The following is a 57,671-nucleotide window of genomic DNA, read 5'->3' as shown; positions in this document are numbered from 1 at the left end:
CGACGCGGACGGCGCCGAGTTCGATGTCGACGTCGACGACGGCGCGCATCGCGCAGAAGGCGATGGAGACGAAGGCGTCGCCCTGGCCGGTCTCGGGGTCGAGGGGTTCGGTGGGGTGCGGGCGGCACTGGGCGGTGGCCCAGAGTTCGCGGCCTTCGAGGGCCTGGCTGACCGGCATGCCGAGCACGCCGTCGTACGAGGTGATCTTCCCGTCGCTGATGGTGAGCAGTTCGACGGACATGCCGAAGTCCGCGGCGATCGGCTGCAGCATCTGGTGACGGACCATCAGCGCGGCCCGCTCGACCGCGCCGCCGGACACCCAGGTGTGCCGGCCGCGGGCGGCGGGGCCGGCCGCGGACTGGTCGGAGTCGACCGGCGCGATGTACACCTCGCTGACGCCGAGGACGGACTGGACGATCTGCCGGGCGAGGGTGGCGAAGCCCTGTCCGGAGTCGACGGCCGCGCAGATCACGGTGGCGTGGTCGCCGGAGACCCGGACGGTCGCGGTGGCGACCTCGTCCTCGCCCTCGGCGCCGAGCATGTGCACCATGCCGACCGCGTAGCCGATGCCGCGCCGCACCGCGGCGGGGTCGCCGGCGCCGCCCGGGCCGCCGGGCAGCAGCCAGTCGGCCTCCGGGTCGTCGAGCGGGAGGGCGGGCAGCGGGGAGTCGGCGAGCGCGTCGAGCAGCGCGGTGACGGGGGCGGGGCAGGTGACGGCCTGGCCGGTGGGCAGCGGGTCGCCGGTGGACATCGCGTTGCGGCGGCGGATCTCCAGCGGGTCGACGCCGAGCTGCTTGGCGAGCTGGTCGAGCTGCGACTCGTAGGCGAAGCAGGTCTGGAGGGCGCCCTCGCCGCGCATCCGGCCGGCCGGCGGGTTGTTGGTGCGCACCGCCCAGGCGTCGACGAAGACGTTGGGGCAGGTGTAGGGGCCGACCGAGAACGCGACGGCGGCGGCCAGCGCCTCCGCGGAGACGTCGGCGTAGGCGCCGCCGTCCAGCAGGATCTGCGCCTCGACCTTGACCAACTTGCCTTCGGCGTCGGCGTGGTGGCGGTAGCGCAGCAGCGCGGGGTGCCGGCTGGTGTGCGCCTGGAAGGACTCCGCACGGGTGAGGGTCATCTTGACCGGGCGTCCGGTGCGCAGCGCGAGCAGCGCCAGGGTGACCTGGAAGGAGAGGTCCTCGCGGTCGGTGGTGGCGCCGGGCACGCCGGTGACGACCAGGCGGACCCGGTCGGGGTCGAGGCCGAGGCAGGCGGCGGTGCGGTCGCGGTCGCCGTGCGGGTCGGTGGAGGACAGGTGGAGTTCGACGCCGCCGTCGGGGCGGGGCACGGCGAGGCCGGCCTCGGCGCCGATCGGGGCGGGGTCCTGCCGGCCGACCTGGTAGAGGCCCTCGACGACGACCTCGCCGACCGCGTCGGGGTCGCCGGTGCGCAGCGGCAGGTGGCGCAGCAGGTTGCCGTCGGGGTGCAACGGCGGGGCGTGGAAGGCGACTTCGGGGTCGGTGACGGGTTCCAGGACCTCGTACTCGACCAGGATCGCGGCTGCGGCGAGCCGGGCGGTGTCGGGGTGGTCGGCGGCGACGGCGGCGACGGGTTCGCCGTGGTGGCGCACGACGTCGGAGGCGAGCACCGGCCGGTCGGCGACGACGGGGCCGGCGGGTGCGCCGTCGGCGCTGCCGTCGGGGCCGGCGGGCAGGTCGGCGGCGGTGACCACGGCGTGCACGCCGGGGACGGCGAGCGCGGCGGAGGTGTCGATGGAGACGATCCGGGCGTGCGGGTGCGGGGAGCGCAGCACGGCGCCCCAGAGCAGTCCTTCGGCCCACAGGTCGGCGGCGTACGGGTAGATGCCGAGGGCCTTGGGGAGGGCGTCGGTGCGCAGCGGGGAGCTGCCGAGGCCGGTGGAGCCGGTCTCGTCGTCCGCGGGGGCGGCCGCCGGGAGGTCGGTGGCGGAGGTCATGCGTTCTCGTCCTCGGGGAGCCTGATGCCGTGGGCGGGGGTGGCGTCGTAGCCGGGGTACTGGTGTCCGTAGCCGTCGGTGGCGTAGACGGTGCCGTCGTAGACACCCGCGTCCGGCTGGGGGACGCCGTGCGGCGGCGTGCCGTCGTAGACGCCCGGGTCCAGGTGCGGGACGCCGTGCGACGGGGTGCTGTCGTAGACGCCCGGGTCCAGGTGGGGGACGCCGTGCGGCGGCGTGCTGTCGTAGACGCCGCCGTCCAGGTGCGGGACGCCGTGCGGCGGGGTGGGCAGGTACGGGGTGCCCTGGGCGGGGGTGCCGTAGCCGGTGGTGTCGGCGGCGGTGCCGTGGGCGGGGGTGGGTTCCCAGCCGGCGGGGGTGGCGGGCCACTCCTGGACGGGGGGCTCGGCCTGGGCCTGCTGGGGGATCAACTGGTCGGCCTCGTGCCAGAGTTCGGAGTCGGCGTAGAGCGGGAGCTCGCCGGCCAGCGCGAGGTCGGCGAAGGACTGCTCGGTGGCCTGCGGCGCCGGGGCCGGCCCGGCGGATGCCGCGGCGGGGGCGGCGGCCGCGGCCTGTTCGGCGGCGTCGAGTTCGGCTTCGAGGGCGGCTTCGCGGGCCTCGGCGACGGCCTGGACGGCGGCCAGCGCGCCCCGGTAGCCGGTGCAGCGGCACAGGTTGCCGCACAGTGCCTGGCGGGCCTCGACCTCGCTGGGCCGGTGGTTGCGCTGCAGCAGGTCGTGGACGGCCATCGCGAGGCCGGGGGTGCAGTAGCCGCACTGGACGGCGCCGGAGTCGGCGAGGGCCTGCTGGACGTCGCTGGCGCCGCCGTTGCCGGACAGGCCCTCGACGGTGTTGATCTCGCTGTCGGCGGCGAGCGCGGCGGGCACCAGGCAGCCGTTCACCAGTTGCCCGTCGACCTGCACCGAGCAGGCCCCGCACTCGCCCTGCTCGCAGCCGTCCTTGGCGCCGGCCAGGCCGAGGCGTTCGCGCAGTACGTACAGCAGGCTCTCGCCGATCCAGGCGTCGCTGACGGGCCGTTCGACGCCGTTGACGCGCAGCGTGTACGAGGCGGTGGGGCGCACGTCGCCGGTGAGCGCTCCGGGGTGGTTCAGCAGTTCGTCGGTCACTTCAGCGCCCTTCCCAACGCCCGGCGGGCCAGCACGGCTACGGTACGCCGCAGGCGGGCGCCCGCCGGGCCCGCCCCCTCGCCGCCGGCGGCGCCCTCGGGGACGCAGGCGCCGGCCACGTATTCGCCGAACGCGACGAGCGCGGCGGGGTCGATGAGGACCGCGCCGTCGGCGCCGCGGGCGTCCCAGTCGATGCAGCCGGCCACCCAGCTCTCGGCCTCCAGCGGCCGCAGCGGGACGGGGGCGACGGCGCCGACGGCGCAGCGCACGCCGCGCCGGGCGGGGTCGAGGACGAGGGCGACGGAGGCGGCGGCGCGGGACGGGCCGCTGCGGCCGGTGGACTTGAGGAACACCTGCGGGGCGTGCAGCAGCGGCACCCGTACCCAGGTGAGCAGTTCGCCGGGGCGCAGCGGGTCGAGTCCGGTGAGCAGGTGGCTGATCGGCACTTCGCGGACGGTGCCGGGCCGGGCCAGGGTGGCGGTGGCTTCGAGGGCGGCGAGCACCGGGAGGGTGTCGCCGGCGGGGGCGGCGGTGGCGATGTTGCCGCCGAGGGTGCCGACGTTGCGCACCTGCGGGGGGCCGGCGGTGCGGGCGGCGTCGGCGAGGGCGGGGATCAGGGCGGCGAAGTCGGGGCGGTCCATCCGGGCGTGGGTGAGGCCGGCGCCGAGGACGGCGGTGCCGCCGTCCTCGTAGCGCCAGCCGCGCAGTTCGGTGATCCGGCCGAGTCCGATCAGGGCGGCGGGCCGCAGCCGTCCGCCGTTGACGGCCTCCATCAGGTCGGTGGCGCCCGCCACCGGCACCGCCCCGGGGGTGACGGCCAGCGCTTCGACCGCCTCGTCGACCGAGGCCGGCATCATGATCGTCCGGTTCACCAGGTTCCCACCGTGCTCCATTTGCAGTGCGGCCTGCCGCCCGTAGGGTACGGGCGATCGGTGCGGGTTGGGCAACTCTGGCACACAAAGACCGCTGATCATTTACGGGGCCGCGGACAGGTCCGAACAACTCGGGACAACTCCGGTCGCGAACGCGCACGAACGCGACCGGACCGATGTCCAGATGATCCGCTGCTCACTTGATCTTGACGTGGCGGCCGCGCCCGGAGTTCCGGTACGTCCTATCCGACGGCGGGTCCGGCGCCGGGACGCCCGTCCAGCGGCCGGCCGACGATGCCGGGCTTGCGCTGCCAGGGGCGCGGGCCCTCGGGTCGGCGGTACTCGATGCCGAGGGCGTCCAGCCGCGGGTAGTGGCCGGACATCCGGGCTTCGAAGCCCGCCCAGTCGCGCGCGTCGGGGTCGCGCGGCAGGTCGGACCAGGCGACCTCGGCGAACGCGGCCAGCCGCGGGAACACCTTGTAGTCGACGTCCCGGCCGTCGAGCATGAACTCGGTCCAGATGTTGGCCTGGGTGCCGATGACGTGCCGGGCGGCCTGCTCGTCGAGCTGCGGCGGGACGGGCTCGAAGCGGTAGACGTCCTCCAGCGAGCGCACCCAGCCGACCGGGACCGGCTCGTCCTCGCCGCCGTCCTGCCGGTGGTCGAGGTAGACGTGCTGCTCGGGGCACATCACCACGTCGTGCCCGGCCTGCGCGGCGGCGATGCCGCCCTCGTAGCCGCGCCACGAGGAGACCGCGGCGCCGGGGGCGAGGCCGCCCTCCAGGATCTCGTCCCAGCCGATCAGCCGGCGGCCGCGCTCGGCCAGCCAGCTGTCGAAGTGCCGGATGATGTGGCTCTGCAGCTGGAACTCGTCGCTCAGCCCGAGTTCGGCGATCCGGGCCTGCGCGGCGGGGCTGGCCTTCCACTGGTCCTTGGGGCACTCGTCGCCGCCGAGGTGGACGAAGGTGGAGGGGAAGATCTCCAGCACCTCCTCCAGCACGTGCTCGTAGAACCGCAGGGTGGCCTCGGAGGGGTTCAGGATGTTCTCGCTGACGCCCCAGTCGGTCCAGGTGCCGAGCGCCGCGGTGTCCACCACGTCGGTGTTGCCGAGTTCGGGGTAGGCGGCGATGGCGGCCTGGTTGTGGCCGGGCAGGTCGACCTCGGGGACGACGGTGATGTGCCGGGCGGCGGCGTAGGCGACGATCTCGCGCAGGTCGTCCTGGGTGTAGAAGCCGCCGTGCGGCTGGTCGTCGCGCCGCCCGCCGGCCCGGTAGCCGACCATCGACCGCTCCCGCCAGGCGCCGGTCCCGGTGAGCTCCGGGTAGCGCTTGACCTCGATCCGCCAGCCCTGGTCGTCGGTCAGGTGGAAGTGGAGGACGTTCAGCTTGTGCGCGGCCAGCTGGTCGATGAAGCGCAGCACCCCGGCCTTCGGCATGAAGTGCCGGGAGACGTCCAGCAGCGCGCCGCGCCAGCCGAACCGGGGCGCGTCGTGGATCTCCACCGCGGGAACCGTCCAGCGCGCGCCGGGCAGCGGGGCGGTGCGGTACGCGGCGGGGCCGAGCAGCTGGCGCAGCGTCTGCGCGGCGTGCGACAGGCCCGCGGCGGCGCCGGCGGTGAGCCGCACCGCGTCCGGGCCGGCGCTCAGCCGGTACTCCTCGGCGGCGAGGGCGTCGTCCAGCGCGAGCACCAGGTCGCCGTCCTGTCCGGCGGGGGCCGGGTCCAGGTCGAAGCCGGTGGCGGCGGACAGCTCGGCGCGCAGTCGGCGGGCGACGCCCTCGGCGCCGGGGGCGGCGGCGATCCGGGTGCCGGCGTGCAGCTCGAACGGGGCGGTGTCGGCGGGGGTCTGGACGTGCAACGGGGCAGGGATGAGGTCCATGCGCCTCATCCTGCCCCGGTTCACCCCGATTGGCATAGACCACTCGGGGGCATCCGCACCGACCGGACGGTCAGTCCTTCTTGTCGTCCCCGCCCGGGTTGTTCAGCCCGTCGAAGATCTCCTTGCACATCGGGCAGACCGGGTACTTCTTCGGGTCGCGGCCGGGCACCCAGACCTTGCCGCACAGCGCCACCACGGGGGACCCGGAGAGCGCGCTCTCCATGATCTTGTCCTTCTGGACGTAGTGGGCGAAGCGCTCGTGGTCGCCGTCCCCGTGCGAAGTCTGCGGGACGGGCTCGACCAGGGTGCCGGTGCCGAGGCCGCGCTCGGGCTCAAGAGTGCTCATGGGTGCCAAGTCTATGGGGGCCGCCCGGAACCCGGCCACCATGCGGGAGCCGCCCGCCGGTCAGTTCATCGTCGGGTCGTCCGGGTAGGTGGCGAGCATCGCCAGCGGCCCGCGCTGACGGCGCAGCACGGACCGCCACATCCGGTCCGGCTCGGCGCAGGAGACGTCGCCGGCCTCGCACTCCACCGGGTACCAGGCGCCCTCGGCGATCTCCTGCTCCAGCTGGCCGGGCGACCAGCCCGCGTAGCCGGCGAACACCCGCATGCCGCCGAGAACCCCGGCCAGCACCTCCGGCGGGGCCTCCAGGTCGACCAGGCCGATCGCCCCGTGCACCCGCCGCCAGCCGAGCGGCCCCGGGTGGGTCTCCTCGCCGGGCACCACGGCGATCGCCAGCGCCGAGTCCAGCGCCACCGGCCCGCCCTGGAACACCACCGCCGGATCGCCGGCCAGTGCCGCCCAGCCGTCCAGCACGGCGGCCACGTCCACCGGGGTGGGCCGGTTGAGGACCACGCCGAGCGCCCCCTGGGCGTCGTGGTCGAGCAGCAGGACGACCGACCTGGCGAAGTTCGGGTCCGTCAGCACGGGCGTCGCCACGAGCAGTCGGCCGGTGAGCACGGGGGCCGCTTCCATGCCTGCCATGATGCCTCCCGACGGGGCCCGCGGGACACCCGGCAGGCCGTGGACAGCACCACCCGTCCGGCGCAATGGCGGTGCCGCTCGGCACCCCTTACAGCATGATCACCAATAGGGCACACGGGAACCAATCGCCCACCCTCTACCATCTATGAGGTGGCGAAGGGCCGTTCCCTCAGCTCCGCAGCCGAAAACCTCCCCTGCGCACCCGGATTGCGAGAACGATGACCGACGACGTCCTGCTGGTCCACGGCGGAAACCCGCTCGAAGGCGAGATCCAGATCCGCGGCGCCAAGAACCTGGTCCCCAAGGCCATGGTCGCCGCACTGCTCGGCCAGGGCCCCAGCAGACTGCGCAGCGTTCCGGACATCCGGGACGTCAAGGTCGTCCGCGGCCTGCTGCAGCTGCACGGGGTCACCGTCCGCACCGGCGACGAGGAGGGCGAGCTGATCCTCGACCCGTCGCACGTCGAGAGCGCCAACGTGGCGGACATCGACGCGCACGCCGGCTCCTCGCGCATCCCGATCCTGTTCTGCGGCCCGCTGCTGCACCGCCTCGGCCACGCGTTCATCCCGGGCCTGGGCGGCTGCGACATCGGCGGCCGGCCCGTCGACTTCCACTTCGAGGTGCTGCGCCAGTTCGGCGCGACCATCGAGAAGCACCCGCAGGGCACCTACCTGGTGGCCACCCAGCGGCTGCGCGGCACCAAGATCGAGCTCCCGTACCCGTCGGTCGGCGCCACCGAGCAGGTGCTGCTGACGGCGGTGCTCGCCGAGGGCGTCACCGAGCTGCGCAACGCCGCGATCGAGCCGGAGATCGTCGACCTGATCTGCGTGCTGCAGAAGATGGGCGCGATCATCTCGCTGGGCACCGACCGCACCATCCTGATCACCGGTGTGGACGAGCTCGACGGCTACACCCACCGGGCGCTGCCGGACCGCCTGGAGGCGGCCTCCTGGGCGTGCGCCGCGCTGGCCACCAAGGGCGACATCTACGTCCGGGGCGCCGAGCAGATCCCGATGATGACCTTCCTGAACACCTTCCGGAAGGTCGGCGGCGCCTACGAGATCGACGACGCGGGCATCCGGTTCTGGCACCCGGGCGGCGAGCTCAAGGCGATCGCCCTGGAGACCGACGTGCACCCGGGCTTCCAGACCGACTGGCAGCAGCCGCTGGTGGTGGCGCTGACCCAGGCCACCGGCCTGTCGATCGTGCACGAGACGGTGTACGAGTCCCGGCTGGGCTTCACCGGTGCGCTGAACCAGATGGGCGCGCACATCCAGCTGTACCGCGAGTGCCTGGGCGGCACCCCGTGCCGGTTCGGCGCGCGCAACTTCAAGCACTCCGCGGTGGTCTCCGGCCCGTCCAAGCTGATGGGCGGCGAGCTGGTCATCCCCGACCTGCGCGGCGGCTTCTCGTACCTGATCGCGGCGCTGGCCGCCGAGGGCACCTCCACGGTGCACGGCATCGACCTGATCAACCGCGGCTACGAGAACTTCATGGACAAGCTGCGCGACCTGGGCGCGCACATCGAGCTGCCGTCGGACGTCGAGCCGGCCGAGGTCCAGCTGACCGCCTGACACACGGGCGCCAAAAGGCCGGTGGCCGGTCTCCCCTCGGGGAGACCGGCCACCGGTGCGTTCAGCGGAGGGTCACTTGCCCTTCGCGGCTTCCTTCAGCTTCGAGCCGGCGCTCACCTTGACGCTGAAGCCCTCGGCGATCTGGATCGGCTCGCCGGTCTGCGGGTTGCGGGCGGTGCGGGCGGCGCGCAGGGTGCGCTCGAAGGTCAGGAAACCGGGGATGGTGACCTTCTCGTCGCCCTTGGCGACGACCTCGCCGGTGATCTCGGCGAAGGCGGCCAGCACGGCGTCGGCGTCCTTGCGGGTCACCTCGGCGCGCTCGGCCAGCGCGGCCACCAGCTCACTGCGGTTCATGTGTACTCCTGTGGTCTGTTGCTCTGCCGTGCGCGGAGGCGTGGCCGGTCCGCGCGACGGTGCTCGTTCAGGCGAGGGGTGGTCAGGGGCCGGGCTCGCACCGCGAAGCGCCGCAAACTGCCCGCCTGGGTACGAATCCTGCCCCGACCGGCACTGAGAAAGCCAATCGGGCACCGGCGTGGTTGACCCGAACAGCGTCCGCCGGACAGAGGTGTGACGCTCCGTCGGCTCCGGGGTGTCCGGGGCGGGCGGCGGCCGGGACGACACGCCGTGGCACAACAAGGGACGTTCCGTACTTGTCGGACACGCCACCCCGTCGCAGGGCTACCGTACGCCCTGGCACCGACAAGCCCAAACACGCCCCTTTCCCTTGTGTCGCAAGGGATCCGGCACGTTCGCCGCATTCGGGGTGCGGCGAACGCGCCGGGCGCTCACCGACTCAGAGCTGAACGGCCGGGAACGCGGCGGTGTCGAGCGTTCCGACGATGCCCGGGGTGGGCTTCGAGGGGGCCGTCTCCGCGTCGCCACGGGCCGCCACGGCGGCGTCCCGGACGGCCGAGGCGACGGTCTTGGCGACACCCGGGTGGAAGACGCTGGGGATGATGTAGTTCGGGTTCAGCTCGTCGTCCGTGACGGTGGTGGCCAGCGCGCGGGCGGCGGCCAGCATCATCTCGGTGTCGACGCTGCTGGACTGGGCGTCCAGCAGGCCGCGGAAGACACCCGGGAAGACCAGCACGTTGTTGATCTGGTTCGGGAAGTCGCTGCGGCCGGTGGCGACCACCGCGGCGGTCTGCCGGGCCACCGCCGGGTCGACCTCCGGGTCGGGGTTGGCCAGCGCGAAGACGATCGCGTCCTTCGCCATGGTGGCCAGGTCGTCGCCGTCCAGCACGTTCGGGGCGGAGACGCCGATGAACACGTCGGCGCCGGCCACCGCCTCCTTGAGGGTGCCGGTGCGGCCGGAGCGGTTGGTGTTCTCGGCGATCCAGCGCAGGTTCTCGTTCAGGTCCTCACGGCCCAGGTGGACCACGCCCTGCACGTCCGCCACGGTGGCGTGGGCGACGCCCGCGGCCATCAGCAGCTTGAGGATCGCGGTGCCGGCGGCGCCGGCGCCGCTCATCACCACCCGGATCTCGCCGATCTCCTTGCCGACCACCTTCAGCGCGTTGGTCAGCGCGGCCAGCACCACGATCGCGGTGCCGTGCTGGTCGTCGTGGAAGACCGGGATGTCCAGCGCCTCGCGCAGCCGGGCCTCGATCTCGAAGCAGCGCGGCGCGGAGATGTCCTCCAGGTTGATGCCGGCGAAGCCCGGGGCGATGGCCTTGACGATCGCCACGATCTCGTCGGCGTCCTGGGTGTCCAGGCAGAGCGGCCACGCGTCGATGCCGGCGAAGCGCTTGAACAGCGCCGCCTTGCCCTCCATCACCGGCAGCGCGGCCTGCGGGCCGATGTTGCCCAGGCCCAGCACCGCCGAGCCGTCGGTGACCACCGCGACCGAGTTGCGCTTGATGGTCAGGCGGCGGGCGTCCTCGGGGTTCTCCGCGATCGCCATGCAGACCCGGGCCACACCCGGGGTGTAGATCATGCTGAGGTCGTCGCGGTTGCGGATCGGCAGCTTCGAGGACATCTCGATCTTGCCGCCGAGGTGCATCAGGAACGTACGGTCGGAGACCTTGCCGATGGTGACGCCGTCGATCGTGCGGAGCTTCTCCACGATCTCCTGGCCGTGCGCCACCGAGGACGCCGCCACGGTGACGTCGATCCGCAGCGCCTCCAGGCCGGAGGCGGTGACGTCGAGGCCGGTGACCGACCCGCCGGAGGACTCGACCGCGGTGGTGATGGAGCTCACCGCGTTGCCGGTGGCCGGCACCTCCAACCGGACCGTGATCGAGTTCGAGACACTGGGCACCGTCGCCATCGACGTCCTTCTTCCTAGAATCAGCAGACCGTGTACGGCCTGGTAATCGCGCAGCATGCTAGGACTCGATCGTCGCACCTACCGAGGGCTAGCCAGAAATAACGTTCATTGAGTGTGCGGATCCGACAAACCGGGCCCGGCCCCGACCGGCGGCCTCCTTGCCCACGGGCCCGGATGCGTTACATTGGAACGGCACCGGCTCGATCCAAGCCCCCGGGCCCAACCTTCGTCCCTTCGAGGGACCACTTGCCGCGAGGCGAGCATGGCGGGTCGGTGTTCAGCTTCACGAAGGCCCCCCACCTCCTGGTGGGGGCCTTCGCGTTACTTCAGCAGGGCCGGGACTCCGGCGGCGTCCGGCAGGTCGTCCGGGCCGGACAGCACCGTCAGCCGCTGGGTGGCGCGGGTCAGCGCCACGTACAGCACCCGCAGGCCCGCCTCGGACTCGCCCGCGATGCCGGTCGGGTCGGCGACCACGGTGGCGTCGTACTCCAGGCCCTTGGCCTCCAGGCTGCCCAGCGCCACCACCCGCCCGCCCAGGCCCTCGGCCCAGGCCGCGGCCTCGGCACGGCGGTCCATCGGGACGACGATCGCGACGGTGCCGTCCACCTCGGCCAGCAGCCGCTCCAGCTCGGCCCGGGCGGCCCGGCCGAAGGACTCCGCGTCGGTCTCCCGGACCGCCGCGAACCGCGGGTGCACGCCGGTCGCCCGGACCGCGCTCGGCGACGGGGTGCCCGGCGCGGCCAGCGCCAGCACCTTCGCCGCCACCTCGGCGATCTCCGCCGGGTTGCGGTAGTTCACCGTCAGCGTGTGCCGGCGGCGCGGCTTGCCCGCCAGCACCTCGCCCATCGCCGCCTGCGCCTCCTCGGGGAACGGCCAGGACGACTGCGCCGGGTCGCCGACGATCGTCCAGGTCGCCATCCGGGAGCGGCGGCCGATCATCCGCCACTGCATCGGCGTGAGGTCCTGCGCCTCGTCGACGATCACGTGCGCGTACTCGCGGCGCTCCTCCGGAACACGCTCGCGCTCACGCCGGCCGTAGGCCCGCTCGCCGTAGGTGGTGACCTCCTCCAGGCCGGTCAGCAGGTCGATCGCGTCGACCTCGCGGACCTTCGGGCGGGCCGGCTCGCCGAGCAGCACCTGCAGCTCGTCCACCAGCGCGACGTCGTGCGCCGACAGCTCGCCGGCGCCCCGGTCGTCCAGGTGCCGCCAGGACGCCGCCAGCAGGCGGGACTCCTCCGGGGTGACGGCGCGGCGGGCGATCCGGTTGGTGTGCCGGTGCTGGCGCAGCGTGGCCAGCACCCGGCGCGGGGTGACGGCCGGCCACCAGGCGTCCAGGAAGTCCAGGAACGCCGCCTCGTCCGAGACGTACTCGTCGAAGGACTCGCGTTCCTCCTGGCGCTGCTCGCGCTCGGCGTAGCTGACCGGCTTCGGCAGGTCGCGGACCGCCTCCGACCAGAGCGCGTCCAGCAGCAGGCGGCGGGCCCGCGGGCGCAGCAGGTTCAGCGGGGTGCCGCCGCCGCCCACCACGTTGCCGCGCACGGTCTTCAGCCGGCCGGCGTCCAGCCGCAGCGCCTGGCCGCGGGCGAACACCTTCAGCTCGTTCGGCGCGCCCAGCTCCAGGGCCGCCCGGGCGGCCCGGCGCAGCAGCTGCACCATCCGCGAGGAGCCCTTGATCCGGGACACCTCGGGGCTGTCGTAGCGGGTGGCCTCGATGCCGTCGACCAGGCTGCCGACCGCGCGGATCGCCACCTGGCCCTCCTCGCCCAGCGAGGGCAGCACGCCCTCGGTGTAGGAGACCAGCAGCGGCGTCGGGCTGACCACCAGGATGCCGCCCGCGTAGCGGCGGCGGTCCTGGTAGAGCAGGAACGCGGCGCGGTGCAGGGCGACGGCGGTCTTGCCGGTGCCGGGGCCGCCGGTGACCAGGGTGGCGCCGGCCGCGGCGGCCCGGATCACCTCGTCCTGTTCCTTCTGGATGGACGACACGATGTCGCGCATCGTGTGGCCGCGGGCCCGGCCCAGCGTCGCCATCAGCGCGCCGTCGCCGACCACGGCGAGTTCCTCGCCGTCCAGCGTCGGGGTCAGGTCGGGGCGCAGCAGGTCGTCCTCGACGCCGATGACCTTACGGCCCTTGGAGCGGATCACCCGGCGGCGGATCACCCGGCCGGGCTCCAGCGGGGTGGCCCGGTAGAACGGTGCGGCCGCCGGGGCCCGCCAGTCGATCACCAGCGGGCCGAACTCGGCGTCGAGCACGCCGAGCCGGCCGATGTGCAGACTCTCGGCGACCACCGGGTCGGCCGGGTCCATCGGCGTCTGCGAGGGGATTCCGTGCTCCTCGGGGGCGTCGGCCTGCTGGAGGTCGATGCGCCCGAAGAGGAAGTCCTCGAACTCGTTGTTGAGCCGCTGCAGGTGCGCGCCCGCGCGGTACACCTGGGCGTCGCGTTCGGCGAGCGCGCCGGGTGTCCCGACCTGCACGCGCTTCGCGGCGTCCTCCAGGATGTACTCCGCCTCGGCGAGCTTCTCCTCCAGCCGTTGGTAGACGGTGTCGAGGTGTTGCTGCTCCCCCGCGATCTCGCGGTCGCGGACAGTGTCGGTGTGGTGCTCGGCAGAGCCGTGCGCGCCCAAGGAGCCCCCAGAGGTGCGGAGAAAAAGGCGGACGGACGATCTTACGGGATGAACTGTTCCCCGGACGAGCACCCCCGCACTCGGACGGCCCGGAACGCACGAGAGCCGCCCTCCGGACGGAGGACGGCTCTGCGATGCACATGGGGTGGTGGAGATGCCGGGAATCGAACCCGGGTCCAGTGGAGAGGATTCAGGACTTCTCCGAGCGCAGTCCGCTGTGAGTTTCTCGGCCCTGGCGGTCACGCGGACAAGCCGCCAACAGGCCCAGCCACTGTTTGATTTCCCCGCCACCCCCGCGGCCGGGGTGGAAGGTTGAGTTCCCTAGATTATGCCAGGATCCGGGTCGGGAACGCCCCGGGCTGACACCCATTCACTTTCGCTGATCAGGCAGCGAGAGCGAACTGCTGGGAATCGCGCTTAGAGTTGGCGATTATTTTTTTGCGACAGATGGTTAACGAGATCATTGCCGCGTTCCTCGGCTCGCTTCTCCTGTTTCGACAGCCACTGTCGAAACCGATCATCCCCATGTTTTTTTGACAAACAGCTCCCGGTGGGCGGGCCCTCCGGGTGATGCGCTGCCATAGTACTCGGGCGGCGCGTCAAGGGTCCAGCGCATTAACCGGCGGCGGCCGGCGGGTTCTTCCCGACCGCCCCCGGGGTGCCCAACTGCTGGGCCAGCCAAGGCAGCTGGCGTTCGAACGCACCTGCGGCGAACTGCCAGGCGTGCCGCCCGGGCTCGACGCTCAGCCGGGTGGTCAGCCCGGCCTTCCCGGCCGCCGCCTCCAGCAGCTTGGCGTGCGCGAGCTGCCCGCTCTCCTGGTCGCCGACCTCGAACATGCCGGTGACGCCCCGGTACTTGCCGCGGTGCGCGGCCAGGACGGTCTGCGGGTCGTACGCGGCCCAGGCGGCGGCGTTGCCGCCGTACAGCTTCTCGATGGTCTGCTGCTTGTCGCCGATGTACGGGCCGAGGTCGCCGGAGATGTCCAGGAAGTGGCCGAACACCTCGGGGTGGGCGGCGGTCAGGGTGATCGCGCAGGTACCGCCCATCGACCAGCCGGCCATCGCCCACTTCTTCGGGTCGGCGGACGCGTTGAAGGTCTTCTCGACGTATTTCGGCAGGTCCTTGACCAGGTGGTCGGCGGCGTTCCCGGCCGGGCCGTCCACGCACTCGGTGTCGACCTTGAAGCCGCCGGTGGCGTCCGCGAACACCAGCACCGGGGCGAAGCCGTTGTGCTCGGCCGCGTACTCGTCGGCGGTCTTCACCGCGTTGCCGGCCCGCACCCAGTTGTCGGGGGCGGCGAACTCGCCCCCGACCATCTCCACCACCGGCAGCTTGGGCCGCGCCTTGCTGCGGAACCAGGCCGGCGGCAGGTACACCAGCTCCTGCCGGTGCGCGAAGCCGCTCGGCACGGCGGGGACGTCCACCGCGACCACCCGGCCGGTGCCGGTGCGGCCGGTGGTGTGCAGGGCCTGGTCCAGGGTCATCTGGTCGGGCACCGGGGCGCCGGAGAGCTCGCCGACCGCGTCACCGACCGTCGGGTAGTAGCCGGTCGCCGCGTTCAGCGTGTTCGCCCCGGCCAGCACCGCCAGCAGCACCGCGACGGGCGCCGCCGCCCACTGCCACCAGCGCGACCCGCGCCGGCCCAGCACCGGGGCCAGGACGGCCAGCAGCGCCACGCCGAGCCAGACCCAGAGCGTCGTCGGCAGCGGATCGGTGATGCCGGACAGCTCCACCACCCCGACCGCCAGCAGCGCCGCCGCCCCGCCGGCCACGCCGGCCGCCACCGGCAGTCGGCGCCGCCACCAGGGGCGCTCGCGGCGACAGATCACGGCCAGCAGCGCGGCAACGGCCAGCGCGCGCACCGCCCACGGGAACCACCCGTCCAGAAGCGAGATGTCCACTCCGGGATGGTAGGCGTCCGGACCGCGGCCCAGCGGCCCGACGGGCGGGACGGTGACGAACCTGCGACACGTGCTGCCGGGAGTCGGCCGGTCAGCCCTGCCGGCGGCGGACCGCGGCCACCGCGCGGTCGGACTCGCGGCGGTCCTGGCGCTCGCGCAGGGTCTGCCGCTTGTCGTAGAGCTTCTTGCCGACGGCGAGGGCGATCTCGATCTTGGCGCGGCCGTCCTTGAAGTACAGGGACAGCGGGACCAGGGTGTGGCCGGTCTCCTTGGCCTTGGACTCGAGCTTGCGGATCTCCATCTTGTGCAGCAGCAGCTTGCGCTTGCGGCGCGCCGAGTGGTTGGTCCAGGTGCCCTGGGTGTACTCGGGGATGAAGACGTTGTCGATCCAGGCCTCGCCGCCCTGGATGTACGCGTAGCCGTCGACCAGGTTGGCCCGGCCCTCGCGGAGCGACTTGACCTCGGTTCCGGTGAGCACCATGCCGCACTCGTAGGTGTCGAGGATGGTGTACTCGTGCCGCGCCTTCTTGTTCTGCGCGACCAGCTTCTTGCCCGTTTCCTTTGCCATAGCTCGGTCATTCTCGCACCTCGGGGGCGGCCTCGGCAGCCCCTTTACGGCGCGCCGGACGGGCTCAGCCCCTCCAGTACCTTCAGTGCCAGGGCGTCCGTCCCGGCGTCGTCGCCGGCGGGGGCGGGGACGTCGGGCTGGACGCCGGTGCCGTCCGGGGAGCGGCCGGCGGGGGTCTGGTAGCGGCCGACGGTGAGTTCGACCACCGAGCCGTCGGCGAGCCGGCTGGGCTGCTGGACGGTGCCCTTGCCGAAGGTGCGCTCGCCGACCAGGAGCGCCCGGGAGCGGTCCTGCAGGGCGCCGGCCAGGAGTTCGGCGGCGCTCATGGTGCCGCCGTCGACCAGCACCACCAGCGGGACGGCGGTGTCGCCGCCGGGGGCGGCGGTCAGCTCGCGGTGCTCGCCGCGCGCCTGGTAGGTGGCCACCGGGCCGCCGTCGAGGAACACGGAGGCCGCGCCGACGGCCTCCTCGACCAGGCCGCCGGAGTTGCCGCGCAGGTCCAGGACCACGCCGCAGGCGCCGGACGCGGCGGCGCGCACCTGGTCGGCCACGCCCTCGGTGAAGGCGTGCACCGCGATCCGCGCCACCCCGGGGCGGGGGTGGTCGACCTCGACCTCGCGGGCGGCCAGTTCGGCCCGGGTCAGCCGGAGTTCGCGCACCTGCCCGTCGACGTCCTGCACCCCGACCGCGACCGCGCTGCCGGCCCGGTCGCCGCGCAGCCGCGACACCAGTTCGGTGACCGGCAGCCGGTCGGCCGGGACGCCGTCCACGCTGACCAGCTTCTCGCCGGCGGTGATGCCGGCCCGGGCGGCGGGCGAACCCGGCAGCACCTCGGCCACCTCGGTGGGGCCGTCGGCGGCGCGGTCCACGGACAGTCCGACGCCCGGGTAGCGGCCGCCGGTGAAGTCCCGGTACTGCTGCGGGCTGAGGTACGCCGCCCACCGGTCGCCGCTGGCGCCGACCAGCTGCCGGGCCTCCTGCGGGCTCAGATCGGCGCCGGACAGGTCGGTGCCGCGGGCCCCGTCGGACGACGACGGGGCCCGGGGCGAACCGATCGGCTCGCCCCAGGCCCCGGAAGCGGCTCCGGCGAACAGCACGGCGCCGAACACCAGGCCGAGGGTCATCCCCTGGCGTACTCGCGGTGCGGTCGGCATACCGGCGAGTGTAGGCCCACTCGCCGGATGCTCCGACGGACCGTCAGACCTTCAGGTACTTGCGGAGGGTGAAGAACGCCGCGATGCCGGCCATCGCCATACCGACCACCACGAGCAGCGGAATGACCGCCAACACCGAGGACAGGCCGATGAAGTTGATGAACAGCACCTTCTTCGCCAGCCATCCCTGGACGAAGAAGTGCCCGCCCACCAGCAGCAGCGACGCCAGCGCCGCACCGAGCAGCGCGGCGAACGCGGCCTCCGCGATGAACGGCATCTGCACATAGAAGTTGGACGCGCCGACCAGTCGCATGATGCCGGTCTCACGCCGCCGGCTGAACGCCGAGACGCGAACGGTGTTGACGATCAGCAGCAGCGCCACGCAGAGCATCAGCGCCATGATCACGAACGCCGCGGTCTGCAGGCCGCGCAGCAGGCCGAACAGGTTCTCCAGGATCTTGCGCTGGTCCTCGACCGACTTGACGCCGGGCTTGCCCGCGAACTGGCTCTGGATCACGTCGTACTTGGTCGGGTCGTTGAGCTTGACCCGCCAGGACGCCGGCAGCGAGTCCCCCCCGACCGCCTGGAGCAGCGGGTTGTCCGGGTTGGACTCCTTGAAGTGCTGGTACGCCTCCTGCGGGCTCTCGAAGGTGGCGCTCTGGACCAGCTCGGTGTGCTTGTCCAGCTCGGCCTTGACCGCCTGGATCTGGTCGTCGGTGGCCGCACCGGCCGCGCACTGGGGCGAGTTGTGGTCCGCCTTCGCGCAGAAGTAGATGCTGACCTCGACCTTGTCGTACCAGTAGTCCTTCATGGAGTTGACCTGGTCGCGGACCAGCAGCGAGGCACCGGCGAGGGCGAGCGAGAGCGCGACACTGACCACGACGGCGATCGTCATGGTCAGGTTGCGGCGGAGACCGACGCCGATCTCCGACAGAACGAACTGGGCGCGCATGCTTCTCTCTTCTAGCTCTGGTAGCCGTAGACGCCGCGGGCCTGGTCGCGGACCAGCAGACCCTTGTCGAGCTCGATGACGCGCTTGCGCATCTGGTCGACGATCGCCTGGTCGTGAGTGGCCATCAGCACGGTGGTGCCGGTCCGGTTGATCCGGTCCAGCAGCTTCATGATGCCGACCGAGTTCTGCGGGTCGAGGTTTCCGGTCGGCTCGTCGGCGATCAGCAGCATCGGCCGGTTCACGAACGCCCGGGCGATCGCCACGCGCTGCTGCTCACCGCCGGACAGCTCGCCGGGCATCCGCTCCTCCTTGCCGCCGAGGCCGACCAGGTCGAGCACCTCGGGCACCACCTTGTTGATGGCGCTCTTCGGCTTGCCGATGACCTCCAGGGCGAACGCCACGTTCTGCCCCACGGTCTTGTTCGGCAGCAGGCGGAAGTCCTGGAAGACCGTGCCCAGTTGGCGCCGCATGTGCGGCACCTTCCAGTTGGAGAGCTTGCCCAGGTCCTTGCCCAGCACGTGCACCGCGCCGGTGGACGGGCGCTCCTCGCGCAGGCACAGGCGCAGGAACGTCGACTTGCCGGAACCGGACGAACCGACCAGGAAGACGAACTCGCCCTTCTCGATCTCCAGCGAGACGTTGTCCAGGGCCGGACGGTTCTGCTTGGGATAGGTCTTGGAGACGTTGTCGAATCTGATCACGGCTGCATCACGGGGGCCATCCTAGGTGGATCGGAGCCAGTGACCTTACGCGACGTCCTTGCGTACCCGCAGTAACCGGGCGACTACCGCCCGGGGTTTCGGGTGACCGGGTTCCGATCCGGGCCCGGAATTGCGAGCTACGTCACAGATCGACAACCCTTCCCCACCGGGGGCCCAGGTGTCCGGAACCTGGCACAGTGGTAGGAGAGTCGGAACCGAAGCCGCCTCCGGCACGTTGGCTTATGCAGCAAGGAGGACACGCATGACCTGCGACCAACTGGTGTGCGCCAACTGCAACGGCCGCGTCATCGACGGCCGCTGCCCGGTGTGTCGCGCCAACCGCGCCCGGCTCCAGCAGGAGCAGCACGGGCCGTTCGCCACGCTCAACCCGACGGTGCTCCTGGCCGTCCTGTGCGCCGCAGTGCTCGCGCTGGCGCTGCTGATGCGCTGACCCGGAACCTGTACGAACGGGAAGGGCCCCACCGCTCGAAGCGGTGGGGCCCTTACTGTTCGTGCCTGTCAGCTCTCGCGCTGCCTGCGTCGGCGGATGCCGGCCTCGATGCCGCGTTCAACGTTCATCTCGACCGGCCTCCTCCCTCGCAGCGTCAGCTCTCGCGCTGCTTGCGCCACCGGATGCCGGCCTCGATGCCGCGCTCAACGTTCATCTCGACCGGCACCCTCCCTCGCAGCGTCAGCTCTCGCGCTGCTTGCGCCACCGGATGCCGGCCTCGATGAAGCCGTCGATGTCGCCGTCCAGCACGGACTGCGGGTTGCCGACCTCGTGCTCGGTGCGCAGGTCCTTGACCATCTGGTACGGGTGCAGGACGTAGGAGCGCATCTGGTTGCCCCAGGAGCTGCCGCTGTCCTTGAGCGCGTCCATCGCGGCGCGCTCCTCCTGGCGGCGCCGCTCCAGCAGCTTGGCCTGGAGGACGTTCATCGCCGAGGCCTTGTTCTGGATCTGCGAGCGCTCGTTCTGGCAGGAGACCACCACGCCGGTGGGCAGGTGGGTGATGCGGACTGCGGAGTCGGTGGTGTTGACGCCCTGGCCGCCGGGGCCGGAGGCGCGGTACACGTCGATGCGCAGGTCGCCCTCGTCGATGTCGACGTGGTCGGCCTGCTCGACGACGGGGAGCACCTCGACGCCGGCGAAGGAGGTCTGCCGGCGGCCCTGGTTGTCGAACGGGGAGATGCGCACCAGGCGGTGGGTGCCCTGCTCGACGGAGAGGGTGCCGTAGGCGTAGGGGGCCTTGACGGTGAAGGTCGCGGACTTGATGCCGGCTTCTTCGGCGTACGAGGTGTCGTAGACCTCGGTCGGATAGCCGTGCCGCTCGGCCCAGCGCAGGTACATGCGCATCAGCTGCTCGGCGAAGTCGGCGGCGTCCACGCCACCCGCTTCGGCGCGGATGTTGACGAGGGCCTCGCGGGCGTCGTACTCGCCGGAGAGCAGCGTACGCACCTCCAGCTCCTCGACGGCCTTCTTGACGGCCACCAGCTCGTTCTCGGCCTCGACGCGGGTGTCCGCGTCGTCCTCGGCCTCGGCGAGCTCGAACAGGACGCCCAGGTCCTCGACCCGGCCGCGGAGGGTCTCGACCTTGCGCAGCTCGCCCTGGAGGAAGGAGAGCCTGCTGGTGACCTTCTGTGCGTTCGCGACGTCGTCCCACAGGGTGGGGGCGGCTGCCTCCTCCTCCAGGGTCGCGATATCGGCCCGGATCTTGTCCAGGTCGAGGACTGCCTCGATCGACGCCATGGTCGAGTCGAGGTTCTTGAGCTCTTCGGAAGGATCGACGGCTGCCACGCCACAAGGGTAATGGTTCGCCGGGGGGGCTCGGCTACAACCGGGGGTACCAGGTGCCGAGCACCGCTCCGGCGGCGGGCGCGGGGGGCTCGGCGGCGAACGCCGTCCAGGCGGCCGCGGCCCCGGCGAGCAGCAGGACCACGGCGATCAGCACGGCCAGGGTGCGGCGGCGGCGGATCAGCTGGGCGCGGGTGCGCCGGTGGGCGCCGGGCGCGGGCTGGGTGCGCTGGGCGCGGGACTCCTCCGCGTAGGAGGCGAGCTCGCCGGCGGACGGGCGGCGCAGGCTGGTGTGGGTGTCGCGGGTGGAGTCGGGGGTGGGCCCGGGCACCAGCGGGACGGCGGGGCCGCGGCGGCGGCGGTGGGTGCCGCGGCCGGTGTCCGCCTCGGCGTACACGGCCTCGCCGGGGCTGGGGGCGTCCTCGGTGGCGGTCCGCGGCACGGGCACCGCGAGCGGGTCGACGTCGGCCAGCTCGGGCAGCAGCTCGCGCAGCCGGGAGGCCAGCTCGGCGGCGCGCAGCCGGGAGGCGGGGGCCTTGGCCAGGCATTCGGAGATGATCCGCCACAGGCCGTCCGGCATCCCCTCGACCGGCGGGACGTTCTCGGTGACGTGCCGGCGCAGCACCGCGCCGGTGTGGCCGCCGCCGAACGGGGTGGCGCCGGTGAGCAGCTCGTACAGCACGGTGGCGAGGGCGTAGATGTCGACGGCGGCGCGCGGCTCCAGGCCCTCGATGATCTCGGGGGCCAGGTAGTCGGGGGTACCGATGATCCGGGTGGCCCGGGTGCGGCGCGGGGCGTCGACCAGGCGGGCGATGCCGAAGTCGGTGAGCTTGGCGCGCGGGGCGCCGCCGGGGCCGGCCGGGGCGGCCAGGTCGAGCAGCACGTTCTCGGGCTTGACGTCGCGGTGCACGATGCCGGCGGCGTGCGCGGCGGCCAGGCCGTCCGCGACGTCGGCGATCACCGAGGCGGCGACCAGCGGGGCGAGCACGCCGTCGCGGTCCAGCCGGGTGCGCAGGTCGGTGCCCTGGACGAGGTCCATCACCAGGGCGAGGTCGCTGCCGTCCACGACCATGTCGTGCACCCCGACCACGTTGGGGTGGTCGAGGCAGGTCAGGGCGGTGCGTTCCTGGACGAAGCGGCCGACCAGCACCTGGTCGGCGGCCAGGTCCTCGCGCAGCAGCTTCACCGCCACCGGCCCGTCCGGGCCCTCGCCGAGCCACACCGTGCCGGCCGAGCCGCGGCCGATCACCTGGTGGACCGTGTACCGGCTGCCGATCTTGCGTGCCAATGCTGCTCCGTGGGCTCGTGAGGTCGGTGCTCGACGAACAACCTACGCGCCCGAGCGGGCTCCGGGGGCCGTGGAGGGCCCCCGGAGCGGTTCCGATCCGATGGAATTTCGCGAGATTGTCGACAAAGCGTCAATTCTAGTTGCCGGTATGGCTGCTGACCCACGACCGGGCCGAGTCGAACCAGCTCACCACGTTGTCCCAGTAGTGCGGCAGCGGCGTGAAGTTCCACAGCGCCAGGCAGCCCAGCGCCAGCACCACCAGCACCACCAGGCAGCCCTTCGCGCAGCCCAGGCCCGGGATCCACATCCGGTTGCGGCTGCGCGGACGCGGCTCCCGCCGCTCGCGCTCGCGCTCCCGCTCGCGGGGCGGCTCCGGCTCCCGGTACGGCGGCTCCTGGCGGCGCGGCGGGGCCGGCTCGGCCCGGCGCTGCGGCGCCCCGTGGCCCTGCGGCCGGCCGTCGTAGCCGGGCGGCGGGCCGGCCTGCTGCGCCTGGTACGGCGGCGGGGCGACCGGCGGGCGGCCGCCGTGGCCCTGCGGCGGGCGCGGGTCGCCCGGCCGGCCGCCGCCCTGCTGCGGGTGCCGGCCGGGCTGCGGCTGGTACGGGCCCTGCTGCGGGGCGTACCGGCCGCCGCCGGGCTGCGGCGGCTGCTGCTGCCCCTGGTACGGCGGCGGGGCGACCGGCGGGCGCTGCCCGGGCGACGGGTACTGGCCGGCCTGGTACGGGCGGGGCGCGACCTGCGGGTCGGCCAGGTCCTCCGGCTCGAAATAGCCGATCCGGGTCTGCTCGTTGCGGTCCCGGGCGGCCTGAAGCTGCGTCTGCCACGGGTGCGGCCCGTCCGGCTGCGGCTCCGGGGCGGGCGGCATCGACGGCATCACCCTGGTGCGGTCGGCGGGCGGCACGGGCGGCTGCTGGCTCATCAGCCGGGTGCGGTCCTCGGCGCCCGGGACGGCCTGCTGGTGCGTCATGACCTGGGTGGCGGCCGCCGGGTCGTAGCCGGCGCCGCCGAACGTCGGGTCGTGGGCCGGCGCGGGCGGGGCCAGTGCCGGGTCGGGCAGCAGCAGCGCGCCGACCGAGAGGGCGGCGTCCACGGCCGCCGGGGAGGAGTGCACGCCGATGCCGGCCGCCACCACCCGCAGCGCCTCGGCCAGCGAGACGGCGGTGGGCCGCTCGGCCGGGTCCTTGCGCAGACAGCGCTCGACCACCGTCCACAGCGGTTCGGGCATGGTGCGCGGGCGCTCGGGCTCCTGCGCGAGGTGGGCCTGGAGGACCGCCATCGGGTTGTCGCCCTGGAACGGCGGGCGGCCGGTGACCAGTTCGTACAGCATGATGCCGGCGCCGTAGACGTCCACCGCGGTGGTCTGCGGGCGGCCGTCGGCGGACTCCGGGGCGACGTACGCGGGGGTGCCGACGAACTCGTGGGTGCGGGTGATGCCCGGGGAGTCGGCGAGCCGGGCGATGCCGAAGTCGGTGAGCATCGGGTACATCTGCTCGCCGCCGTCCACGGCCAGGGTGGCCAGCAGCACGTTGGCGGGCTTCAGGTCCCGGTGCACCACGCCGTCGGCGTGGCTGGCGGCCAGCGCGTCGGCGATCTGCGCCATCAGCAGCGCGCCGGCGATCGGCGACAGCGGGCCGGACTCGCGCAGGTAGCGGTACAGGTCGGGGCCGTCGATCAGGTCCATCACCAGGGCGAGCAGCTCGCCCTCGACCACCAGGTCGCGGGTGCGCACGATGTTGGGGTGGGTCAGCCGCAGCAGGACGGAGCGCTCGCGCAGGAAGCGCATCACCACGTCGGGGTCGGCGGCGAGCTCCTCGCGCAGCACCTTCACCGCGACGGCCTGGCCGGGCTGGAGGCCCTGCACGACGACGTCCTCGCGCACCCGGCCGCGCCAGACCGTGCCGGTCGCTCCGCGTCCGAGGCTCTCCTCGAGCAAGTACTTGCTTCCGACAGGCCGCACCTGTGCACTCCGTTCGGTCACCCGGCGCCCGCTGCCGGGGCCGCGATCCGGCACTCCCCCGTTCCCGTGAACGGCGCCGGGGCCATAGGGGAACCGCCCGCGCGCGAGGGCTCCCGGTTTTCGGCAACTCTAACGGTGCCCAGGCGGGTTTCCGAGGTGTTGCCCGGCCCGGCCGCGCACTGTCGGCCAGGTGGGGTGCCGGGGCATCCTTGACCTGACTCGGCGTCGGATTCACCATGTCGATCATCGCAAGATCGTCAAATCCGGTACCGTGCGCGGACTGTCCGTCCCGAGTGGCAGGATGGCAGGCACCACACGTGTGCAGAAGGGACCCCGGGCGTGATGCAGATCCGGCTCACCGTCCTTCGACCGCGCAGCGGCCCGAGCAGCCCCGGGAGCTCTGCCGACGTCCTGGTCACCGCGCCGGCCGGCACCACGCTCGGCGCCGTCGCCACCGCGCTGGCCGGCACGGTCGGCGTCCGCGGCCCGCGGTCCGCCACCCACGTGCATCTGTACGCCGGTGAGGAGCGCCTGGACGAGCAGCTCCCGCTCGGCCACCCGCCGCTGATCGACGGCGCCGTCCTCGCCCTCGGCGAACCCGACCCGGACACCGAGGACACCGCCGGCCGGCCCGCCGCCGAACTGCGCGTCGTCGGCGGCCCCGACGCCGGCGGCGTCCACCGCCTGCACGGCGAACGCATCCGGGTCGGCCGCTCCACCGAGGCCGACGTGCCGCTCGACGACCCCGACGTGTCCCGGCTGCACCTCGCCCTGCACCTGACCGCCGACGGCCACACCACCGTCCAGGACCTCGGCTCCACCAACGGCACCCTGCTGGACGAGCGCTACCTGCGCGAGGAGAGCGCCGAACTCGCGCCCGGCGCACTGCTGCGGATCGGCGAGTCCACGCTCCAACTCGCCCACCCCGCCGACATAGCGGCCCGCACCACCCCCGACGGCGAGGGCCGGCTCCGGCTCGCCCCCCGCCCCACCGCCCGCACCGCCCCGCACCGCCCGGCCGGCCCCGCGCCCGAACCCGAGCCCGCCGCCGACACCGGCGAGCGCCGCGGCCGCTGGCTGCGCCGCACCCGCCCCGAGCCGCCCGCCGTCGACGCCGACCGCCAGCACGCCAACGCCCGCCTGCGGCAGGCCGCCAACCAGCGCGAACGCTGGCCCGACCCGGCCGCCCTGCTGCTCGCCGCCCTCGGCACCGGCCCCCGGCTGTGGGAACGCGGCCCCGACCACCCCGACGCGCTCACCCTGCGCCTCGGCACCGCCGACCTCCCCGGCGGCCCCGGCACCGCCCCCGGCACCCTGCTGCCCGCCGTGCCCGCCACCGTCGACCTGCAGACCGCAGGCAGCCTCGGCCTGGCCGGCCCGCGCCACCGCCTCACCGGCCTGGCCCGCGCCGCGCTCGCCCAACTCGCCGCGCTGCACCCGCCCAGCGGCCTCGCCCTGGTGGTGATCGCCCCCGAGCACCTCGCCGAGGACTGGGCCTGGGCCCAGTGGCTGCCCCACCTGCGGCCCGCCCACAACCAGGCCTGCCGGCTGCTGTTCGGCCTCGGCCCCGAGCAGGCCGAGGCCCGGCTCACCGAACTCGCCTCCGCGACCTCCGCCGTGCCCGCCACCGTCGTCCTGGTCGACGGCGACCCCGGCACCGAGGCCGGCCGGCGCGCCCTCGGCCTGCTGCTCCGGCAGGGCCCCGCGGCCGGCGTGTTCGTCCTCTGCCTCGCCGACACCCCCGAGGAACTCCCCACCGGGCTCGGCGCGTTCGGCCTGATCACCGGCGAGGTCGCCACCCGCCTCACCCTCGACCGCCCGGTCGGCGGCGCCCGCGAACGCGTCACCGACATCGCCCTCGACGCGGTCTCCCCCGCCTGGGCCGAACGCCTCGCCCGCACCCTCGCCCCGCTGCGCGAGGCCGACACCGAGGCCGAGGCCGCCCGCGGGCCGCTGCCCGAGGCGCTGCGCCTGCTCGACCTGCTGCGCTCCGAATCGCTCTCCCCCGCCCGGCTCGCCGAGAGCTGGACGGCGCTGCCCGCCGGCGCGGGCGCCGCCGCCGCGCTGCTCGGCACCGCGCGCGGCCCGGCCGGCGAGGAGACCTGCTCCGTCGACCTCGCCGAGGACGGCGACCACCTGCTGATCGGCGGCGGCCCCGGCTCCGGCAAGTCCGAACTGCTGCGCAGCCTGGCCGCCTCGCTCGCGGTCTCCGAAAGCCCCGACCGGCTGGCGCTGCTGATGATCGACGGCGACCGCGCCGGGACGGGCGGCCTGACCGGCTGCACCGACCTGCCGCACGTCACCGACCACGTCAACGCCGCCGAGGATCCGCGCGGCGCACTGCTCGCCGCCGAGCGTCTGCTCGACGAACTCGCCCACCGCGAAGCCCTGTTCGACGGCCTCGGCTTCACCGAGTGGCACGCCCGGCGGGTCTTCGACAAGGCCCCCGCGCTGGTCGGCGGCCCCGCCGAGGACCCCGCGGACCGGCGCCGCGTGGTCGAGCCCCGCCGCTCCCCCGACGCCTCGGCCACCGGCGCCGTCCCCACCCGCCTGATCGTCGTCGTCGACGACTTCGACGCGCTGCTCGGCCCCGCCTCCCCCGGCGGCCGCCCGCTGGCCCGCGCGCTGGCCGCCGCCGCCACCCGCGGCGCCCGCCTCGGCGTGCACGTGGTCGCCACCACCGGCTCGCCGGAGACCACCGTCGGCACCGAACTCGACGAGGCCGCGCAGCTGCGAATCGCCCTGCGCACCGAACAGCCCGGCGACTCCGACCTGCTGATCGACCTGCCCGACGCCGCCGCCCTCCCCGGCAGCACCCCCGGCCGCGGCTACCTGCGCCGCCCCGACGGCGCCGTCACCGCCTTCCAGGGCGCCCGGGTCAGCGGCCGCATCCCGCGCACCGCGACGCTCCGCCCCACCGTCGTCGCCCAGCGCCTGGAGGACCACGGCGCCGCCCCGTCCCCCCGCCCCGTCCGCGAACTCGGCAACGGCCCCACCGACCTGGCCCTGCTCGCCTCCGCCCTGCGCCGCGCCACCGAGAGCTGACCGCCGCCGCCCGGACGCCGCTCACCCGGCGGCGTCCGGGAGCTGCGGCGGACAGTGGCCGCCCGGCGTCGTCAGCAGCTCGAAGTGCCACATCTCGTTGGCGTACACCTGGCACAGGCCGTACTTGGCGCCCTTGCGGTTCAACCAGTCGTCCGCGTCGGTCGGCCCGACGTCCACCGCCTTGCCGGACACGTGCGCGGACTTCTCCGGCGTGTTCACGTACCGCCGCGCCAGCTCCAGACTCCCGTACTTCGACACCGCCGCGTCCAGCAGCCGCTGCTGGTAGCTGCGGCTGCGCCACCCCGAGGTGACCCGCAGCTCGATCCCCTGCGCCTTCGCATCGGTGGCGGCGGTGCGCAGCGCGGCCAGCAGCGCCGGGTCGAGCCTGCTCACCGCCGCCGAGCCGTCGTCGAACGGGCTGGCCGAGACGCCGGCGGCCAGCTCGCCGTCGGCCGCCCGCACCTGCTCCGATCCCCCCACGACGAACGCCGCCACCGCCCCGAGCGCCACCGCCGCTCCCACTCCGGTGATCGTCCGCCGTGTGACCTTCCGCATCTTCGCCTCCTGCTCCGTGCACGTATGTCCGGGCTCCATTGCAGGGCGGGCGCTGTTGCGGGGGCGTCTGCGTTTCCGCATACGTTTTCGACATGCGACCTCGGGTTCAATGGATGTCCGATCGTCGAGGAGCGGAGCTGTGCGTGCGGGTGCTGGTGGTGGAGGACGAGGAGTACCTCGCCGAGGCGGTGCAGGCCGGGTTGCGGTTGGCGGCGATCGCGTGCGACGTGGCGGAGGACGGCGAGGCGGCCTGGGAGCGGCTGGGGGTGCACCGGTACGACGTGGTGGTGCTGGACCGGGACCTGCCGGGGATGTCGGGCGACGAGGTGTGCCGGCGGATCGTCGCGGCGGGGCTGGGCTGCCGGGTGCTGATGCTGACGGCGGCGTCCCGGCTGGACCAGAAGGTCGCGGGGTTCGAGCTGGGCGCGGACGACTACCTGACCAAGCCGTTCGACCTGGCGGAACTGGTGGTGCGGCTGCGGTCGTTGGCGCGCCGCCCGGAGCAGTCCGCCCCGCCGGTGCTGGAGTTCGCGGGCCTGCGGGTGGACCCGTTCCGCCGCGAGGTGTTCCGGGACGGACGCTACGTCGCGCTGCCGCGCAAGCAGTTCGCGGTGCTGGAGGTGCTGATGGCGGCGCGCGGCGGGGTGGTGAGCGCGGAGGACCTGCTGGAGCGGGCCTGGGACGAGCACGCGGACCCGTTCACCAACGCGGTCCGGATCACCATCTCGGGTCTGCGCAAGCGTCTCGGTGAGCCGTGGGTGATCCACACCGTGCCCGGTGTCGGCTATCGCCTGGACGCGGTGTGAGCCGCCCCCGCCGGCTGACCGCCCGGCTGCGGCTGACGCTGAGCTACACGCTGTTCACCGTGACCACCGGCGTGCTCTGCCTGGCCGTGGTGTACGTCGGCATGAAGTACGTCCCCAACTACCCGCTGACGTCGGCGAATCCGCGCCACCGCTCGGACGCCCCGTCCCGGCAGGAGATCCTGACCTCGCTGCTGACCGCGTCGGCGTACGCGCTGGCCCTGCTGACGGTGGTGGGGATGGCGGGCGGCTGGCTGGTGGCGGGACGGGTGCTGCGGCCGTTGCAGGAGGTGACGGCGGCGGCGCGGCGGGCGTCCGGCGGGGACCTGGGGCACCGGATCGCGCTGGCCGGGCCGCGGGACGAGTTCACCGAACTCGCGGACGCCTTCGACGAGATGCTGGCCCGGCTGGAGCGCTCGTTCGAGGCGCAGCAGCGGTTCGCGGCGAACGCCTCCCACGAGTTGCGCACGCCGCTGGCGATCAACCGGACGATGCTCCAGGTGGCGGCGGCCGACCCGGCCGGGCAGGACTGGCCCCGGCTGGTGTCACGGCTGCTGGACACCAACCGGCGCGGCATCGAGGTCACCGAGGCGCTGCTCCAGCTCGCCGAACTCTCGCACCGCACACCGGAGTCGGCGCCACTGGAGCTGGCCGGGCCGGCCCGTGAGGCGCTGGCGGCGGTCGCCCCGGAGGCCGCCGAGCTGGGCGTGGCGGTCTCCGCGGACCTGGCCGCCGCCCCGACCGTCGGCAACGAGGTGCTGCTGCGGCAGGCGGCGGTGAACCTGCTCCAGAACGCCGTCCGCCACAACCTGCCGTCCGGCGGCCGGGTGGAGCTGACCACCGGACCGGACCCTCACCGGCCGGGCCGGGTCCGGCTGACGGTGCGCAACTCCGGCCCGGTGCTGGAGGGCCCGATGGTCGCCACGCTCACCGAGCCGTTCCTGCGCGCCGGCGGCCGAACAGCACAGCGCGGCCCGGTCCGACGCGGCCACGGCCTGGGCCTGGCCATCGTCACGGCCATCACCGGGGCCCACGGCGGGCGCCTGCACCTGACGGCCAACCCGGACGGCGGCCTGACAGCCACGCTCGACCTGCCCGGTGGGCCGGACGGCGGGGCGGCGGGCACAGCCGGCTGAGATCGGCGACCCGGGCACCGCCCGCTCTCCCCGGGGCCGACCGCGGCCCGACGACCGCGCTCAGTCCGCCCGGTAGGGCACGTAACGGGGCTGCGGGCGGGGCCAGGTGAAGTCCAGGAACAGCGGGTAGTCGTCGCGTTCCAGGCAGCGCAGCAGGAACTCGGCGAAGGTGCCGCGGGTGGCGTACCACTGGCCGGTGTCGCTGACCACGGCGATCGGCCAGCGGTCCGGGTCGGGGCCCTGGGCGAGGAAGAACCAGGAGCCGCCGTACTTGTCGACGCCCCAGCCGATCAGCCCGCCGGGCTCGGGGTGGTACGGGAACGGGTCGAGGTCGTGGTTGCGCTGCTGGCCGGGCTGCGAGCCGTACCACGCGCCCCACAGTTCGCGGGCCTCGTCCGGGGTGCCGTCGACCGGTCCGAGGACGGTGAGGAAGCCGTCCAGGGTGCCGGGGCCCCAGCGGTCCACGAACGCCCGGTAGGCGCTCGGCAGGCGGATCCCGAGGTAGCTCTCGGCGGCGTCCCAACTGCCGTGCGGGGCTTGCCCGTCGGGTTCGCCGAGCAGTTCCGTGAGCCGGTGGAGCACCGCGTCCGTCATGGCCGCCATTGTGCCGCAGACGCCCGAAGGGGCCCCGGGCGGGTTGCCCGGGGCCCCTTCGGGGCGGTGCGGTCAGCGACCGGCGCGCAGCAGGGTGCGGATGACCCGCATGGCGACCGAGAGGCTGGACAGCTCGTAGTTGTCCGAACCCCTTATGTCGTCGAGGGTGGTGCGGGCCCGGCTGAGCAGGGTGCCGTTGAGCTCGGCCCAGTCGGTGTAGCGCTCCTCGGGGCCGGCCCCGGCGGGACCGGCGGCCAGCACGTCGGCGGTGAGCGCGGCGTGCGCGGCGTACAGGTCCTCGCGGATCGCGGCGCGGGCCATCGAGGACCACCGGTCGGTGCGCGGCAGTTCGATGATCCGGTCGAGCAGGTGGCTGATCTCCAGGCGGTCGCCGAGGTCGTAGTACAGCTCGGCGACCTCCATCACGTCGGCGTCCGAGCGGTCCGCGACACCGACGATGTCGAGGGTCGGGAACGCGGAGGACAGCCCGGCCATCCGACCGGCCAGCTCGTCGGGCACCCCGGCGGAGACCAGCCGCTGGTGCACCGACTCGTACCAGGCGAGGTCCTCGCCGCGCAGCGGCTTGGGCAGCGAGTCCCAGACCTGGTTGACCCGGTCGTGGAAGAACGCGATGGTGCCGGCGATGTCGAGCGGCTGGCGGCGGTTGCCCAGCATCCACCGGGTGGCGCGCTCGACCAGACGGCGGGCGTGCAGCCGCATGGTGGTCTGGATCTTGGCGCCGACCTGGTTGTCGAGGCCCTCGACCTGGTCCCAGAGCTGCTCCAGGCCGAACACCGCGCGGGCGGCGGCGTGGGTGCGGGCGATCTCCTCCATCGTCGCGCCGGTCTCCTCGCGGAGCCGGAACGCGAAGGTGCAGCCACCGCGGTTGATCGTGTCGTTGACGATCAGGGTGGTGATGATCTCGCGGCGCAGCGGGTGGTTGTCGATCTGCTCGGCGAACCGGGCGCGCAGCGCGCTCGGGAAGTACTGGTGCAGCACGTCCCGGAAGTACGGGTCGTCGGGCAGGTCGGTGGCGAGCAGCTCGTCCGCGAGGGTGATCTTGGTGTAGGCGAGCAGCACCGACAGCTCGGGCTGGGACAGGCCGCGGCCGGCCTGCTGGCGCTCCCGGATCTGCTTCTCGGCGGGCAGGAACTCCAGCGCCCGGTCGAGCTGTCCGTTGGACTCCAGCCGGTTGATCATGCGGGAGTGCACGTTGACCATGCTGGCGGCCTGCGCGACGGCGTTGGCCAGCACCACGTTCTGCGCGTAGTTGTTGCGCAGCACCAGTCGGCCGACCTCGTCGGTCATCTCGGCGAGCAGGGCGTTGCGCTGCTTGACCGTCATGTCGCCGTCGGCGACCACCTGGTTGAGCAGGATCTTGATGTTCACCTCGTGGTCCGAGGTGTCGACGCCGGCCGAGTTGTCGATGGCGTCGGTGTTGATCCAGCCGCCGCTGGACTGCGGGCCGCCGTGCGAGGCGAACTCGATCCGGCCGAGCTGGGTGCAGCCGAGGTTGCCGCCCTCGCCGACCACGCGGGCGCGGATGTCGCTGCCGTTGACCCGGATGACGTCGTTGGCCTTGTCGCCGACCTCCGCGTTGGTCTCCGTGGAGGCCTTCACGTAGGTGCCGATGCCGCCGTTCCAGAACAGGTCCACGGGGGCCTGCAGGATGGCCTTCATCAGCTCGGCGGGGGTGAGCTTGGCGGCCTCGATGCCGAGCCGCTCGCGGACCTGGGCGGACAGCGCGATCGACTTGGCGGAGCGCGGGAAGACGCCGCCGCCGGCCGAGATCAGCGACTTGTCGTAGTCGTCCCAGGAGCTGCGCGGCAGGTCGAACAGGCGGCGGCGCTCGGCGTGCGAGACGGCCGCGTCCGGGTTCGGGTCGAGGAAGATGTGCCGGTGGTCGAACGCGGCGACCAGGCGGATGTGCTCGGAGAGCAGCATGCCGTTGCCGAACACGTCGCCGGACATGTCGCCGATGCCGACGACGGTGAAGTCCTCGGACTGGGTGTCGACGCCGAGCTCGCGGAAGTTGCGCTTGACGGACTCCCAGGCGCCGCGGGCGGTGATGCCCATGCCCTTGTGGTCGTAGCCGGCCGAGCCGCCGGAGGCGAACGCGTCGCCCAGCCAGAAGCCGTAGGACTCGGCCACGCCGTTGGCGATGTCGGAGAACGTCGCGGTGCCCTTGTCGGCGGCGACCACCAGGTAGGTGTCGTCCTCGTCGTGGCGGACCACGTCCACCGGGTGCACGACCTCGCCCGCGACCAGGTTGTCGGTGATGTCGAGCAGCGCCGAGATGAAGGTCTTGTACGAGGCGACGCCCTCGGCGAGCCACGCGTCGCGGTCGACCGCCGGGTCCGGCAGCTGCTTGGCGACGAAGCCGCCCTTGGCGCCGACCGGCACGATGACGGTGTTCTTGACCATCTGGGCCTTGACCAGGCCGAGGATCTCGGTGCGGAAGTCCTCACGCCGGTCGGACCAGCGCAGACCGCCGCGGGCGACCTTGCCGAAGCGCAGGTGGACGCCCTCGACCCGGGGCGAGTACACCCAGATCTCGAAGGCGGGGCGCGGCGCCGGCAGGTCCGGGATGGCCTTCGGGTCGAACTTCATCGACACGTACGAGTGCCAGTTGCCCTCGGCGTCGTGCTGGAAGAAGTTGGTCCGCAGGGTGGCCTTGATCAGGTGCAGGAAGGAGCGCAGGATGCGGTCCTCGTCCAGCGACACGACCTCGTCGAGGGCGCCGGCCAGCTCTTCCAGGATGGCGTCGGTCAGCTCGTCGCCGCCGGAGCGGTGGCTCGGCGACAGCCGGGCCTCGAACAGGTTGACCAGCAGCCGGGTGGTGTGGGTGTTGTTGCGGAGCGCGTCCTCCATGTAGTCCTGGGAGAACGTGGAGCCCGCCTGCCGCAGGTACTTGGCGTACGCGCGCAGCACCACGGCCTGACGCCAGGTCAGCTTGGCGGTGAGGACCAGCTCGTTGAAGCCGTCGTTCTCGGCCCGGCCGCGCCAGGTCGCCGAGAAGGTGTCCTGGAAGCGCTCGCGGTCCTCGTCGGTGAGCTCGGTGCCCTCGCGCAGCCGCAGGCCGAAGTCGACCACCCACGCGGTGGTGCCGTCGGTGCGGCGCAGCGCGTACGGGTGCTCGTCGAGCACCTCGACGCCCAGCCGTTGCAGGACCGGCAGGACCTCGGTGAGCGAGATCGGGCCGCCCACCCGGTAGATCTTGAAGCGGCGCTCGTCGTCGCCGGCGCCGACCGGCTGGTACAGGTTCAGGCGGAAGTCGCCCTCGCCGGTGAGCGATTCGATCTGCTTGAGGTCGGCGACGGCGGTGCGCGGCGGGAAGTCGGCGCGGTAGCCGTCGGGGAACGCGGTGGCGTACTTGTGGCCCAGCTCGGCGGCCTTCTCCTCGCCGAACTCGGTCTGCAGCTGGTCGTTGAAGCCGTCCATCCAGAACCGGGCGGCGTCGGCGAGCCGGTTCTCGATCCGCTCGATGTCGGCGTCGGACAGCTGCGGCAGCTCGGCGCCGGGGGCGACCCGGACCACGAAGTGCAGGCGGGTCAGCACCGACTCGGTGGCGTACACCGTGTAGTCGATGGTGTCGCCGTCCAGCTCCTCCTTGAGGATGCTCATCAGGGCGAGCCGGATGCGGGTGGTGTAGCGGTCGCGCGGCAGGTACACGTACGCCGAGAAGTAACGGCCGTACTCGTCCTGGCGGAGGAACAGCCGCAGCCGGCGGCGCTCCTGCAGGTACAGCACGCTGGTGGCGACGGACTGCAGCTCGGCGGCGGCGGTCTGGAACATCTCGTCGCGCGGGAAGGTCTCCATGATCTGGAGCAGGTCGCGGCCGTCGTGGCTGTCGCCGGAGAAGCCGGCGCCCTCCATGACCTCCTGCACCTTGCGGCGCACCACCGGGATCCGGGTGACCGACTCGGTGTAGGCGGCGGAGGAGAACAGGCCGAGGAAGCGGCGCTCGCCGGTCGGCTCGCCGGCCGCGTTGAACTTCTTCACGCCGACGTAGTCGAGGTACGCGGGGCGGTGCACGGTGGCGCGGCTGTTGGCCTTGGTGAGGACCAGCAGCTTCTTCTCGTGGGCCTTGGCACGGACCGGGGCGGAGAGCCGGCCGAACGCGTCGGAGACCGGGTGGTGGTCGACGTCGTGGCTGAGCGGGTCGGAGCGCAGGATGCCGAGGCCGGTGCCGGCGACCGCCTTGAGCACCTCCTCGCCCTCGTGCTCGACCAGGTCGTACTCGCGGTAGCCGAGGAAGGTGAAGTGGTCGTCGGCCAGCCAGCGCATCAGCTCCCAGGCCTCGCCGACCTCCTGCTCGGCCAGGTGCGCGGGGGGCTGCTCGGCGAGCTCGTCGGCCAGTCGGAGCGCGGAGTCGCGCATCTTCGACCAGTCCTCGACGACCTCGCGGACGTCGCCCAGCACGCGGCGCAGGCCCGCCTCGATGTCGCGCAGGTCCTCGCGGGCGGTCTCGCGGTCGATCTCGATGTGCATCCAGGACTCGACCACGGCGTCCGCGGGCCACTCGGCGCCGGCGGCCTGCGCGCGGTTGCACGCGTCGACGTCGAGGATCTCCAGCAGCTTGCCGGTGAGGTCGCGGCGCACCGCCAGCTGCGGGTGCACGACCAGGTGGATGGCGCGGTTCAGGCGGGTCAGCTCGTTGGTGACCGAGTCGACCAGGAACGGCATGTCGTCGGTGACGACCTCGACCACGGTGTGGCCGCAGGACCAGCCGTTCTCCTCCACGGTCGGGGTGGAGACCCGGACCTCGGCGGTGCCCTGGGGCCGCTTCAGGCCCAGGCGGTAGTGCGACGCCGCGGCACCGTAGACGTCCACCGGGTCCCGGCTGATCAGGTCCTCGGGGGCCGTGTGGAGGTAGTAGTGGTGCAGGTAGGCGGCCAGAGCACCGTTGCTCAGCCCCTCCCCGGGCGCCGCTCCCCCCACCTGGCTGTTCTCAGCGGCTGCTGCTGCCTTCTTGAGCAGTTCGGCCTTGGCTGCGTCCAGCTTGGTCTGCATGGCTGTTGGCTCCTGTCGCGCGCCGTTGCGTGACTCGGTGATGACTGGTGGGTGCACCGCCGGGCCCCGTCCGCAATCCTCCCGCACGCACCGGGCGGAAAAGCGCTCATGGCACGCATGAGTCGAGCTCCGCCCGGGTACGACACAACGTTTGGCCTACGTGACCGAAACCGGCGACGCCAGCCAGCCTAACGTGGCGAAACCTGGGTGTCAGGGGACATGAAGGCGCAATCCTGCAGGAAGATCGTTCCTTCCTGGACACGTTGTCCAATGGCCTTCGAGCGGCTTGTACGTCACTCGGGTGACCACTCCATGTGCGGGTGGACGTAGTCGGTCGGCGGGGTGAACGTCTCCTTGATCGACCTGGTGGACGTCCAGCGCAGCAGGTTCTGCGCCGCGCCCGCCTTGTCGTTGGTGCCGGACGCCCGGCCGCCGCCGAACGGCTGCTGCCCGACCACCGCTCCGGTCGGCTTGTCGTTGACGTACAGATTTCCGGCGGTGAACCGCAGCCGCTCCACCGCCTGCACGATGGCCCGCCGGTCCTGCGCGATCACCGAGCCGGTCAGCCCGTACGGGGCGGCCTCGTCGACCCGGCCCAGCGCCTCCTCCCAGCGGCTGTCCTCGTACACCTGGACGGCCAGGATCGGCCCGAAGTACTCGGTGGAGAAGATCTCGCCGCGCCGGTCGCCGCCGACCAGCACGGTCGGCCGGACGAACCACCCGATCGCGTCGTCGTACTGGCCGCCGGCCACCAGCTCCACCTGCGGGTCGGCCTTGGCCCGCTCGATCGCGTCCCGGTTGCGGGCGAAGGCGCGGGCGTCGATCAGCGCGCCCATGAAGTTGCTCAGGTCGGTGACGTCGCCGACGGTCAGCGCGTCCACCTCGCCGAGGAAGTCGTCCTTGATCCGCAGCCACAGGCTGCGCGGCAGGTACGCCCGGGACAGCGCCGAGCACTTCTGGCCCTGGTACTCGAACGCGCCGCGCAGCATCGCGGTGCGCAGCACCGCCGGGTCGGCGGAGGGGTGGGCGATCAGGAAGTCCTTGCCGCCGGTCTCGCCGACGATCCGCGGGTAGCCCCGGTAGCGGCCGATGTTCCGGCCGATCTCCCGCCACAGGTGCTGGAAGGTGGCGGTGGAACCGGTGAAGTGCAGCCCGGCCAGCGCCGGGTGCTGGAACGCCACCTCGGTCACCGCCTGCCCGTCGCCGGTGACCAGGTTGATCACGCCGGGCGGCAGGCCGGCCGTCTCCAGCAGCCGCATCAGGAAGTGCGCGGCCGGCATCTGGGTCGGCGCGGGCTTCCACACCACGGTGTTGCCCATCAGCGCGGGCGCGGTCGGCAGGTTGCCGGCCACCGAGGTGAAGTTGAACGGGGTGATCGCGCAGACGAAGCCCTCCAGCGGGCGGTGGTCGGCGCGGTTCCACACCCCGGGGGCGGAGATCGGCTGCTCGGCCAGGATCTGCCGGGCGAAGTGCACGTTGAAGCGCCAGAAGTCGACCAGCTCGCAGACGTCCAGATCGGCCTGCTGCACGGTCTTCGACTGCCCCAGCACGGTCGCGGCGACCAACGCGTCCCGCCACGGCCCGGCCAGCAGGTCGGCGGCGCGCAGCAGCACCGCCGCCCGGTCGTCGAACGCCATCCCGCGCCACTCCGGCGCCGCCGCCAGCGCCGCCGCCACGGCGTCCCGCACGTCGGCGGCCGTCGCGTTGCCCAGCACGCCGAGCTTCGCCGCGTGGTGGTGCGGCTGCACCACCTCGATCCGCTCCCCGCCGCCGATCCGCTGCTCGCCGCCGATGGTCATCGCAAGCGTGGTGTGCTGCTCGGCCAGGTGGTCCGCGATGCGCAGCAGCCGGGCCCGCTCGGGGCTGCCCGGCGCGTACGCCCGAGGCGGCTCGTTGACGGGTGTGGGGACGGTGGTGACCGCGTCGATCGGCATGCTGTTCAACTGCTCCGTACGGTGGTGCGTGTGCTTCCCCTACCAGGGTGAACACACCCACCCGCGTTGACGCGCCGTGACACGCCTACCGCGACAGTTCCTCCGCCACCGCGACGGCCTCCGCCAGCGAATCCACCACCGGCACGCCGACGTGGGCCAGCTTCTCCCGGGTGTGCGAGCCGCCCGTCCACAGCACCGACTTGATGCCCTGCGACAGCGCCGCGTGCGCGTCGTCGGCCGCGTCCCCGATCAGCACGGTCCGCTGCCGGTCGATCTCCCCGCCCAGCGCCGCCAGGTGCCCGGCCAACTGCTCGGCCTTGCGCCCGCCGGACTCGCCGCGCCGGCCGTCCACCCGAACGAAGTGCTTGGTCAGGCCGAACCCGTCGACCACCGGCACCAGCCCCTCGTGCTCGTACATCGACAGCAGCGACTGGCTGCGCCCGCCCGCCGTCCACCCCGTCAGCAGCTCCTCCGCGCCCGGCGTCAGCCCGCAGCCCGGGAACAGCTCCAGGTACTTGGCGTGGAACGCGTCGTCCAGCTCCACCCACTCGGCCTTGCTCGGCATCCGCCCCAGCAGGCGCTCGTAGAAGTTCGGGATGGGGATCTCGTACTGCGCCCGGTACTCGTCGAGCGACATCGGCCCGATCCCGAGCAGGGCGAACGCGGCGTTGCTCGCCCCCAGCACCGCCGGCATGTCCGACAGCAGCGTTCCGTTCCAGTCCCAGACTATGTGTGTGCGCACCCGCCAAGGGTAGGGCCGCGACGGGAGCTCCTCCCACCGAATTTCGACCGCCGCGCCCCTGCCCGCGAGCGGCTCGCCGCCCGGCCGTCCCACCGGGGGCGGGCACTCGCGCACCGGGGCCGATCCCGCATCCCGCCGGCGTCCGGAATCGCCGGCCCCCTGCGGTCCGCCCGCCCGGGCCGCCGTCAGGCGGCGACCCTCCCGTCGGCGACCAGCGCGGCCAGCGCCGTGCGCTGCACGTACGCCAGCCGCGCCACCGTCACGGCCGCCATCACCAGCGCGAACAGCACATGGCCGAAGGTCGAGGCCACCGCCGCCCCCAGCAGCCCGAGCAGCAGGTGGCTGCCGAACCGCAGGCCCACCAGCGCGAACGCCACCTTGCGCGTCCCCTTGCCGCGCCACAGCAGCTTCGCCAGCTTCAGCCGCGTGCGCAGCAGCGTCAGCGACACGGCGAGGTTCACGGCCCCCAGCGCCACCAGCGCCGGCCAGGCCGACGGGAACGCCCGCAGCAGGTCGAACGCCCCCGCCAGCACGCCCTCGAAGCCGAAGAACCACACCGGCAGCCGCATCCCCGCGGCGCTCGGCAGCTCCGCCTCCCCGGTCTCCTCGACCGCCACGACCTCCACGCCGACCGCGATGCTGCTCATGACGTCCCCCGTCGTCCGCCGTGCCCTTCCCCCGGCCCCTCGCCGGCGGTGCACACCACTTTGCCGGTCCGGGCCGGGCCTCGGGCAGGGCCTGCGCTCACCGGCCCGGTATGACGGATGTCATGGGACGCGAAGGACCCCGCTCCGGCGGGGGGGCCGGGCGGGGTCCTCGGAGAGCGGGAAAGCGGCGGGGTCAGGCGATCAGGGCGGGGATCTCCTGGGTGGCGAACCACAGCAGCTCGTGGTCCTCCGCGCCGTCCACGGTGAACTGCGCGTCCTGGTCGCCCTGGTCGGCGGCGGCGACGGCATCGGCCGCGGCGGCCACGTCGGCCTCCACGTCCGGGTCGGCGTCGTCGGCGTGCACGGAGGCGGCCTTCGCCAGCCGGATCGGGCCGGCCAGCACCACCCGGCCGAGCGAGGCCTGGTCCTGGTACTCGTCCCCGGGGAACGGCGTCACCGCGGAATCGGCGACCTCGACGGCCACCACCACGCGCCGGCGCGGCGCCTTCGGGTCGGCGGCCAGCAGCCGGACGGAGGACAGCGCGGCCCGGTTGAGCGCCGCGTACTCCAGCTCCTCCAGGTCGTCACTGACGTACCACTCGCGCAGCGCCGGAGTCACCGCGTACGCGACGCTCTGCTCCAGGACCCCCTCGGGGTGCGCCACCGCCAGGTCGTTCAACGTGGTGGGCACGTACACGCGCATGGGGGCACCCTTCCTCGGTCACTGTGCGACGGGTCAAGAATACGCAGCCCGCGGCCGCCGGTCCGCGCTGGGCCGGTCAGGCGACCGGCGGTGTCCCCCTTGGTGCCGCTCGGCCGCCGACCGTGCGTCAACTCCGTGACCGGCCGGGCCCGCCGGATCCCGTCGGCCGCCGCGCACCTCACCCGCACGAGTGGACTTCCCGGGCTTTCCGCGCGTGCGGTGAGCGGCTTGGGCCCGCCGCCGTGCGCCCGGTACCAAGGTCGGACCCTCCCCGCCGCCCCGACCTCCGAGAAGGCCCCGATGACCGAGCAGCTCACCCGGACGCCCGGCCCCCGCATCCGCCCGCTGGTCCACCCGGTGCACTCCGCCCGCCGCCCGGTCCGGCACCCGCACCCGGTCGGGGAGGCGGCCCGCACCGTCCGCAGCCCGCGGGCGGCCTGCGGCGACACGGGGCGCCCGGCCCGGCCGCGCAGCCCCGCGCCGTCCCGGACGGGCCACAGCGAGCTGGCGGCCCGTTTCGCCCGCCGCCTGGTGGAGGTGCTGTGCGGGGTGCGCCCGGTGCACCAGTTGCAGCGGCACACCACGCTGCCGGGGTTCCACCAGCTCGCGGCGCTCACCCGCAGCGGCCCGCTCCGCCCGCGCGGGCGGTCCTGGCAGCCGCGGCTGGGCCACGTGCACGACTCGGCGCCCGCGCCGGGCGCCGTGGAGGCCTGTGTGCGGGTCGAACTCGGGCCCCGCCACCACATGCTGGCGTTCCGCCTGGAGCAGCACACCCGCACCGGCCAGTGGCAGTGCGCCGCCGTGGAGGCCCGCTGACCGGGCGCAGCAGGACGGGGCGCCACCCCCGGGAAGGAGGTGACGCCCCGTCGGTCCGCTGCTGCGGGTCAGCCCTTGCGGCGCCGGCCCTTCGCGGCCTTGGCCGCCTTGCGGCGCTCGGCGCGGGTCAGGCCGTCGCCGTCGGGCACCAGGCCGTCCTCGTCGAAGTCGCCCTCGACCACGCCGCCGCCGACCTCGTCGGACGGGGCGGTGTAGTGCAGCTTCTTGCGCTCGGGGGCCTCCAGGCCCTTGGCGCGGATCTCCGGGCGGGCGGCCGGGACGGTGGCGTCCTTCTCCAGCTTGTCGAGCAGCACCTGCTCGTCGTCCGGGACCGGGACCTCCTCGACCTGCTGCTCGACCTGGACCTCCAGGTTGAACAGGTAGCCGACGGACTCCTCCTTGATGCCCTCCATCATCGCGGAGAACAGGTCGAAGCCCTCGCGCTGGTACTCGACCAGCGGGTCGCGCTGGGCGTAGGCGCGCAGCGCGATGCCCTCCTGGAGGTAGTCCATCTCGTAAAGGTGCTCGCGCCAGCGGCGGTCCAGCACCGAGAGGACGACGCGGCGCTCCAGCTCGCGCATGATCTGGTCGCCCAGCTGGTCCTCGCGCCGGCCGTAGGCGGCGGCGATGTCCTCCTGGATGGCCTTGGTGAGGTACTCGGAGGTGAGGCCGCCGTTCTCCGCCGCGTCCTCCTCCAGCTCGTCGAGGTCGAGGTCGAGCGGGTAGAGCTGCTTGAGCGCCGTCCACAGCTTGTCGAGGTCCCAGTCGTCCTCGAAGCCCTCGCCGGTGGCGGCCTCGACGTACGCGGCGACGGTGTCGTCCATGAAGTGGCCGACCTGCTCCTGCAGGTCCTCGCCCTCCAGGACGCGGCGGCGCTCGCCGTAGATGACCTCGCGCTGGCGGTTGAGGACCTCGTCGTACTTGAGGACGTTCTTGCGGATCTCGAAGTTCTGCTGCTCGACCTGGGTCTGCGCGGAGGCGATGGCGCGGGTGACCATCTTCGACTCGATCGGCACGTCCTCGGGGACGTTCGCCATCGACAGCACGCGCTCGACCATGCCGGCCTTGAACAGGCGCATCAGGTCGTCGCCCAGCGACAGGTAGAACCGGGACTCGCCCGGGTCGCCCTGACGGCCGGAGCGGCCGCGCAGCTGGTTGTCGATCCGGCGGGACTCGTGGCGCTCGGTGCCCAGGACGTACAGGCCGCCGATCTCCTGCACCTCCTCCTGCTCCGCCTTGACCGCGGCCTTGGCCTTCTCCATCGCGGCGGGCAGCGCGCCCTCGTACTCCTCCGGGGTGTCCTCGGGAGTGATGCCGCGCTGGGCGAGCTCGGCGGCGGCCAGGTGCTCGGGGTTGCCGCCGAGCATGATGTCGGTGCCGCGGCCGGCCATGTTGGTGGCGACGGTGACGGCGCCCTTGCGGCCGGCCTGCGCGACGATCTGCGCCTCGCGCTCGTGGTGCTTGGCGTTCAGCACCTCGTGCGGGATGCCGCGCTTGCGCAGCTCCTGCGAGAGGTACTCGGACTTCTCCACCGACACGGTGCCGACCAGCACCGGCTGGCCCTTCTCGTGGCGCTTGGCGATGTCCTCGACCACGGCGGCGAACTTGGCCGGCTCGGACTTGTAGATCAGGTCCGGCTGGTCGATCCGCTTGGGGGTCTTGTTGGTCGGGATCGGGACCACGCCGAGCTTGTAGATCTGGTGGAACTCGGCCGCCTCGGTGGTGCCGGTACCGGTCATGCCGGACAGCTTGTTGTACAGGCGGAAGAAGTTCTGCAGGGTGATGGTGGCCAGCGTCTGGTTCTCGTTCTGGACCTCGACGCCTTCCTTGGCCTCGATCGCCTGGTGCATGCCCTCGTTGTAGCGGCGGCCGGCCAGGATACGGCCGGTGTGCTCGTCGACGATCATGACCTCGCCGTTGATCACGACGTAGTCCTTGTCCCGCTTGTACAGCTCTTTCGCCTTGATGGCGTTGTTCAGGAAGCCGACCAGCGGGGTGTTCACCGACTCGTAGAGGTTGTCGATGCCCAGGTAGTCCTCGACCCGGGAGACACCGTCCTCCAGAATGCCGACGGTGCGCTTCTTCTCGTCGACCTCGTAGTCGCGCTCGATCTTGAGGCGCTGCACCAGCTTGGCGAAGTCGCTGTACCACTTGGTGGCCTGGTCGGCCGGGCCGGAGATGATCAGCGGGGTACGGGCCTCGTCGATCAGGATCGAGTCGACCTCGTCGACGATCGCGAAGTTGTGCCCGCGCTGCACCAGCTCGTCCTGCGACCACGCCATGTTGTCGCGCAGGTAGTCGAAGCCGAACTCGTTGTTGGTGCCGTACGTGATGTCCATCGCGTACTGCTTCTTGCGCTCGGCGGGCGTCATGTTGCCCAGGATCACGCCGACCTCGAGGCCCAGGAAGCGGTGCACCCGGCCCATCCACTCCGAGTCGCGCTCGGCGAGGTAGTCGTTGACGGTGATCAGGTGGACGCCCTTGCCGGTCAGCGCGTTCAGGTAGGCCGGCAGGGTGCCGACCAGGGTCTTGCCCTCGCCGGTGCGCATCTCGGCGACGTGGCCGTGGTGCAGCGCGGCGCCGCCCATGATCTGCACGTCGTAGTGGCGCTGGCCCAGGACGCGCTTGGCGGCCTCCCGGACGGTCGCGAAGGCCTCGGGGAGGAGGTCGTCCAAGCTCTCCCCGTCGGCGAGCCGGGCCTTGTACTCGTCGGTCAGTGCGCGCAGCTCGTCGTCGGTGAGGTTGACGAAGTCCTCTTCGATCGAGTTGACCTGGGCGGCAATCCGCTGCAGCTTGCGGAGGATCTTGCCCTCGCCTGCGCGCAGGATCTTGTCGAAGACGGACACGTGAGCGGGCTCCTTGCCTGGATCGGCTCTGGATGACTGACGGTGGGGAGTCCACCCCACCGTACGGGTCATCGTATGCGAGGAGGCCGAGCCCCCGGGAGGTCCGTCAGCACGCTATTCCTGTGTCACCCCTGGGGGCACATCGCCCGAAGCGGGGTGCAAACGGTCAAAGCGCTCGGGCGTGGCCGCAGTGTCAGTGCTCTCCTCTAGCCTCCCGCCATGGCTGCGACCCCTGCCCCGACCGTCCGGATCTCCGCCGACCACGCCCGCCGGCTCGCCCTGCGCGCCCAGGGACTGCTCGGTTCCCCCGACCGCCGCGCGGGCGCCCGCGGCGTGCTGCGCCTGCTCGGCGCCGTCCAGCTGGACACCATCTCGGTGCTCGCCCGCTCGCACGAACTGGTGCCGTACGCCCGGCTCGGGCCGGTCGGCCGCAAGCCCGTGGAGCAGGCGTACTGGGGGCACGGAACGGCCTTCGAGTACTGGTCGCACGCCGCCTGCATCCTGCCGATCGAGGAGTGGCCGCTGTTCGCGTTCCGCCGCCGCGCCAACCGCGCCAAGGGCCGGGTCTGGGGCCACCAGGTCTCCGCGGAGGTGTACGCGCAGGTCGTCGACCAGCTGCGCGCCGAGGGTCCGCTGACCTCCACCCACCTCGGCGGGGCCAAGAAGACCGCCGAGTGGTGGGACTGGTCCGACACCAAGATCGCGGTGGAGCGGGCGCTGGCCTTCGGCGACGTGGTGGTCACCGAACGGCGCGGCTGGAAGCGGGTGTACGACCTCGCCGAACGGGCGGTCCCCGGCGATTTGTTCGACCAGGACCTGACGGACGCCGCATGCCTGGAGCAGCTGGTGGCGCAGGCCGGCGCGGCGCTCGGGGTGGCCACCCGGGCCGACCTGATGGACTACCACCGCCTCAAGGGCGCCCAGCTGGACGCGGCGCTGCCCGCCTCCGGCCTGGTCCCGGTCGAGGTGGAGGGCTGGTCGGCCCCGGCCTGGGCCGACCCGGCGGCGCTGGAGTCGGAGCCGCGCGGCCGGCACCGCACCGCGCTGCTGTCCCCGTTCGACTCGCTGATCTGGGACCGCCCCCGCACCGAGCGGATCTTCGGCATGAGCCACCGCCTGGAGGCGTACACCCCCAAGCACAAGCGGGTGCACGGCTACTTCGCGATGCCGCTGCTGGCCGGCGGCCGCCTGGTCGGCCGGGTCGACCCGGCCCGCGAGGGCGCCACCCTGGTGGCCCGCCAGGTCTCGCTGGAGGGCCCCCGCTGGGTGTCGTCCCTCGCCGAGGCGCTGCGCGAGGCCGCCGAGTGGGTGGGCTGCTCGGACGTCCGGGTGGAGCGACTGGACGACGAGGCGCTGCGGCCGGCGCTGGAGCGGCTGCTGGCCTGACGCGCCATCAGGATTCGCTCAGCCTATTTCGAGGATCTTTTCACGCATCGCGTACACCACGGCCTCCATCCTGGAGTGCAGCTGGAGCTTCTCCAGGATGTTGCGCACGTGGTTCTTCACGGTGTTCTCACTGATGAACAGCTCCTTGGCGATCTCCCGGTTGTTCATCCCGGTGGCCACCAGCTTGAGCACCTCCAGCTCCCGGTCGGTCAGCCGGGGCGCGGGCACCAACTCCCGGTCGTCGGAGCGGCGCTGGATCATCGACTTGAACTCGGTCAGCAGCTTGGCCGCCATCGACGGGCTGATCTGCGACTGGCCGTCGGCCACCGCGCGGATCGCGGTGGCCACCTCGTCGGTGGAGATCTCCTTCAGCAGGTAGCCGGTCGCCCCCGCCTTGATCGCCTCGTAGAGGTCGGCCTCCTCGTCGCTGATCGTCAGCATGATGATCTTGGCGCTGGGCACCACGTCCTTGATCGCGGTGCACGCCTCGATGCCGCTGCGCCGGGGCATCCGGACGTCCATCAGGATGATGTCGGGCAGCAGGTCGGCGGCCTTCAGCACGGCCTCCGCGCCGTCCCCGGCCTCGCCGATGACCCGGATGTCCTCCTCCTCGGCGAGCACGATCTCCAGGCCGCGGCGGAACAGCGCGTGGTCGTCCACCACCAGCACCCGGATCGGCTCCGCGCGACGCGGCGGGTAGCCGGCGTCCTGCGCGCCCAGGCTCTCCCCCATCCGCTCCTCCCCCGCCCTCCGGTCACATGTCGCGCCCATCATTCCACGCCCCGGACGGCCTGTGATCACCCTGTGACATCGAACCGCCCGGCTGGGTGACTCCCCGAACGCCGGTGACCCCGGCGGCCGTTCACGGCCACCGGGGTCACCACATCCTCCGTTCGACGGACGCGGCCGCCGATCACTCCTCGTCGGGGCCGTTGATCGCGCCCCCGGCCCCGGCGAAATCGACCGCCGCGGCCTGGTCCTCCTTCAGGTGGATCACGCCGTAGTGGTAGCCGTGCCGGCGGTAGACCACGCTCGGCAGGCCGCTGTCCTTCTCCTGGAACAGGTAGAAGTCGTGGCCCACCAGCTCCATCGCGTACAGCGCCTGGTCCAGCGACATCGGCGCCGCGGAGTGGGTCTTCTCGCGGACCACCAGCGGGCCGTCGCCCTCCACCTCCAGGCTGCCCGCCATGGTCTTGCGCGGTGTGCCGTTGACGCCCTCGGCGGCCTCCGTCGAAGGCAGCGCGGCCAGCGCGGCGGTGGCCGCGGCGACGCTCACCGGGCCCCGCCCGTTGGTGCCGCCCTTCTGCACCCGGCGGCGGTCGGCGGACTTGCGCAGCTGCGCCTCCAGCTTCGCCGAGGCCAGGTCGAGCGCGGCCCACGGGTCGTTGGCGGACGCCTCGGCCCGGATCACCGGGCCCCGGCTGCGGAGGGTGATCTCCACCCGGTCGGAACGGTCGGCCTGCCGCGGGTTGTGCTCCTTGGACACCTCGACGTCCAGGCTGATCGCCTTGGCGTCGAACTTCTGGACCTTCTCCAGCTTCTCGGCCACGTGCTCGCGGAACCTCTGGGGCACCTCGGTCTTGCGGCCCTTGACGACGATGTCCACGCAGAACTCCGATCCCTTGGTACTGACCGGCCCGGAGTGCGTCCCGGACCGGCGTGAGACCCAGCCGGACCAGTCGGTCACCGCACGTCCCCGGAGCGCCGCCCGGGAGACCCGCGAGAACCGCCGGCCCCTTACCTCACTTCCTCCCCACCAGGAGCGTTCGAAACCCCTGGAGCCCTTATGCAACACCTCACCCGGGGATCTCGCCTCCCCAGTCGAACGAACGTACCGACGCCCGTCCGATGGCCCGGCTGTTCTCCCCTGTTTACCCTCCTACGGGTGAAACAGTGGTAAACGGCTGGACAACACGCCTGACACCGCCGACCGTATGGCTGAACTCGCCGCCCGGCGAGCGTTCCGGAGGGGTTCCGTGACGAGCCGAAGCACCGCCCACCGGCCCGGATCCGGCCCCGCACCGGTCCTCGCCGCCCTGCTCGACCTGCTGATCCCCGCCCGCTGCGCCGGCTGCGGCGACGGCCGCACCGGCCTGTGCCCGCCCTGCCGGGCCCTGCTCGACGGCGCCGGAGCCGGGCCCGCCGGGCCGCTGCGACCACCGCCCGGACTGCCGCCGGTGCACGCCGCCGCCCCCTACGCCGGGCCGGTGCGCCAACTGCTGCTCGCCCACAAGGAACGCGGCGCGCTGCGGCTGGCCGCCCCGCTCGGCCGGGCGCTGGCCGCCGCCGTCCGCTCCGCGACCGGCGCGGGCGCCGCCCCGCTGCTGCTGGTGCCGGTGCCGTCCGCGCGCGCCGCCACCCGGGCCCGCGGCCACGACCCGATGCTGCGCCTGGCCCGGGCCGCCGCCCGCGAACTGCGCGGCGGCGGGGTGGCCACGCTGGTCGCCCCCGTCCTGCGACAGGCCCGGCCGGTCGCCGACCAGGCGGGCCTGGGCGCGGCCGAGCGGCACCGCAACCTGCACGGCGCACTGACCGTGCCCGCCCGGCTGGCCGGCCCGCTGGCCGGGCACCGGCTGGTGCTGGTGGACGACCTGGTCACCACCGGCGCGAGCCTCGCCGAGGCGGCCCGGGCGCTGCGCGCGGCGGGCTGCCCGCCGCGGGCAGCCGCCACCGTCGCGGCGGTCGCCCGGCGCGGGCCCGGGCCCGGTCGGCGCGGTGCGCCCGCCGGGGAGGCCGGGCTCAGCCCGGGTAGATGAACGCCGCGGGCGGCGACTTGCTGGACACCGTGTGCCACTGGGTGTCCTTCAGCCGGTACAGGCGCGACCCGGCCGCGGAGACCGAGGCGGTGAGCACCGCCGGGCCGACCTGGTCGCCCGGCGCCCGGGCCTCGGTGGCGGACAGCGCCGTCATCGACTCGCCGCCCTGCAGCGGGGAGTCGGTGGACTGCGAGCCGTCGGTGCCCAGGAAGTGCAGCTGCTGGAGCCGGTCGGTCTCCTTGCCGAGAACCACCAGCTGGTCGGCGTCGCCCCAGGAGACCGCGGCGACCTCGCTGAGCTGCGGGGCGATGTCGCGCACCGCGGTGATCCGGGCGTTCGGCGCGACCGCGGTGCCGCCGTGCACCACCAGGCCGAGCGCCAGCGTGGTCGGGCCGTTGCCGCGGCGCAGCAGCAGCGCGACCCGGGTGCCGTCGGAGGAGATCCGCAGCGACTGCACGGAGCGCCCGTCCAGCCCCTCCACCGTGACCGGGACGACGGTCCGCTCGCGGACCATCAGCACCCGGGGCGCGGCCGGGTCGCGGTCGACCAGCCAGAGGTCCTGCCGGCCGTCCCAGCTGGGCGAGGCCAGGCCCTGGCCGGGCTGCGGGGCGCGGCTGGAGACGACCGGGTCGCCGAACTTGTCGGTCTCGGTCATGCCGGTGCGGTACAGGCTGCGGCCGTCCTGGCCGATCACCGCGACGGCGTTGCCGTCCCGGCGGACGGCGAGTTCGCCGGCCCGCGGCTGGCCGCCCTGCGCGACCTGGCCGAGCACCCCGGCGACCGGGGCGGGGTCCACCGAGCCGTCCTGGTAGCGGGTGAGCCGGCCGTCGGCCAGCTGGATGTACGCCTGGGTGCCGCCCTCGCCGCCGCTCAGCACGCCGGGCGCGACCTGTGCGGCCTCGGCGGCGGTGAGCGTGCAGCCGCCCTTGGGCGAGGACAGGTCGAGCCGGTCCAGCTTGCCCTGCTGGTCGGCCAGGGTCTGGAAGAGCTGCTGGGCCATCTGCCGGCAGCCGGTCTGGTTCTTGCCCAGGTCGACGCCGTCCACCTTCACGGAGGCGATCCGGTTGTCGCCGGCGGTGGCGCTGAGCACCTTGACACCGTCGAGCTTGGAGGAGACCACCGGGCTGATCCACTGCGAGGGCCCGGCGGCGGTGGCCTGGGCGGCCTCGGTGAGCGGGTCTATCCGGCGGCGCAGGTAGATCGGGTCGGGCACCAGCACCGGGTTGGACTGGGTGCGTTCACTGGTCGGGTCGGGCGCGGCGAAGAAGTACCGGTGGACCGCTTTGTAGGTGTTCTTGAAGTTGGTCTGGTCGACGATCAGGCCGTCGGGGAGCGTGTCGATCCGCCACTGTCCGGCGTCGGGGCCCTCGCCGACCTTCACGAAGGTGAAGGTCTGCCGGTAGTCCTCGTCGGAGCGGGCCTGGTAGGTGTGCCGACCGTCGAGCTCGGCGACCTGCCGGCCGCTGACGGCGAGCTGCGCGGTGGTCTCGTCCTGCCCCGGGGTGGGGTGGCTCAGGTGCGGGGCGTCGGCCAGCACCACCACCTGGGCGTCGGGCCGCCAGCGTTTGGCGGCGTCCGCGGTCAGGTACTGCTTGGCGGTGTCGTAGTCGGCCTGGTCGGCGTTGGAGGAGTCGAGGAACCCGGCCAGCAGGTCGCCGGGGCTCTCGTCCTTGTGCGGGGCGACGGGGTAGACGTGCACCTGGACGCCGTCGGCGGCGCCCTGCGGCATCTCCATGCGCTGCGGCGCGCCGCCGGACGGCATCGCGACACAGCCGGTGGCGGCGGCCGCCAGCAGCGCCGCACCGCCCAGGGCGCGGGTCCGCCGCTCAGCCGTCCTGTCGTTCCTGTGCACCGATGGTCCCCTCCTGGTCGGTGTCGGCGCCGCCTGGTGCGGGCGGGGCCGGCTGCGTCGGGCGGCCGTTGCGGTCCACCACGATCTGTGCGCCGGTGGCGCCGTAACCGACGGCTCCGGCGCGGACGTCGGACGGGTTCGCGACCGGGGCGGCGCTCGGTCGGCCCAGGCCCGGGCCGATGCTGAGCACCCCGCCCAGCCCGGAGCCGAAGGTCTGCCGCTCGGTGTCCGGGGTCTCCGGGACGGCGGTGGACTCGCCGCCGCGCACCGCGCGCCGGTAGGGCGCGCCGACCGAGGCCATGCCGCGGTTGTGCCGGGAGTCCTCCGGCTCCAGCCGGAACGGGGCCCGGGACAGCTCGCCGCCACGGGTGCGCGGCAGCGTCAGCCGGAAGTGCGAGCCGCCGCCGGGCTCGCCCCAGGCCTGCAGCCAGCCGCCGTGCAGGTGGGCGTCCTCGACCGCGATGGACAGACCGAGGCCGGTGCCGCCGGTGGTGCGGACCCGGGACGGGTCGGCCCGCCAGAAGCGGTGGAACACCCGGGAGGCCTCGCCGGGCTTCAGGCCGATGCCGTAGTCGCGCACGCCGACGGCGACCGCGCCGTCCCCCGCGCCGAGCCGGATCACCACGTCCCGGCCCTCGCCGTGCTCCAAGGCGTTGACCACCAGGTTGCGCAGGATCCGCTCGATCCGGCGGCTGTCGACCTCGGCGATCACCGGGCTCTCGCCGCCGCGGATCAGCACCGCGCTGCCCTTGGCGCGGGCCAGCGGGTCGGCGGCCTCCACGACGCGGGTCACGATGTCGCGCAGGTCGACCGGTTCGGCGTCCAGGATGGCCGCGCCGGCGTCGAAGCGGCTGATCTCCAGCAGGTCGGCGAGCAGCGACTCGAAGCGGTCCAGCTGGTCCTGGAGCAGCTCGGCGGAGCGGGCCGCCATCGGGTCCAGGTCCTCGCGGCTGTCGTAGATCAGGTCGGCGGCCATCCGCACCGTGGTCAGCGGCGTGCGCAGCTCGTGCGAGACGTCGGAGACGAACCGGCGCTGCACCCGGGAGAGCTCCTCCAGCTTGCGGATCTGCGCCTGCAGGCCGTTGGCCATCCGGTTGAAGGAGTCGCCGAGACGGGCGATGTCGTCGCTGCCGGTGACCTTCATCCGCTCGTCGAAGTGCCCGGCGGCCAGCCGCTCGGAGATCCCGGCGGCCATCCGCACCGGGGTGACGACCTGACGGACCACCAGCCAGGCGATGCAGCCCAGCAGGATGACCAGGAACAGCCCGGCGGTGGCCAGGGTCCCCATCACCAGGTTCAGGGTGCTGGTCTCCTGGTAGAAGGAGAACACGTAGTAGAGCTGGTACGGGTTGCCGTCCGGGCCGGTGAACTGCTTGCCGATCGCCAGGCCCTTGTTGTCGTCGGGCTTGGCCTGGCTGTCCGGCGCGCGGTGGAACTTGACCGGCTGCTCGATCGGGACGGACGGGTCGGCGGCGACCTTGGCGCGCAGCTCGGAGGTGATCGAGTCGGGCAGGATCGAGCCCGAGTAACGGGCGCCGCGCAGGCCGGCGCTGGAGGCGCTCTCCTCCTGGCCGTCGGACGCGATGGCGATCACCGAGTAGACGCCGGCGCCGCCGGACGCCAGGTCGGAGACCTGCTTGGTCAGCCAGGCGTTGATCCGGTCGCGGGTCGGGTCGGCGGCGGCACCGGCCTTGGCCTGCAGGTTGATCGCCTCGTTGATCTTGTCCTGCTCGATCTGGAAGCCGCCGATGGCCTGCCCGTGCGCGGCCTTCTGCTTGGCCTCCAGCAGGCCGGTGCGCACCTGGGCGACCACCACCACGCCGAGCACCAGCACCACCACGAAGGACAGCAGCAGCGTCGCCGCCACCACCCGCAGCTGGATCGAACGGCGGTACAACGCCAGCACCAGGCCCACCGGGTGCCGGAGCTGACGGATCACCGGCGCGAACAGCACCGCCCACCACCGGCGCCGACGCGGCCGCCCGGTGGTGGAACTCAGCACGTCGCCGCGCACGGCCGCCTCCCCGCCGGAGGTCTCGTCCGACGGGGAGGCGGCGGCCTGCTCTTCGCTCATCCTCAGCTGGGCCCGGCCTTGTAGCCGACGCCGCGGACGGTGACCACGATCTCCGGGCGCTCCGGGTCCTTCTCGATCTTGGAGCGCAGGCGCTGCACGTGCACGTTGACCAGGCGGGTGTCGGCGGCGTGCCGGTAGCCCCAGACCTGCTCCAGCAGCACCTCGCGGGTGAACACCTGCCAGGGCTTGCGGGCCAGCGCGACCAGCAGGTCGAACTCCAGCGGGGTCAGCGGGATGCCACGGCCCTCGCGCTTCACCGAGTGACCGGCGACGTCGATCACCAGGTCGCCGATGGTCAGCTGCTCCGGCGTGGGCTCCTCGGCCCGCCGCAGCCGGGCCCGGACCCGGGCGACCAGCTCCTTGGGCTTGAACGGCTTCGTGACGTAGTCGTCGGCACCGGACTCCAGGCCCACCACGATGTCGACCGTGTCGGTCTTCGCGGTCAGCATGACGATCGGAATGCCCGACTCGGCCCGGATCTGCCGGCACACGTCGATGCCGTCCCTCCCGGGCAACATCAGGTCGAGCAGTACGAGGTCCGGCTTGGTCTCCCGGAAGGCGGCCAGCGCCTTGTCCCCGTCCGCGACGAAAAACGGCTCAAAACCCTCACCACGCAGCACAATGCCGAGCATCTCGGCCAGTGCGGTGTCGTCATCGACGACGAGGACACGTCCCTTCATGGCTCCATCTTCTCATCACCCGAATGTGACCTGACGCACAGCTGTTCCGTTGCCGGCCCCCGACCGTCGGCCGAACCAGTCATACCATCGCAAAGGTATCGGCTCTGCGGCCTTGCTCGGACCGTTGCCGATCAGCAACGGGATACCCCTGGGGTACGCGTGCGCACCATGGCACGATGGGCCCCCGAAGCACCCGTGCCAGGGGTGCCCCGACGAGGAGCCTCGATTGACCGAGACCCCGGGTTGGACCTCACCCGGTTCTCCCGAGCCAGCGCCCGGACCGTCCGAAACCGGCCACCCGGCTCCCTCGGCCCCACCGGCCGCCCCCTCATCCGGACCGCAGCCCGAACCGGCCGGTCCGCCCGGGCCGACGCTCGGCATCATCCCGCTGCGCCCGCTCGGCTTCGGTGAACTGATGGACGGCGCGTTCGCCCTCGTCCGCGCGCACTGGAAGACCGCGTTCGGGCTCAGCCTGGTCTTCGCCTGCGCCCTCGAACTCGTCCAGGCCGGCGTCGACTGGTGGATCCACACCTCCGGCACCTACGTCGAGGCCCTGTTCTCCGGCTACTACACGCTGCCGCTGGAAATGCTCGCCGGCGTGATCACCGCCGGCCTGCTCACCCCCGTCATCGGGAACAGCCTGCTCGGCCGGGGAACCACCCCCCAGCAGGCCTGGGCGCAGGCCCGGCCGCACCTCGGCCGGCTGCTCGGCCTGGCGCTGCTGCACTTCGTCATCATGATCGGCTCGCTCGCCGTGCCGATCGTCCCGCTGATCGTGCTGACCGCCGTCAGCGACCAGCCCGCCTGGCTCGTCCTGGTCCTGCCCGCCGCGCTGCCCGCGATCTTCCTCGGGGTCAAGCTCAGCTTCGCCCCGCCCGCGCTGATCCTGGAGAAGCAGACTGTCGTCGGCTCCCTCAAGCGCTCCTGGCACCTGGTCCGCGGCTCCTGGTGGCGGATCTTCGGCACCATGTTCGTGTTCGGCATCGTCGTCGGCCTGCTCACCGCCATGCTCACCGTCCCCGCCGAGATCATCACCCTGATGATCGGCGGCGACCCCACCAACCCGTTCACCACCGACGGCCAGGCCGCGATCGGCATCGGGATCACGGCGGTCTTCGGCGTCCTCGCCAAGACCCTCACCATCCCGCTCAGCGGCACCCTGGTCGGCCTGCTCTACACCGACCAGCGGATCCGCCGCGAAGCGCTCGACCTCGAACTCGCCCGCGCCGCCGGCCTCCCCGGCCACTGGACGCCCGCCGCCGCGCCCGTCCCGGGCCAGTACACCCCGCCGGGAGCCTGATCGCCATGGGACTCCGGGGGGGAGGGGCGCTGCTCGCGGACAGCGCCCCGGTGACCGTGCCGCGCGACGCCGCCCGCGACGCCGCACACGAAGAACTCCGCAAAGCCGTCTACCACCAGCACGATCCCGGCCTGGTCGACCGCTTCCTGAACTGGCTCCAGGACCAGCTCGACCGCCTGATGAACGGCATCGGCGTCCCGCTCGGCGGCGGCGACGGCACCGTCCTGGTGCTGCTGATCGTCCTCGCCGCGGTGATCGCCTTCGTGCTCTGGCGCCGCTACGGCGCACCCCGCCGCGAAGCCCGCGCCGCCGGCGTGCTGTTCGCCGCCGACGGACCGCGCGGCGCCGACCAGCACCGCGCCGCAGCCGCCGCCCACGCCGAACGCGGCGCCTGGGGCGAAGCCGTCCGCGAACAGATGCGCGCCCTGGTCCGCGGCCTGGAAGAACGCACCGTGCTCACCCCCCGCCCCGGCCGCACCGCCGACGAGGCCGCCGCCGAAGCCGGCCGCGCCCTGCCCGAACGGGCCCGCGAACTCGCCTCCGCCGCAAGGCTGTTCGACGACATCGCGTTCGGCGAACGGACCGCCGACGAAGCGTCCTACCGGCTCCTCGCCGACCTCGACCGCGCCCTCGAACGCACCCGCCCCACGCCCGTGCCGGCCGGCGGAGGAACCGCATGACCACCACCGCACCCCCGCCCGCCACCGCCGACCCCGCCGAGCAGCCCGCCGTCGAGAAGGCCGCCGGTACGACCCCGTCCACGCTGCGCCCCCTGTGGCGCCGCTGGCGCTGGCGGCTGGTCGCCGGCCTCGCCGTCCTGCTGGTCGGCGTCCTGGTCGCCGGCATACCCGGCTCCGACGGCTACCCGCCGCTCGACCCCCGCTCCGGCGACGCCGAAGGCACCCGCGCCGTCGACCAGCTCCTCCAGCAGCACGGCATCACCAGCCGCACCGCCGGCACCGAGCGCGAACTCGCGGCCGCCCTGCGCGCCGACGACACCACCGTCGTCCTCACCCTCGCCGACGAACTGACCGACCAGGAACTCGGCCGGCTCTCCACGCTCACCCGCGGCCGCAACAGCCGAGTGGTGCTGATCGACCCCGACGAGCCCGCCCTGCGCGCCTTCGCCTCCGGCGTCCACCTCTACTACTCCGACGCCGGATCCGACACCGCCGTCGACCCCGGCTGCCAACTGCCCGAGGCCGCCAACGCCGGCCCCGCCGACCTGCGCGGCGCGAACTACGAGCCCGGCTCCCACGACACCGGCTGCTACCCGCAGGGCAGCGCCCGCTACGCCCTGGTCAGCCGCACCAGCGGCACCCAGCAGCTGATCGTCGTCGGCAGCACCCGGCCGTTCGTCAACGGGCGCCTCGACCACGAGGGCAACGCCGCCCTCGCCCTCGGCCTGCTCGGCGCGCACCACCAGCTGGTCTGGCAGATCCACACCGACGCCGTCGACGCCGACCCGGGCACCCCGGGCACCTCGGGCACCTCGGGAAGCAACCCCGGCAGCGGCACCGGCAGCGGCAGCACCGACGGCGGCAGCGGCGGCGGAAGCACCGGCGGTGGAAGCACCGACGGCGGCAGCGGCAGCGGGCACAGCAGCGGAGGCAGGAGCGGCAGCCGTACCGCCACCCACCAGAAGACCTTCGACGAGCTCATCCCGGCCGGCTGGAACTGGGCCGCCCTGCAACTCGCCATCGCCACCGTGCTCGCCGCCGCCTGGCGCGCCCGCCGCCTCGGACCGGTGCTCAGCGAACGGCTTCCCGCCGTGGTCCGCGCCTCCGAAACCGCCGAGGGCCGCGCCCGGCTCTACCACCGCGCCAACGCCCGAGGCCACGCCGCCGAGACCCTGCGCCGCGCCGCCCGCCGCCGCGCCGCCACCGCCCTCGGCCTCCCGCACACCTCCGGGGACCCCGACCCGGCCGCCCTCACCGAGGCCGCCGCCGCCCGGCTCGGACGCCCCGCCGCCGACCTCCAGCAGCTGCTGTACGGCCCGGCCCCCACGGACGACGCCGCCCTGCTGCGGCTCGCCGACGACCTCGACGACATGGAATGGCAGGTACGACAGCCGTGACCGCCCAGCTCTACAAGACCGACCCCGGCGAGACCCGCGACGCCCGCGCCGCCCTCACCGGCCTGCGCGAGGAGATCGCCAAGGCCGTGGTGGGCCAGGACGCCGCCGTCACCGGCCTGGTCGTCGCGCTGCTCTGCGGCGGCCACGTGCTGCTCGAAGGCGTCCCCGGCGTCGCCAAGACCCTGCTGGTCCGCACCCTCGCCACCGCCCTCGACGTCGAGACCAAGCGGATCCAGTTCACCCCCGACCTGATGCCCGGCGACGTCACCGGCTCCCTGGTCTACGACACCCGCACCGCCGAGTTCTCCTTCCAGCCCGGCCCGGTCTTCACCAACCTGCTGCTCGCCGACGAGATCAACCGCACCCCGCCGAAGACCCAGGCCGCCCTGCTGGAGGCCCTGGAGGAGAAGCAGGTCACTGTCGACGGCGAGCCCCGCAAGCTCCCCGAGCCGTTCCTGGTCGCCGCCACCCAGAACCCCATCGAGTACGAGGGCACCTACCCGCTGCCCGAGGCCCAGCTCGACCGCTTCCTGCTCAAGCTGGTCCTCCCGCTGCCCACCCGCGAGCAGGAGTTCCAGGTCCTCTCCAAGCACGCCACCGGCTTCGACCCGCGCGACCTCGCCGCCGCCGGCGTCCGCCCGGTCGCCGGCGCCGCCGACCTGGCCGCCGCCCGCGCCGAGATCCGCGCCCTCACGGTCTCCCCCGAGGTCCTCGCCTACATCGTCGACCTGGTCCGCGCCACCCGACAGTCGCCCTCGCTCTCCATGGGCGTCTCCCCCCGCGGCGCCACCGCCCTGCTCAACACCTCCCGCGCCTGGGCCTGGCTGGCCGGCCGCGACTACGTCACCCCCGACGACGTCAAGGCACTCGCCCTGCCGACCCTGCGGCACCGCATCCAGCTCCGCCCCGAGGCCGAGATGGAAGGCACCACCGCCGACAGCGTCATCCAGGCCGTCCTCGCCCAGACGCCCGCACCGCGCTAGCCGCCAGCCGCCAGCCGCCCCGGGGGGAGAGCACCGCCCGTCTCTCCCCCTTCAGCGTCCACCGTTCCAGAAAGCGAGCCCAGCACCCCATGGCCCTGACCGGCCGCACGGCCCTCATCGCCGCCCTCGGCGCCCTCCTGGTCGGCCTCGTGCTCCCCTCCTGGACCGGCATCGGCGTGGTCATGCTGCCGCTGCTCGCCGCGATCGTCATCGACCTGGTGCTCGCCGCCCCCGTCCGCCGCCTCACCCTCGAACGGTCCGGCGACCCCAGCGTCCGCCTCGGCGAGGACATCACCGTCGACCTGCTCGTCGGCAACCCGTCCCGCCGCCCGCTGCGCGCCCGGATCCGCGACGCCTGGTACCCCTCCGCGTGGGCCCCCGGCACCTCCCTCACCGCCTCCCGGCACTCCGTCACCATCCCCGCCGGGGAGCGCCGCCGCCTCACCACCCACCTCGCCCCCACCCGGCGCGGCGACCACGACAGCGGACGGGTCACCGTTCGCTCACTCGGCCCGCTCGGCCTGGCCGGCCGCCAGGCCACCCTCGACGCGCCCTGGCGGATCCGCGCACTGCCGCCCTTCACCAGCCGCAAGCACCTCCCGTCCCGCCTCGCCCGCCTGCGCGAACTCGACGGCCGCACCTCGCTCCTGAGCCGCGGTCAGGGCACCGAGTTCGACTCCCTGCGCGAGTACCTCCCCGGCGACGACGTCCGCTCCATCGACTGGCGCGCCAGCGCCCGCCGCAGCGTCGTCGCCGTCCGCACCTGGCGCCCCGAGCGCGACCGGCACGTCCTCATCGTCCTCGACACCGGCCGCACCTCCGCCGGCCGCGTCGGCGACGCCCCCCGCCTGGACGCCGCCCTCGACGCCGCCCTGCTGCTCACCGCCCTCGCCACCAAGGCCGGCGACCGGGTCGACCTGCTCGCCCACGACCGGCAGCGCCGCGCCGCCGTCGCCGGACGCTCCCCCGCCGAGGTCCTCCCCGCCTTCACCGACGCGATGGCCCTCCTGGAACCCGCCCTGATCGAGACCGACCTGCGCGCCATGGTCTCCACCGCGCTCCGGATGGCCCCCCACCGCTCCCTGATCGTCCTCCTCACCGGCCTCGACGCCCACCAGATCGAGGACGGCCTGCTCCCCCAGCTCCCCCTCCTCACCAAGCGCCACGAGGTCGTCATCGCCTCCGTCGCCGACCCCCGCCTCGACGAGCTGATCACCACCCCCCGGACCACCGTCCGCGACGTCTACGGCGCCGCCGCCGCCGAACAGACCCGGGCCGACCGCCGCCGCACCGCAGACCTCCTCACCCGCCGCGGCATCACCGTCCTCGACTCCCCGCCCGGGTCCATCGCCCCCGCCCTCGCCGACACCTACCTCGCCCTCAAGGCCGCCGGCCGGCTCTGACCCCGCCGGGTCCCGAACCGCCGTCCCCGAACCCCCAGCCACCGCGCCACCGCGCATCCGTACATCCGGACGGCTGGGGGTTTCTCTGTACCGTCCTCGACGGAGGTGGATGCTGTGGAGATCACGGTGCAGTGGATCAAGACGAGCTGGACCAAACAGTCCCGCGGCGGTGAGGCCGCCGCCCGCAGAAACGCGGCCCCCATGGGCTTCCTGCTGCCGCCCGACCTGGATTCCGCCTCCGCACACCTCGTCCGCATGCGCGAGGAACACCGTTTCGAGCCGCAGGAGATCCAGGTGGCCCACCGCAACGTCGCCGTCAGCCTCCGCCAGGCCGACGGCCGGCTACGGATACTCCCGCGCGTCGACCCCCTGCACGGCCTCCCGCCCCGCCGCCGCAGGCCCCCGGCAGTGCCCCTGCACCCGGGCCAATGGGTGCGTTGGCAGCTGAACTACCGCTTCAGCAGCGCGAACGGGATGAGGGACTGGTCGTACTGGCTCGACACCTTCAACATCGCCTACGGGCCGGTGGACGCCGACGTGTTCCTGTCGACGCCGACGGTGTACATCGACGAGCTCGGACCGGTGCGGTAGGGCCGGCCGCCCCGGCCTTCCCTCCCGGAATAGCCCGAGAACGCAAAAAACTCCCGGGAACGCGAAAAAGCCCCCCGCCGAAAGGCGGGGGGCTTCTCCTGAATAATTGTTCGGCGGCGTCCTACTCTCCCACAGGGTCCCCCCTGC

The 57,671-nt window shown here is 73.2% G+C and carries 43 protein-coding genes, 1 other RNA gene and 1 pseudogene (1 of these 45 running past the window's edge); 14 read left to right on the top strand and 31 right to left on the bottom strand.

All coding sequences use genetic code 11. The annotated features are described in order from the left end of the window. From ACIQF6_RS27070 to ACIQF6_RS27045, 6 genes are all read right to left on the bottom strand, one after another. Positions 1-1,954 carry the 5' portion of a xanthine dehydrogenase family protein molybdopterin-binding subunit gene (locus tag ACIQF6_RS27070; RefSeq protein WP_400899457.1) on the bottom strand. Its footprint begins 365 nt before the window's first position, so 1,954 of the gene's 2,319 nt are visible here — the first part of the coding sequence; it begins with the start codon at positions 1,952-1,954; its stop codon lies beyond the left edge, outside the window. Beyond that, positions 1,951-3,078 carry a 2Fe-2S iron-sulfur cluster-binding protein gene (locus tag ACIQF6_RS27065; protein WP_400899455.1) on the bottom strand — a complete coding sequence of 376 codons (1,128 nt, stop codon included), beginning with the start codon at positions 3,076-3,078 and terminating at the stop codon, positions 1,951-1,953. Before ACIQF6_RS27065 ends, ACIQF6_RS27070 begins: the two co-directional genes overlap by 4 nt. Then, positions 3,075-3,971 carry an FAD binding domain-containing protein gene (locus tag ACIQF6_RS27060; protein WP_400899453.1) on the bottom strand — a complete coding sequence of 299 codons (897 nt, stop codon included), beginning with the start codon at positions 3,969-3,971 and terminating at the stop codon, positions 3,075-3,077. Before ACIQF6_RS27060 ends, ACIQF6_RS27065 begins: the two co-directional genes overlap by 4 nt. Before the next feature lie 221 nt (positions 3,972-4,192). Beyond that, positions 4,193-5,824 carry a beta-N-acetylhexosaminidase gene (locus ACIQF6_RS27055; protein WP_400899451.1) on the bottom strand — a complete coding sequence of 544 codons (1,632 nt, stop codon included), beginning with the start codon at positions 5,822-5,824 and terminating at the stop codon, positions 4,193-4,195. A 70-nt stretch (positions 5,825-5,894) separates the two neighbouring features. Then, positions 5,895-6,170 (bottom strand): DUF3039 domain-containing protein, encoded by a 276-nt coding sequence (locus tag ACIQF6_RS27050; protein ID WP_030459614.1) that lies wholly within the window; start codon positions 6,168-6,170, stop codon positions 5,895-5,897. A gap of 60 nt (positions 6,171-6,230) precedes the next feature. After that, entirely contained in the window at positions 6,231-6,809 is a 579-nt protein-coding gene (locus tag ACIQF6_RS27045; RefSeq protein ID WP_400899449.1) for a YqgE/AlgH family protein, read from the bottom strand. Positions 6,810-7,027: 218 nt separating this feature from the next. Here ACIQF6_RS27045 and murA point away from each other — a divergent pair, with 218 nt between their 5' ends. After that, the gene (gene murA, locus ACIQF6_RS27040; RefSeq protein ID WP_400899447.1) at positions 7,028-8,383 is read left to right on the top strand and encodes a UDP-N-acetylglucosamine 1-carboxyvinyltransferase; all 1,356 of its coding nucleotides are present in this window, start codon (positions 7,028-7,030) and stop codon (positions 8,381-8,383) included. Positions 8,384-8,455: 72 nt separating this feature from the next. Here murA and ACIQF6_RS27035 read toward each other — a convergent pair whose 3' ends face one another. The 9 genes from ACIQF6_RS27035 to ftsE form a co-directional block, all read right to left on the bottom strand. Further along, the gene (locus tag ACIQF6_RS27035; RefSeq protein WP_014136004.1) at positions 8,456-8,737 is read right to left on the bottom strand and encodes an HU family DNA-binding protein; all 282 of its coding nucleotides are present in this window, start codon (positions 8,735-8,737) and stop codon (positions 8,456-8,458) included. 439 nt (positions 8,738-9,176) lie between these two features. Then, on the bottom strand, positions 9,177-10,652 hold the full coding sequence (locus tag ACIQF6_RS27030; RefSeq protein ID WP_400899445.1) for an NAD-dependent malic enzyme: 1,476 nt from the start codon (positions 10,650-10,652) through the stop codon (positions 9,177-9,179). 321 nt (positions 10,653-10,973) lie between these two features. Further along, positions 10,974-13,274: a HelD family protein gene (locus tag ACIQF6_RS27025; protein WP_400899443.1), complete on the bottom strand. Its 2,301-nt coding sequence runs from the start codon at positions 13,272-13,274 to the stop codon at positions 10,974-10,976. A 146-nt stretch (positions 13,275-13,420) separates the two neighbouring features. Continuing rightward, positions 13,421-13,799, bottom strand: a transfer-messenger RNA (tmRNA) gene (gene ssrA, locus ACIQF6_RS27020). Between the two features lie 90 nt (positions 13,800-13,889). Further along, a complete protein-coding gene (locus ACIQF6_RS27015; protein WP_400899441.1) occupies positions 13,890-15,176 on the bottom strand; it encodes an alpha/beta hydrolase in 1,287 nt (428 codons plus the stop codon). 91 nt (positions 15,177-15,267) lie between these two features. Beyond that, complete coding sequence (gene smpB / locus ACIQF6_RS27010; RefSeq protein ID WP_400899439.1) at positions 15,268-15,744, bottom strand: SsrA-binding protein SmpB; 477 nt, start codon at positions 15,742-15,744, stop codon at positions 15,268-15,270. A 44-nt stretch (positions 15,745-15,788) separates the two neighbouring features. Beyond that, positions 15,789-16,898, bottom strand: coding sequence for a S41 family peptidase (locus tag ACIQF6_RS27005; protein ID WP_400899437.1), 1,110 nt, complete (start codon positions 16,896-16,898; stop codon positions 15,789-15,791). Positions 16,899-16,941: 43 nt separating this feature from the next. Beyond that, positions 16,942-17,850, bottom strand: a complete 909-nt coding sequence (gene ftsX / locus ACIQF6_RS27000) for a permease-like cell division protein FtsX (RefSeq protein ID WP_400899435.1) — start codon at positions 17,848-17,850, stop codon at positions 16,942-16,944. A gap of 11 nt (positions 17,851-17,861) precedes the next feature. After that, positions 17,862-18,551 carry a cell division ATP-binding protein FtsE gene (ftsE, locus tag ACIQF6_RS26995; RefSeq protein ID WP_033253741.1) on the bottom strand — a complete coding sequence of 230 codons (690 nt, stop codon included), beginning with the start codon at positions 18,549-18,551 and terminating at the stop codon, positions 17,862-17,864. A gap of 262 nt (positions 18,552-18,813) precedes the next feature. Here ftsE and ACIQF6_RS26990 point away from each other — a divergent pair, with 262 nt between their 5' ends. Next, positions 18,814-19,002: a hypothetical protein gene (locus ACIQF6_RS26990; RefSeq protein WP_043914202.1), complete on the top strand. Its 189-nt coding sequence runs from the start codon at positions 18,814-18,816 to the stop codon at positions 19,000-19,002. Positions 19,003-19,242: 240 nt separating this feature from the next. Here the strand turns inward: ACIQF6_RS26990 and prfB are convergent, their stop codons facing one another. The 3 genes from prfB to ACIQF6_RS26975 form a co-directional block, all read right to left on the bottom strand. Then, entirely contained in the window at positions 19,243-20,346 is a 1,104-nt protein-coding gene (gene prfB, locus ACIQF6_RS26985; protein ID WP_400899432.1) for a peptide chain release factor 2, read from the bottom strand. 34 nt (positions 20,347-20,380) lie between these two features. Continuing rightward, complete coding sequence (locus ACIQF6_RS26980) at positions 20,381-21,631, bottom strand: serine/threonine-protein kinase (RefSeq protein WP_400899430.1); 1,251 nt, start codon at positions 21,629-21,631, stop codon at positions 20,381-20,383. Positions 21,632-21,767: 136 nt separating this feature from the next. Then, a complete protein-coding gene (locus ACIQF6_RS26975) occupies positions 21,768-23,588 on the bottom strand; it encodes a protein kinase (protein WP_400899428.1) in 1,821 nt (606 codons plus the stop codon). A gap of 342 nt (positions 23,589-23,930) precedes the next feature. On the opposite strand from ACIQF6_RS26975, the gene ACIQF6_RS26970 reads away from it, so the two are divergent. Further along, entirely contained in the window at positions 23,931-26,633 is a 2,703-nt protein-coding gene (locus tag ACIQF6_RS26970; RefSeq protein ID WP_400899750.1) for an FtsK/SpoIIIE domain-containing protein, read from the top strand. A gap of 21 nt (positions 26,634-26,654) precedes the next feature. Here the strand turns inward: ACIQF6_RS26970 and ACIQF6_RS26965 are convergent, their stop codons facing one another. Continuing rightward, positions 26,655-27,188, bottom strand: a complete 534-nt coding sequence (locus ACIQF6_RS26965) for a M15 family metallopeptidase (RefSeq protein WP_400899426.1) — start codon at positions 27,186-27,188, stop codon at positions 26,655-26,657. Between the two features lie 143 nt (positions 27,189-27,331). Between ACIQF6_RS26965 and ACIQF6_RS26960 the strand changes: the two genes are divergently transcribed. Next, complete coding sequence (locus ACIQF6_RS26960; protein ID WP_400899748.1) at positions 27,332-27,994, top strand: response regulator transcription factor; 663 nt, start codon at positions 27,332-27,334, stop codon at positions 27,992-27,994. After that, positions 27,991-29,127: a sensor histidine kinase gene (locus ACIQF6_RS26955; RefSeq protein ID WP_400899424.1), complete on the top strand. Its 1,137-nt coding sequence runs from the start codon at positions 27,991-27,993 to the stop codon at positions 29,125-29,127. Before ACIQF6_RS26960 ends, ACIQF6_RS26955 begins: the two co-directional genes overlap by 4 nt. Before the next feature lie 60 nt (positions 29,128-29,187). Here the strand turns inward: ACIQF6_RS26955 and ACIQF6_RS26950 are convergent, their stop codons facing one another. The 6 genes from ACIQF6_RS26950 to ACIQF6_RS26925 form a co-directional block, all read right to left on the bottom strand. Beyond that, the gene (locus ACIQF6_RS26950) at positions 29,188-29,721 is read right to left on the bottom strand and encodes a hypothetical protein (RefSeq protein ID WP_400899422.1); all 534 of its coding nucleotides are present in this window, start codon (positions 29,719-29,721) and stop codon (positions 29,188-29,190) included. Between the two features lie 72 nt (positions 29,722-29,793). Further along, the gene (locus tag ACIQF6_RS26945; protein ID WP_400899420.1) at positions 29,794-34,734 is read right to left on the bottom strand and encodes an NAD-glutamate dehydrogenase; all 4,941 of its coding nucleotides are present in this window, start codon (positions 34,732-34,734) and stop codon (positions 29,794-29,796) included. Positions 34,735-35,027: 293 nt separating this feature from the next. After that, positions 35,028-36,662, bottom strand: coding sequence for an L-glutamate gamma-semialdehyde dehydrogenase (gene pruA / locus ACIQF6_RS26940; RefSeq protein WP_400899746.1), 1,635 nt, complete (start codon positions 36,660-36,662; stop codon positions 35,028-35,030). 91 nt (positions 36,663-36,753) lie between these two features. Next, complete coding sequence (locus ACIQF6_RS26935; protein WP_400899418.1) at positions 36,754-37,410, bottom strand: HAD family hydrolase; 657 nt, start codon at positions 37,408-37,410, stop codon at positions 36,754-36,756. A 185-nt stretch (positions 37,411-37,595) separates the two neighbouring features. Then, positions 37,596-38,057, bottom strand: coding sequence for a hypothetical protein (locus ACIQF6_RS26930; protein ID WP_400899416.1), 462 nt, complete (start codon positions 38,055-38,057; stop codon positions 37,596-37,598). A gap of 193 nt (positions 38,058-38,250) precedes the next feature. Then, on the bottom strand, positions 38,251-38,760 hold the full coding sequence (locus tag ACIQF6_RS26925) for a DUF6912 family protein (RefSeq protein WP_400899414.1): 510 nt from the start codon (positions 38,758-38,760) through the stop codon (positions 38,251-38,253). A 300-nt stretch (positions 38,761-39,060) separates the two neighbouring features. On the opposite strand from ACIQF6_RS26925, the gene ACIQF6_RS26920 reads away from it, so the two are divergent. Next, positions 39,061-39,576 (top strand): Rv3235 family protein, encoded by a 516-nt coding sequence (locus ACIQF6_RS26920; RefSeq protein ID WP_400899412.1) that lies wholly within the window; start codon positions 39,061-39,063, stop codon positions 39,574-39,576. Positions 39,577-39,644: 68 nt separating this feature from the next. Here ACIQF6_RS26920 and secA read toward each other — a convergent pair whose 3' ends face one another. Further along, positions 39,645-42,422 (bottom strand): preprotein translocase subunit SecA, encoded by a 2,778-nt coding sequence (gene secA / locus ACIQF6_RS26915; RefSeq protein ID WP_400899410.1) that lies wholly within the window; start codon positions 42,420-42,422, stop codon positions 39,645-39,647. A gap of 219 nt (positions 42,423-42,641) precedes the next feature. Here secA and ACIQF6_RS26910 point away from each other — a divergent pair, with 219 nt between their 5' ends. Next, positions 42,642-43,808: a winged helix-turn-helix domain-containing protein gene (locus ACIQF6_RS26910; protein ID WP_400899408.1), complete on the top strand. Its 1,167-nt coding sequence runs from the start codon at positions 42,642-42,644 to the stop codon at positions 43,806-43,808. 18 nt (positions 43,809-43,826) lie between these two features. Here ACIQF6_RS26910 and ACIQF6_RS26905 read toward each other — a convergent pair. Together ACIQF6_RS26905 and hpf are read right to left on the bottom strand one after the other, a co-directional pair. After that, positions 43,827-44,495, bottom strand: a pseudogene (locus ACIQF6_RS26905) (response regulator); the annotation flags it as partial. 226 nt (positions 44,496-44,721) lie between these two features. Further along, positions 44,722-45,414, bottom strand: coding sequence for a ribosome hibernation-promoting factor, HPF/YfiA family (gene hpf, locus ACIQF6_RS26900; protein ID WP_400899406.1), 693 nt, complete (start codon positions 45,412-45,414; stop codon positions 44,722-44,724). Between the two features lie 370 nt (positions 45,415-45,784). Here hpf and ACIQF6_RS26895 point away from each other — a divergent pair, with 370 nt between their 5' ends. Next, positions 45,785-46,564: a ComF family protein gene (locus tag ACIQF6_RS26895; protein WP_400899404.1), complete on the top strand. Its 780-nt coding sequence runs from the start codon at positions 45,785-45,787 to the stop codon at positions 46,562-46,564. On the opposite strand, the gene ACIQF6_RS26890 is transcribed toward ACIQF6_RS26895, so the two are convergent. The 3 genes from ACIQF6_RS26890 to mtrA are packed head-to-tail and all read right to left on the bottom strand — an operon-like array spanning position 46,548 to position 51,170. Next, positions 46,548-48,416, bottom strand: coding sequence for an LpqB family beta-propeller domain-containing protein (locus tag ACIQF6_RS26890; protein ID WP_400899402.1), 1,869 nt, complete (start codon positions 48,414-48,416; stop codon positions 46,548-46,550). The two genes, ACIQF6_RS26895 and ACIQF6_RS26890, sit on opposite strands and share 17 nt — an antisense overlap. Then, the gene (gene mtrB, locus ACIQF6_RS26885; protein ID WP_400899400.1) at positions 48,391-50,490 is read right to left on the bottom strand and encodes an MtrAB system histidine kinase MtrB; all 2,100 of its coding nucleotides are present in this window, start codon (positions 50,488-50,490) and stop codon (positions 48,391-48,393) included. Before mtrB ends, ACIQF6_RS26890 begins: the two co-directional genes overlap by 26 nt. A gap of 2 nt (positions 50,491-50,492) precedes the next feature. Continuing rightward, a complete protein-coding gene (gene mtrA, locus ACIQF6_RS26880; protein ID WP_030459579.1) occupies positions 50,493-51,170 on the bottom strand; it encodes an MtrAB system response regulator MtrA in 678 nt (225 codons plus the stop codon). Between the two features lie 415 nt (positions 51,171-51,585). Between mtrA and ACIQF6_RS26875 the strand changes: the two genes are divergently transcribed. The 6 genes from ACIQF6_RS26875 (at position 51,586) to ACIQF6_RS26850 (ending at position 57,524) form a co-directional block, all read left to right on the top strand. Beyond that, positions 51,586-52,470, top strand: coding sequence for a glycerophosphoryl diester phosphodiesterase membrane domain-containing protein (locus tag ACIQF6_RS26875; protein ID WP_400899398.1), 885 nt, complete (start codon positions 51,586-51,588; stop codon positions 52,468-52,470). A gap of 5 nt (positions 52,471-52,475) precedes the next feature. Further along, entirely contained in the window at positions 52,476-53,150 is a 675-nt protein-coding gene (locus ACIQF6_RS26870; RefSeq protein WP_400899396.1) for a DUF4129 domain-containing protein, read from the top strand. Further along, positions 53,147-54,547, top strand: coding sequence for a DUF4350 domain-containing protein (locus ACIQF6_RS26865; protein WP_400899394.1), 1,401 nt, complete (start codon positions 53,147-53,149; stop codon positions 54,545-54,547). Before ACIQF6_RS26870 ends, ACIQF6_RS26865 begins: the two co-directional genes overlap by 4 nt. Beyond that, a complete protein-coding gene (locus ACIQF6_RS26860) occupies positions 54,544-55,530 on the top strand; it encodes an AAA family ATPase (protein WP_400899392.1) in 987 nt (328 codons plus the stop codon). The genes ACIQF6_RS26865 and ACIQF6_RS26860 overlap by 4 nt, the downstream gene beginning before the upstream one ends. An 89-nt stretch (positions 55,531-55,619) precedes the next feature. Next, complete coding sequence (locus ACIQF6_RS26855) at positions 55,620-56,933, top strand: DUF58 domain-containing protein (RefSeq protein ID WP_400899390.1); 1,314 nt, start codon at positions 55,620-55,622, stop codon at positions 56,931-56,933. 114 nt (positions 56,934-57,047) lie between these two features. Then, positions 57,048-57,524, top strand: coding sequence for a hypothetical protein (locus tag ACIQF6_RS26850; protein ID WP_400899388.1), 477 nt, complete (start codon positions 57,048-57,050; stop codon positions 57,522-57,524). Positions 57,525-57,671: the final 147 nt, after the last annotated feature.

The organism is Kitasatospora sp. NPDC092948 (assembly GCF_044754805.1).
Classification (GTDB): Bacteria; Actinomycetota; Actinomycetes; order Streptomycetales; family Streptomycetaceae; genus Kitasatospora.
Note: the sequence above shows the minus strand (reverse complement) of the source record. Positions and strands in the feature narration are given on the sequence as shown.

Bases quoted from the DNA above. Each gene is read 5' to 3' on its own strand.
- ACIQF6_RS26920 (WP_400899412.1), top strand. From the start codon at position 39,061: ATGACCGAGCAGCTCACCCGGACGCCCGGCCCCCGCATCCGCCCGCTG.
- ACIQF6_RS26945 (WP_400899420.1), bottom strand. From the start codon at position 34,734: ATGCAGACCAAGCTGGACGCAGCCAAGGCCGAACTGCTCAAGAAGGCA.
- ACIQF6_RS26910 (WP_400899408.1), top strand. From the start codon at position 42,642: ATGGCTGCGACCCCTGCCCCGACCGTCCGGATCTCCGCCGACCACGCC.
- ACIQF6_RS26870 (WP_400899396.1), top strand. From the start codon at position 52,476: ATGGGACTCCGGGGGGGAGGGGCGCTGCTCGCGGACAGCGCCCCGGTG.
- ACIQF6_RS27030 (WP_400899445.1), bottom strand. From the start codon at position 10,652: ATGGCGACGGTGCCCAGTGTCTCGAACTCGATCACGGTCCGGTTGGAG.
- ACIQF6_RS27045 (WP_400899449.1), bottom strand. From the start codon at position 6,809: ATGGCAGGCATGGAAGCGGCCCCCGTGCTCACCGGCCGACTGCTCGTG.
- ACIQF6_RS27060 (WP_400899453.1), bottom strand. From the start codon at position 3,971: ATGGAGCACGGTGGGAACCTGGTGAACCGGACGATCATGATGCCGGCC.
- ACIQF6_RS26930 (WP_400899416.1), bottom strand. From the start codon at position 38,057: ATGAGCAGCATCGCGGTCGGCGTGGAGGTCGTGGCGGTCGAGGAGACC.
- smpB (WP_400899439.1), bottom strand. From the start codon at position 15,744: ATGGCAAAGGAAACGGGCAAGAAGCTGGTCGCGCAGAACAAGAAGGCG.
- ACIQF6_RS26990 (WP_043914202.1), top strand. From the start codon at position 18,814: ATGACCTGCGACCAACTGGTGTGCGCCAACTGCAACGGCCGCGTCATC.
- ACIQF6_RS26965 (WP_400899426.1), bottom strand. From the start codon at position 27,188: ATGCGGAAGGTCACACGGCGGACGATCACCGGAGTGGGAGCGGCGGTG.
- ACIQF6_RS27050 (WP_030459614.1), bottom strand. From the start codon at position 6,170: ATGAGCACTCTTGAGCCCGAGCGCGGCCTCGGCACCGGCACCCTGGTC.
- murA (WP_400899447.1), top strand. From the start codon at position 7,028: ATGACCGACGACGTCCTGCTGGTCCACGGCGGAAACCCGCTCGAAGGC.
- ACIQF6_RS26970 (WP_400899750.1), top strand. From the start codon at position 23,931: ATGCAGATCCGGCTCACCGTCCTTCGACCGCGCAGCGGCCCGAGCAGC.
- ACIQF6_RS26875 (WP_400899398.1), top strand. From the start codon at position 51,586: ATGGACGGCGCGTTCGCCCTCGTCCGCGCGCACTGGAAGACCGCGTTC.
- mtrB (WP_400899400.1), bottom strand. From the start codon at position 50,490: ATGAGCGAAGAGCAGGCCGCCGCCTCCCCGTCGGACGAGACCTCCGGC.
- ftsX (WP_400899435.1), bottom strand. From the start codon at position 17,850: ATGCGCGCCCAGTTCGTTCTGTCGGAGATCGGCGTCGGTCTCCGCCGC.
- ACIQF6_RS27035 (WP_014136004.1), bottom strand. From the start codon at position 8,737: ATGAACCGCAGTGAGCTGGTGGCCGCGCTGGCCGAGCGCGCCGAGGTG.
- ACIQF6_RS26865 (WP_400899394.1), top strand. From the start codon at position 53,147: ATGACCACCACCGCACCCCCGCCCGCCACCGCCGACCCCGCCGAGCAG.
- ACIQF6_RS26925 (WP_400899414.1), bottom strand. From the start codon at position 38,760: ATGCGCGTGTACGTGCCCACCACGTTGAACGACCTGGCGGTGGCGCAC.
- ACIQF6_RS27055 (WP_400899451.1), bottom strand. From the start codon at position 5,824: ATGGACCTCATCCCTGCCCCGTTGCACGTCCAGACCCCCGCCGACACC.
- ACIQF6_RS26950 (WP_400899422.1), bottom strand. From the start codon at position 29,721: ATGACGGACGCGGTGCTCCACCGGCTCACGGAACTGCTCGGCGAACCC.
- mtrA (WP_030459579.1), bottom strand. From the start codon at position 51,170: ATGAAGGGACGTGTCCTCGTCGTCGATGACGACACCGCACTGGCCGAG.
- ACIQF6_RS26855 (WP_400899390.1), top strand. From the start codon at position 55,620: ATGGCCCTGACCGGCCGCACGGCCCTCATCGCCGCCCTCGGCGCCCTC.
- ACIQF6_RS27005 (WP_400899437.1), bottom strand. From the start codon at position 16,898: ATGCCGACCGCACCGCGAGTACGCCAGGGGATGACCCTCGGCCTGGTG.